At 70.8% G+C, this 56,379-nt stretch carries 50 protein-coding genes and 3 pseudogenes (1 of these 53 only partly in view); 12 read left to right on the top strand and 41 right to left on the bottom strand.

Annotated features, from left to right (window positions below; translation table 11 throughout):
- The 23 genes and pseudogenes from ACZ45Z_RS00265 to hydA form a co-directional block, all read right to left on the bottom strand.
- Positions 1-964, bottom strand: the 5' end (the start) of a protein-coding gene (locus tag ACZ45Z_RS00265; protein ID WP_468353835.1) for a right-handed parallel beta-helix repeat-containing protein. The gene continues 1,208 nt to the left of window position 1, outside the view; 964 of the gene's 2,172 nt are visible here — the first part of the coding sequence; its start codon is at positions 962-964; its stop codon lies beyond the left edge, outside the window.
- Positions 961-1,254, bottom strand: a complete 294-nt coding sequence (locus tag ACZ45Z_RS00260; protein WP_468353833.1) for a hypothetical protein — start codon at positions 1,252-1,254, stop codon at positions 961-963. Before ACZ45Z_RS00260 ends, ACZ45Z_RS00265 begins: the two co-directional genes overlap by 4 nt.
- A 15-nt stretch (positions 1,255-1,269) precedes the next feature.
- Positions 1,270-2,082 (bottom strand): hypothetical protein, encoded by an 813-nt coding sequence (locus ACZ45Z_RS00255; protein WP_468353832.1) that lies wholly within the window; start codon positions 2,080-2,082, stop codon positions 1,270-1,272.
- Entirely contained in the window at positions 2,066-3,133 is a 1,068-nt protein-coding gene (locus tag ACZ45Z_RS00250; protein ID WP_468353830.1) for a hypothetical protein, read from the bottom strand. The genes ACZ45Z_RS00255 and ACZ45Z_RS00250 overlap by 17 nt, the downstream gene beginning before the upstream one ends.
- A 9-nt stretch (positions 3,134-3,142) precedes the next feature.
- Positions 3,143-4,117, bottom strand: a complete 975-nt coding sequence (locus ACZ45Z_RS00245; protein ID WP_468353828.1) for a hypothetical protein — start codon at positions 4,115-4,117, stop codon at positions 3,143-3,145.
- 3 nt (positions 4,118-4,120) lie between these two features.
- Positions 4,121-4,984, bottom strand: a complete 864-nt coding sequence (locus tag ACZ45Z_RS00240; RefSeq protein ID WP_468353826.1) for a hypothetical protein — start codon at positions 4,982-4,984, stop codon at positions 4,121-4,123.
- Positions 4,985-5,005: 21 nt separating this feature from the next.
- A complete protein-coding gene (locus tag ACZ45Z_RS00235; RefSeq protein WP_468353824.1) occupies positions 5,006-7,195 on the bottom strand; it encodes a phage tail tape measure protein in 2,190 nt (729 codons plus the stop codon).
- 210 nt (positions 7,196-7,405) lie between these two features.
- Positions 7,406-7,675, bottom strand: a complete 270-nt coding sequence (locus ACZ45Z_RS00230) for a hypothetical protein (RefSeq protein ID WP_328691145.1) — start codon at positions 7,673-7,675, stop codon at positions 7,406-7,408.
- Complete coding sequence (locus ACZ45Z_RS00225; protein ID WP_468353822.1) at positions 7,676-8,080, bottom strand: hypothetical protein; 405 nt, start codon at positions 8,078-8,080, stop codon at positions 7,676-7,678. It abuts the gene before it with no gap.
- 40 nt (positions 8,081-8,120) lie between these two features.
- Positions 8,121-9,101 (bottom strand): phage tail tube protein, encoded by a 981-nt coding sequence (locus ACZ45Z_RS00220; protein WP_468353820.1) that lies wholly within the window; start codon positions 9,099-9,101, stop codon positions 8,121-8,123.
- 19 nt (positions 9,102-9,120) lie between these two features.
- Positions 9,121-9,552, bottom strand: a complete 432-nt coding sequence (locus ACZ45Z_RS00215) for a hypothetical protein (RefSeq protein ID WP_468353818.1) — start codon at positions 9,550-9,552, stop codon at positions 9,121-9,123.
- A gap of 10 nt (positions 9,553-9,562) precedes the next feature.
- Positions 9,563-9,931, bottom strand: coding sequence for a hypothetical protein (locus tag ACZ45Z_RS00210; RefSeq protein WP_468353816.1), 369 nt, complete (start codon positions 9,929-9,931; stop codon positions 9,563-9,565).
- A gap of 72 nt (positions 9,932-10,003) precedes the next feature.
- Positions 10,004-11,173, bottom strand: a complete 1,170-nt coding sequence (locus ACZ45Z_RS00205) for a phage major capsid protein (protein WP_468353814.1) — start codon at positions 11,171-11,173, stop codon at positions 10,004-10,006.
- Positions 11,173-11,829, bottom strand: a complete 657-nt coding sequence (locus ACZ45Z_RS00200) for an HK97 family phage prohead protease (RefSeq protein ID WP_468353812.1) — start codon at positions 11,827-11,829, stop codon at positions 11,173-11,175. The genes ACZ45Z_RS00205 and ACZ45Z_RS00200 overlap by 1 nt, the downstream gene beginning before the upstream one ends.
- Positions 11,813-13,171 (bottom strand): phage portal protein, encoded by a 1,359-nt coding sequence (locus ACZ45Z_RS00195; RefSeq protein WP_468353810.1) that lies wholly within the window; start codon positions 13,169-13,171, stop codon positions 11,813-11,815. The genes ACZ45Z_RS00200 and ACZ45Z_RS00195 overlap by 17 nt, the downstream gene beginning before the upstream one ends.
- 43 nt (positions 13,172-13,214) lie before the next feature.
- Complete coding sequence (locus ACZ45Z_RS00190; RefSeq protein WP_468353808.1) at positions 13,215-14,747, bottom strand: terminase large subunit domain-containing protein; 1,533 nt, start codon at positions 14,745-14,747, stop codon at positions 13,215-13,217.
- A gap of 10 nt (positions 14,748-14,757) precedes the next feature.
- Positions 14,758-15,204 carry a phage terminase small subunit P27 family gene (locus ACZ45Z_RS00185; protein WP_468353806.1) on the bottom strand — a complete coding sequence of 149 codons (447 nt, stop codon included), beginning with the start codon at positions 15,202-15,204 and terminating at the stop codon, positions 14,758-14,760.
- Between the two features lie 221 nt (positions 15,205-15,425).
- Positions 15,426-15,623 (bottom strand): HNH endonuclease signature motif containing protein, encoded by a 198-nt coding sequence (locus ACZ45Z_RS00180; RefSeq protein ID WP_468353804.1) that lies wholly within the window; start codon positions 15,621-15,623, stop codon positions 15,426-15,428.
- A 1,054-nt stretch (positions 15,624-16,677) separates the two neighbouring features.
- Positions 16,678-16,753, bottom strand: a pseudogene (locus ACZ45Z_RS00175).
- 449 nt (positions 16,754-17,202) lie between these two features.
- Positions 17,203-18,870, bottom strand: a complete 1,668-nt coding sequence (locus tag ACZ45Z_RS00170) for a recombinase family protein (RefSeq protein ID WP_468353802.1) — start codon at positions 18,868-18,870, stop codon at positions 17,203-17,205.
- 40 nt (positions 18,871-18,910) lie between these two features.
- Positions 18,911-19,720, bottom strand: a pseudogene (locus ACZ45Z_RS00165) (cytosine permease); the annotation flags it as partial.
- 101 nt (positions 19,721-19,821) lie between these two features.
- Positions 19,822-20,823 (bottom strand): TIGR03842 family LLM class F420-dependent oxidoreductase, encoded by a 1,002-nt coding sequence (locus ACZ45Z_RS00160; RefSeq protein WP_468353800.1) that lies wholly within the window; start codon positions 20,821-20,823, stop codon positions 19,822-19,824.
- Between the two features lie 11 nt (positions 20,824-20,834).
- Positions 20,835-22,241 (bottom strand): dihydropyrimidinase, encoded by a 1,407-nt coding sequence (hydA, locus tag ACZ45Z_RS00155; protein ID WP_468353798.1) that lies wholly within the window; start codon positions 22,239-22,241, stop codon positions 20,835-20,837.
- Positions 22,242-22,613: 372 nt separating this feature from the next.
- Here hydA and ACZ45Z_RS00150 point away from each other — a divergent pair, with 372 nt between their 5' ends.
- Complete coding sequence (locus tag ACZ45Z_RS00150) at positions 22,614-23,507, top strand: ABC transporter substrate-binding protein (RefSeq protein ID WP_468353796.1); 894 nt, start codon at positions 22,614-22,616, stop codon at positions 23,505-23,507.
- 176 nt (positions 23,508-23,683) lie between these two features.
- Here the strand turns inward: ACZ45Z_RS00150 and ACZ45Z_RS00145 are convergent, their stop codons facing one another.
- The 3 genes from ACZ45Z_RS00145 to ACZ45Z_RS00135 all read right to left on the bottom strand — a co-directional run bounded on the left by ACZ45Z_RS00145 (position 23,684) and on the right by ACZ45Z_RS00135 (position 27,894).
- On the bottom strand, positions 23,684-24,997 hold the full coding sequence (locus ACZ45Z_RS00145; RefSeq protein ID WP_468353794.1) for an aspartate aminotransferase family protein: 1,314 nt from the start codon (positions 24,995-24,997) through the stop codon (positions 23,684-23,686).
- Complete coding sequence (locus tag ACZ45Z_RS00140; protein WP_468353792.1) at positions 24,994-25,836, bottom strand: nitrilase-related carbon-nitrogen hydrolase; 843 nt, start codon at positions 25,834-25,836, stop codon at positions 24,994-24,996. The genes ACZ45Z_RS00145 and ACZ45Z_RS00140 overlap by 4 nt, the downstream gene beginning before the upstream one ends.
- Before the next feature lie 219 nt (positions 25,837-26,055).
- On the bottom strand, positions 26,056-27,894 hold the full coding sequence (locus tag ACZ45Z_RS00135; RefSeq protein ID WP_468353790.1) for a hypothetical protein: 1,839 nt from the start codon (positions 27,892-27,894) through the stop codon (positions 26,056-26,058).
- A gap of 160 nt (positions 27,895-28,054) precedes the next feature.
- On the opposite strand from ACZ45Z_RS00135, the gene ACZ45Z_RS00130 reads away from it, so the two are divergent.
- Positions 28,055-28,486: a MarR family winged helix-turn-helix transcriptional regulator gene (locus tag ACZ45Z_RS00130; protein ID WP_468353788.1), complete on the top strand. Its 432-nt coding sequence runs from the start codon at positions 28,055-28,057 to the stop codon at positions 28,484-28,486.
- 246 nt (positions 28,487-28,732) lie between these two features.
- On the opposite strand, the gene ACZ45Z_RS00125 is transcribed toward ACZ45Z_RS00130, so the two are convergent.
- Positions 28,733-30,187: an amidase gene (locus tag ACZ45Z_RS00125; RefSeq protein ID WP_468353786.1), complete on the bottom strand. Its 1,455-nt coding sequence runs from the start codon at positions 30,185-30,187 to the stop codon at positions 28,733-28,735.
- Positions 30,188-30,544: 357 nt separating this feature from the next.
- Entirely contained in the window at positions 30,545-32,389 is a 1,845-nt protein-coding gene (gene ggt / locus ACZ45Z_RS00120) for a gamma-glutamyltransferase (protein WP_468353784.1), read from the bottom strand.
- Between the two features lie 263 nt (positions 32,390-32,652).
- Between ggt and ACZ45Z_RS00115 the strand changes: the two genes are divergently transcribed.
- Together ACZ45Z_RS00115 and ACZ45Z_RS00110 are read left to right on the top strand one after the other, a co-directional pair.
- Positions 32,653-33,393, top strand: coding sequence for a hypothetical protein (locus tag ACZ45Z_RS00115; protein ID WP_468353782.1), 741 nt, complete (start codon positions 32,653-32,655; stop codon positions 33,391-33,393).
- A 114-nt stretch (positions 33,394-33,507) separates the two neighbouring features.
- Positions 33,508-34,344: an alpha/beta fold hydrolase gene (locus tag ACZ45Z_RS00110; RefSeq protein ID WP_468353780.1), complete on the top strand. Its 837-nt coding sequence runs from the start codon at positions 33,508-33,510 to the stop codon at positions 34,342-34,344.
- 333 nt (positions 34,345-34,677) lie between these two features.
- Here the strand turns inward: ACZ45Z_RS00110 and ACZ45Z_RS00105 are convergent, their stop codons facing one another.
- Entirely contained in the window at positions 34,678-35,415 is a 738-nt protein-coding gene (locus ACZ45Z_RS00105) for an SDR family NAD(P)-dependent oxidoreductase (RefSeq protein ID WP_468353778.1), read from the bottom strand.
- A gap of 368 nt (positions 35,416-35,783) precedes the next feature.
- Between ACZ45Z_RS00105 and ligD the strand changes: the two genes are divergently transcribed.
- Entirely contained in the window at positions 35,784-36,761 is a 978-nt protein-coding gene (ligD, locus tag ACZ45Z_RS00100) for a non-homologous end-joining DNA ligase (protein WP_468353776.1), read from the top strand.
- A gap of 211 nt (positions 36,762-36,972) precedes the next feature.
- Here ligD and ACZ45Z_RS00095 read toward each other — a convergent pair whose 3' ends face one another.
- Complete coding sequence (locus ACZ45Z_RS00095; protein ID WP_468353774.1) at positions 36,973-37,911, bottom strand: hypothetical protein; 939 nt, start codon at positions 37,909-37,911, stop codon at positions 36,973-36,975.
- Between the two features lie 211 nt (positions 37,912-38,122).
- On the opposite strand from ACZ45Z_RS00095, the gene ACZ45Z_RS00090 reads away from it, so the two are divergent.
- The 3 genes from ACZ45Z_RS00090 to ACZ45Z_RS00080 all read left to right on the top strand — a co-directional run bounded on the left by ACZ45Z_RS00090 (position 38,123) and on the right by ACZ45Z_RS00080 (position 40,988).
- Positions 38,123-39,232, top strand: coding sequence for a glutathione S-transferase family protein (locus ACZ45Z_RS00090; RefSeq protein ID WP_468353772.1), 1,110 nt, complete (start codon positions 38,123-38,125; stop codon positions 39,230-39,232).
- A gap of 150 nt (positions 39,233-39,382) precedes the next feature.
- Entirely contained in the window at positions 39,383-39,682 is a 300-nt protein-coding gene (locus ACZ45Z_RS00085; protein ID WP_468353770.1) for a hypothetical protein, read from the top strand.
- 256 nt (positions 39,683-39,938) lie between these two features.
- A complete protein-coding gene (locus ACZ45Z_RS00080) occupies positions 39,939-40,988 on the top strand; it encodes a PucR family transcriptional regulator (protein ID WP_468353768.1) in 1,050 nt (349 codons plus the stop codon).
- 103 nt (positions 40,989-41,091) lie between these two features.
- Here the strand turns inward: ACZ45Z_RS00080 and ACZ45Z_RS00075 are convergent.
- Positions 41,092-41,455, bottom strand: a pseudogene (locus tag ACZ45Z_RS00075) (class I SAM-dependent methyltransferase); the annotation flags it as partial.
- A gap of 246 nt (positions 41,456-41,701) precedes the next feature.
- On the opposite strand from ACZ45Z_RS00075, the gene ACZ45Z_RS00070 reads away from it, so the two are divergent.
- Entirely contained in the window at positions 41,702-43,303 is a 1,602-nt protein-coding gene (locus tag ACZ45Z_RS00070; RefSeq protein ID WP_468355480.1) for a CocE/NonD family hydrolase, read from the top strand.
- A 100-nt stretch (positions 43,304-43,403) separates the two neighbouring features.
- A complete protein-coding gene (locus ACZ45Z_RS00065; protein ID WP_468353766.1) occupies positions 43,404-43,859 on the top strand; it encodes a pyridoxamine 5'-phosphate oxidase family protein in 456 nt (151 codons plus the stop codon).
- A 25-nt stretch (positions 43,860-43,884) separates the two neighbouring features.
- On the opposite strand, the gene ACZ45Z_RS00060 is transcribed toward ACZ45Z_RS00065, so the two are convergent.
- The 5 genes from ACZ45Z_RS00060 to ACZ45Z_RS00040 form a co-directional block, all read right to left on the bottom strand.
- Entirely contained in the window at positions 43,885-44,751 is an 867-nt protein-coding gene (locus ACZ45Z_RS00060) for an amino acid ABC transporter permease (RefSeq protein ID WP_468353764.1), read from the bottom strand.
- A complete protein-coding gene (locus tag ACZ45Z_RS00055) occupies positions 44,748-45,392 on the bottom strand; it encodes an amino acid ABC transporter permease (protein ID WP_468353762.1) in 645 nt (214 codons plus the stop codon). Before ACZ45Z_RS00055 ends, ACZ45Z_RS00060 begins: the two co-directional genes overlap by 4 nt.
- 17 nt (positions 45,393-45,409) lie before the next feature.
- Positions 45,410-46,333 carry a glutamate ABC transporter substrate-binding protein gene (locus ACZ45Z_RS00050; RefSeq protein ID WP_468353760.1) on the bottom strand — a complete coding sequence of 308 codons (924 nt, stop codon included), beginning with the start codon at positions 46,331-46,333 and terminating at the stop codon, positions 45,410-45,412.
- Between the two features lie 14 nt (positions 46,334-46,347).
- Positions 46,348-47,091: an amino acid ABC transporter ATP-binding protein gene (locus ACZ45Z_RS00045; RefSeq protein WP_468353758.1), complete on the bottom strand. Its 744-nt coding sequence runs from the start codon at positions 47,089-47,091 to the stop codon at positions 46,348-46,350.
- Between the two features lie 155 nt (positions 47,092-47,246).
- Entirely contained in the window at positions 47,247-47,687 is a 441-nt protein-coding gene (locus ACZ45Z_RS00040) for a DUF6278 family protein (RefSeq protein ID WP_468353756.1), read from the bottom strand.
- A gap of 233 nt (positions 47,688-47,920) precedes the next feature.
- Between ACZ45Z_RS00040 and ACZ45Z_RS00035 the strand changes: the two genes are divergently transcribed.
- Positions 47,921-49,735: an SGNH/GDSL hydrolase family protein gene (locus ACZ45Z_RS00035; protein WP_468353754.1), complete on the top strand. Its 1,815-nt coding sequence runs from the start codon at positions 47,921-47,923 to the stop codon at positions 49,733-49,735.
- 18 nt (positions 49,736-49,753) lie between these two features.
- On the opposite strand, the gene ACZ45Z_RS00030 is transcribed toward ACZ45Z_RS00035, so the two are convergent.
- The 3 genes from ACZ45Z_RS00030 to pcaDC form a co-directional block, all read right to left on the bottom strand.
- Positions 49,754-50,533, bottom strand: coding sequence for an exodeoxyribonuclease III (locus ACZ45Z_RS00030; protein ID WP_468353752.1), 780 nt, complete (start codon positions 50,531-50,533; stop codon positions 49,754-49,756).
- A gap of 30 nt (positions 50,534-50,563) precedes the next feature.
- Positions 50,564-51,202, bottom strand: coding sequence for an MBL fold metallo-hydrolase (locus ACZ45Z_RS00025; protein WP_468353750.1), 639 nt, complete (start codon positions 51,200-51,202; stop codon positions 50,564-50,566).
- A gap of 182 nt (positions 51,203-51,384) precedes the next feature.
- Positions 51,385-52,668, bottom strand: coding sequence for a bifunctional 3-oxoadipate enol-lactonase/4-carboxymuconolactone decarboxylase PcaDC (gene pcaDC / locus ACZ45Z_RS00020; protein ID WP_468353748.1), 1,284 nt, complete (start codon positions 52,666-52,668; stop codon positions 51,385-51,387).
- A 297-nt stretch (positions 52,669-52,965) separates the two neighbouring features.
- Here pcaDC and ACZ45Z_RS00015 point away from each other — a divergent pair, with 297 nt between their 5' ends.
- Positions 52,966-54,339, top strand: coding sequence for an outer membrane protein assembly factor BamB family protein (locus ACZ45Z_RS00015; protein ID WP_468353746.1), 1,374 nt, complete (start codon positions 52,966-52,968; stop codon positions 54,337-54,339).
- Positions 54,340-54,381: 42 nt separating this feature from the next.
- Here the strand turns inward: ACZ45Z_RS00015 and ACZ45Z_RS00010 are convergent, their stop codons facing one another.
- Both ACZ45Z_RS00010 and ACZ45Z_RS00005 read right to left on the bottom strand, forming a co-directional pair.
- The gene (locus tag ACZ45Z_RS00010; protein ID WP_468353744.1) at positions 54,382-54,954 is read right to left on the bottom strand and encodes a hypothetical protein; all 573 of its coding nucleotides are present in this window, start codon (positions 54,952-54,954) and stop codon (positions 54,382-54,384) included.
- Complete coding sequence (locus ACZ45Z_RS00005) at positions 54,951-56,072, bottom strand: ROK family glucokinase (protein WP_468353742.1); 1,122 nt, start codon at positions 56,070-56,072, stop codon at positions 54,951-54,953. The genes ACZ45Z_RS00010 and ACZ45Z_RS00005 overlap by 4 nt, the downstream gene beginning before the upstream one ends.
- Positions 56,073-56,379 lie beyond the last annotated feature (307 nt).

Below are 56,379 nucleotides of genomic sequence, written 5' to 3'. Positions count from 1 at the left end.
AGATGCACATGTCCGGGTTCGTCGGGAAGTCCGTGGCCCGCATGTCCCACGTACCGCCCTCCACGATGATGTTCCCGTGGCCGGTGTAGCCCCCGAAGGTCTGGGCGGCGTCCCCGTTCAGGAGGAACGTGTTCGGGGCGGTCCGCTTGAAGCGGGCACCCGGAACCAGGGTCAGGCGCGTGTTCCTGTAGATCCGGAGCGGCAGCGTGGCGCATGCGTACGTACCAGCCGGGACGACGACCCAGCCACCACCAGCCGCGTACGCGGCGTCCAGGGCGTCCTGGATGGCCGGAGCGTCGTCCGTCACGCCGTCGCCGGTGGCCCCGTAAGACCGGACGTTGAGCGTGCCGGAGTCCGTCCCGCTGGACATGGCCGGGAGCTGGGACGCCGGGACCTTCCCCGTGGCGTCCAGGGACGCGACACCGTTCACGGCCCCACGGGCCGACAGGGCCAGGGCGCCCACGTCCGCCGCGTTCAGTACGACGTTCACGACGCTGTACCCGTTGACGGACTGGACCAGGCCGTCCGCACCGTCCACGCCGTCCGCACCCGCCGGGCCCCGCGGGCCAACAACGGGCGTGTAGTTGGGAGTTAGCGGGTCCGACGGTGCCACGTCGGCCAGGTTGACCTGGCGGTCCGGGGTGTCCGCCGGAAGGAGCATGGAGAACGTACGGGAGCCGGTGATCCCGGTCAGGTTCTCCTTCACGACGTACGCCCATTCGGCCGGGCTCATCCCCGGCGCATCGGTGGCCGGCAGGGTCACAGCGAACCGGCCGTACTCGTCCAGCTTGGCCACGACGGGCCCGGCTATGAACAGGTCGGCGTCCGGGAAGGTCAGGAGGGACGGGCCGGTGAACGTCACCGTTCCGGCCAGGCCCCGCCCGTCCGGCCCCCGGTATTCGCCGACCACGGTCACGGTCGGGATGCTCACCGGAAGCGGGTACGTCTCCGTGGGCGTGCTCATGCGTCGTCCCCCTTCAGGAGCGTGTCAATGTGGGTGCGGAGTTCGCGGTTCTCAGATCGCAACTCGCCGACTTCCGCGCGGAGTCCGGCGTTCTCCAGGCGGAGAGCCTTCACTTCGACCACGAGCGTGGCCACGTCGTCCGCCAGCCGTGCGGAGCGCGCCGCCTGGGCCTCCGCTTCCTCCCGCCACGCGTCACGCGCGCCGGTCTTCACCTGCCGGAACACGAGCATGAGGAAGAGCGCGATACCGCCCGCTATCTCTGCCGCTCCCGACAACTTGTCCAGCTCCATGGGATGTCCCCCGTCTCACCCCACGAAGGGGTCATTCACGTTTCCGGCGTCACCCCAGGAGGAGTTACCGCCGATGTACCAGGCCCAGCCGTTGGGGCCCGCTTCAGGAATGCGCTCTTCGGGAAGCCCGGCGCAGTAGTGCATGGTGGAGATGCCGTACGACCCGTCGTCCGTGTTCGTGGACGGGATCGTGACGTATCCGATGGCTGACCGGTTGTTGCCGGACTGGTAAACGGCCCACTTGCCGTTACCGGCGTCCGTCTCGACACCGCCACCCCCCTGGGCGGCCGGGTCTTGCTCGAACTTCCACATGCCGAAGACCTGGAGCCGATTCACGGCCGGAGGAGTCGGGCCCACCAGGTACCGGTGTTGCAGTTCGATCGTGTACGTGGCCGTACCGTCGGCGTAGTCCCAGCCGAACGGGATGCCGTGGACCCACCGAAGGATGCCCGTACCGATGGCGCCCGGCGCAGTGGAACCGTGGATACGGAGCGCGGACGACGCACTCACACACTCCTTCTGGGCGTTGCCGTAGTGCCGGAACGCCGCCAGCCGGACCTCCGCTTCACGCTGGCCCTGGATCATGTTGGCCGTGATGAACTTCGTCTCCACCCGGTCGTACACCAGGCCCGTCACGTCGGAGATGCCACACGAAGACCAGGCGTTCCCGCCGACGGGCCCCCGGCCGATGGCCGCCCACTCCGCCGTGGGGTACCGGTCGAACTTGTTCAGAGACTCCGGCGCCCGCTCCGCAGCGTCCAGCCGTCGGCGAAGCTCCTTGATCTCCCGGCCCAGGTCCGGCGCGTGCGCGTTACGTTGCGTCGCCATAGGTGAACACTTCCTTGTTCGCAAGAGTCAGGGAGATCAGCTCAGTACCGTTCACGTCCACGGACGCCTGGCGCTCCGTCACGACGAAGTCCGTGGTGAGCTGGACGTATCCGTACGACGCGCGGACCGTCCCGGAGTTGCCCGGGGTGAAGTCGGCCGGCGCGTACATGCCCGGGTACACGGTCAGGGACGGGATGGCGATAGGTGCGCTACCGACGGCCCGCATGGCGTCGGCCTTGTCCACCAGGGCGTCCGTCTTCTTCACGTCGGAGAACGTGGTCACGACGGACTTCCGGGGCATCGTCTTTGCCAGGTCGGCGTTCGTCGCCGTGCCCAGGAGCTTCGTACCGTTGCCGTTGTCGGCACCGATGGCGTACACGTCCGTGGCCAGGGCGGAACCGTCTCCGGCCACCTGGGTCACGTCGCAGTTCACGCCGTGCTCCAGGGTCATAGCCAGGGGGCTACCGCCCCGAAGGGTCTTCAGGAGCCGGTGGCCCACTCGGCCGTCCTTCGTCCAGTACGGCTCATAGCGGAAGTTGAAGCCACCGGCGTCTTCGGCCAGCTCTTCAATGGCCTCCGCCACGTTCTTGAACTCGTACTTCGTCCACTTCCGGGTCCGGAGTCGGCCCGTCGTCGTGAGCCGGGACGTGTCGGTCCCGATGCCTCCGGCGTCGTTCCCCACCTTGACCCAGTCGGCCAGGAGATGGGCCTGGTCGGCCTTCCGGTCGTAGCCGGCCACCATGGCAACGCCCTTGTAGTACGAGTGGTAACCGGACGCGTTCAGGGTCAGGGTGTTCTGCGCCAGGTCCGCGGACCACGTCCAGTAGATGCCACCCCAGACCGGTTCGCCGTCCCGCAGCACGGCCAGCCCGCTCTTCAGCGGCACCAGGCTGGAGGGGTCGGCCTCCGGGGCATCCAGGGGGATCGTGACGGACGCGCTTCCGGTGTCGTTCAGGGTCTCCCCGTAGCTGATACCGGTGACCGGGAGGGTAGCGACCACCTTCCCGGTCCTGGCGTCCGTCTGCACCACTTCATAGCGGGCAGTCGGCATCGGTCCCCCTTACGAATTCCACGGGCTCTTCGCGAGCCGCACATTCACGTACAGATTCGAAATGACGCCGTCGGACTGGATCTCCAGCTCACCCGTGGTCATGAAGCCGAACCGGACCAGGCCACTCGTGGCCGTGGAGCCGTACGTCTGGCCGGAGGCCCCGTACGTGTTCTGGGTCGGGTAATCGATGGTGGAGGGCACGGTGGCGAAGCGGTTCAGCGTGGTGTAGTCGACGCCGGGACTGAACGTCGCCTGACCTGAGAACTCCCACTCCGTGGACGACTCACGCGCGTACAGGGTCCCGGTCGTGGTGATCGCGGTCCCGTCGGCGTCGAAGTTCTTCAGGGCGACCGTCCGCCACGGCCCGGGGTCGTTGGTGAACCACGCACCCGCGTCGTTCTTCACCCAGCGCTGGTTGTAGGTCAGTTCGTGGAGCACGGCCCCCACCCGGAAGCCAGCCGGGGAGGGCTTCACGCCGGACGCCCACTTCGTCGCGAAGTGGCCGGCAGACGGGGCCAGGAGCTGGTCCCCGTACTGGCCCGTGTACCTGGTGGCCGTGACCGTGAACGTGGTCGTGGCCTTCGGGACCAGGACCGTGGCAACGGCCACAGTCTTGGCTGGGCGGGCCGGAGCCGCCGGAGTGGTGGCCGGGGTCCCGGTCAGGATCTCCACGACGGCCTGGCCGCCCGTGGCGACGCGGACCACGACCAGGTCCAGGCGGGGGTTCAGCGTGGACGGGGCCGCCACGTCCAGCACGGTGCCCGTGGTCACCTGGGCGCACTCGTAACCGCCGGAGCTGTAGACGTACACCCGGCCCGGGTTCACCGTGACCGTGCGGTCCGTCTGGTTGTTGCTGGTCGTGAAGTCGACCGTGTCCGGGAACAGGTGGGCGCCGTTGCTGTCGCCGACCCACAACGCGTTGAACCGCGCCATGTCCGCGCCCAGGTAGGACACGCCGTCCTGGTACCAAACCGTGGAAGCCATGCCTCACACCCACCTATCTACCCAAGAGAGAACGGCGGTCGCTTGCGTGAGCGAGTCGCCATGGACCAGCCGGAGCCGGTGGTCCCCCGGCCGGTACTCCGGCCAGGTGGACCCGTTCAGCACGGACCCCGTGATGTCGTTGCCGCGCGAGTCGTACACGCGCTCCGCGGCGGAGTCGATGGAGAGCGACCCGGAGTAGGCGACGCTGAACCACGCCTTCGTCACGTCGTCGTGAAGGGTCGGGTTCGAAGCGTTCGTCATGCTGATGACCGGCCGGGCCGCGATGCTCCCGTACTGGCGGAAGCGCGCGACCGGGTCCGGCGGAGGAGCGGACGGAGCCACGATCGTGAACGGCATCGTGGCCGGGAACCTCAGACCCCCGTCCTGGGTCGCCCGGACCGAACTCCGGACCGTCACCTCCCGGGAGGCATCCCCCAGGATGTACGGCTGTGTGGCGAACAGCTCTACCGCCACGTTGCACACCCGGTTGGCGAAGTTCAGGTCAAGGGGCGCGGACCGCTTCCGGCACCGTGCCATGACGTACGCCGTCTGGTCGGCAGCCGCCCCCGGGAAGCGGAAGCGGAAAGCCGTCTCCGCTCCCAGGGTGAAAGCCGCCTGCACGGACGTAAGGGCATCCGTGAACTCCTCACGCGTCGACCCGTACACCTCCAGGGTCATCGTCACCGTGCGCCCGCCCAGGTAGTCGTCCCCGGCGTACAAGCCCTGGCGCTGAACCAGGGTCAGGTCCGAAGTGCGAACCTCCGGGAGCGTGAGCAACCCGTCCACGGCCACGATGGAGATGGGAGAGTCCGGCTCCCCCATCACCAGCCCATTGAACTCACACGTCCAGTCGTTCAGTTCCGCCATGGCGGCCCCCTCCCGGGTCGGTTACACGGGCTGTGTGCGGAGGGCCCACGCCACTTCGCGCCCGATTGCGAACGGGTCCGCCGTGCTGTGCACGTTGACCACCACGCCACCGCCAGACGGGCCGGCGTGGTTCGGGATCACGTTGGATCCCTTGGGCAAGTTGACCCACTCCGGGCCACGCTCACCGACGCGCGTAAGGCCACCGGCCGGACCACCCATGGCGCGGATCTTCGGAATGGGGTTGTCCGGGAGGTCAATGGAGAGCTTCCCCCACCCCAGCCGGTCCGGGATGGCCCAGTTCAGGAGATCCACGACGCCGTTAATCGCGCCCTTCGCGGCACGGCCCACGGCACTGGCCAGGGACGACGCGAAGCCGCCCAGCCGGGAAAGGCCGTTCTTGATGCCATCGATCACGAAGCCGCCCAGCCGCTTCGCCGCGCCGAGAACCGCAGCTCCGGCCGACAGCAGGCGACCAGGCAGGGACTTCACGAAGTTGACCACGGCGTCCAGGCCGGCCTTCGCCTTGTTCTTCACCCAGGCGAACGCGGTAGCCGTGGCTTCCTTGATCTTGTCCCAGTGCTTGATGATCAGCCCAGGTCCGGTGAAGTTCAGGAACAGGTTCTTCAGCCACGCGAACACGGCCTTGATCTTGTTCCAGACCCACTCGAATGCCTGCCCCGTCCACCGTTTGATTTTGTCCCAGTTGGCCCAGATCAAGATGGCCAGGCCGACGATGGCCGCGATGATGAGCGCGATCGGACCCATAGCGATAAGCCACGCGGCAGCCATGCGGGCCGCCTGGAGCATGGCCTGGGCACCCATGCGCACCCACTGTGCGACGACCAGGGCGCCGGACACGACGGCCTGGGCGCCCGCCTTGATCCAACCAGCGACCACAGACCAGTGGGCCAGCACTTGCGTTGCCGCGCTCGTGGTGGCCGTGGCCGACGAACTGACCCAGGCAGCCACGGCCTTGGCAGCCGCGATCGTGGATTGAACACCCCACGCCACGATGGCCGGCAGAAGAACGGTCGTGATGACGCCCGCCACGATGCTGAACGTCGTGGAATGCTGCGACACGAAGCCGCCCACCTTGGAGAAGATGGCCCCGACCCACGACAGCTTGGACGCCAGCCGCTCCACGGCCGGGATCACGGTCCCGCCCAGGAAGTCCACGACCCCCTGTTGCAGGCCCCGCGTGAACGCCTTGATCTTCGTGGCGGCGTTGTCGTGCATGGTGTCGCCAGCCCGCTTCGCGGCCCCGTCCACCTTGCCCAGCTTCTGGACGGCCGTGTTTACGTCCAGCTTGTACAGCGCGGCGCCCATGTCTTCCGCCTGGGTACCGAAAAGAGCCGTAGCGGCTGCCGCCCGGTCGGCCGGGTCCTTGATCCCCCGGAGGCCGTCCAGGGTCTGGCCCAGGGCCGTCTTCGCCGACGGGCCACCGGCCGCGATCTTCCGGCGCATGTCGTCAGCGCTCAACCCAATGGCCTTGAAGCCTTCCTTCGTGGTGTCGCTGCCATCAATGGCGCGAATGCTGAACTCCTTGATGGAGTCCGCCACCAGGTCGGCGTCCCGCGCTCCGCCCTTCAGGCCCTGGGATATCAGGCCCATGGAGGTCTTTCCGTCCAGGCCCACCTTCTTGAACTGAACGGAATACTCATTGAACGTATCCAACAAATCCTGCGCCTTGTTGGCGCCTACCTGGGTACCCCGGGCCAGGATGTCGAAGGCTTCAGTGGCGTTCTTCGCCATGCCGGTCTTCAGCATCTGGCCAACGGCATTGGCCGTCGGGCCCACTTCGTCGCCCAGGACCGACGCCACGTCCATGGCCTTTTTCGAGATGCTGGCCATCTGGTCAGCCGTGGCTCCGGCCGGGACCAGGCCCTGTTGCCACAGGTTCTTAAGGGCGTCGTTCGCGTCGGCGACCGACTCCCCGTAGCCCGAGGAGTACACGGCACCGGCGGCCTTGCCCAGCTTCGCGGCCTCCGTCGGAGACGCGCCAAGTTGGGCGGCCAACAGGTCGGTATCGGCAGCCTGGCCGATGGCCTCCATGACCCCGGCGCCCAGGGCAACCGCTATGCCGGCACCGGCCGCCGTGGCCAGGCCCTTGGCTTTCTCCGCGAAGCCAGACATCTCGTCCCCGGCTTCGCCCAGTGAGTCCACCAGGTCGGACACGTCGCCCAGTAGCGTGATTCTGATCGGTTCAGCCATGGGGCACCCCCTACGTCATGACGGGAGTGCGACGCTCCCCGGTACCGGAGCCGGTCGTCCGGCCCCGTGAAGCACGCGTGTGCTCTTTCTTTTCGTCCTCCACGTCACGGACCATCTGGTCCACCAGCGCGTTAAAGTCCCGGAGTTCCAGGGACCGCACGTCCCGCCAGGTCAGCCCGCGGAAATGGCCGACCAGGCGGGCGCACGTGATTACGCGCTGGTCCCGGTAGGGTCCTTGGGCTTGTTCTTCAGCTCCACGCGAAGGCGCCCGGCGTCCTCCAGCGTGAACTCCGGGTTATCCCGACGCTTCACGACGAAGGCCATGGCCTTCAGGAGCTTCGCCTTCTTCGCACCCGGCTTCGCCAGGGAGTCCAGCGGGGCGTCAATGATGTCTTCGATGATCTCGATTTCATCAATGGTCAGGGAGTCGATGTCCATCGACAGAACGTCGGCAGCCACGACGGGCTTACGAGCGGGCATTTAGTCACTCTCCAGGTAGTCCCGTACGACACCGGCAATGCGCCGTTCGTACGTGGCGGCCACAACGTCGCTCTTACGAGCCATGGCCCGGTACAGGAATCGGTTCGGTGAGATACCGCGTTTGCGGTAGCCGTAGTGGATGGCCGCTGCATACGGCACGCGGGCGGCCGAACCCGCTTTGATCACGGCCGACTTCGTGGAGGCCACGACCTTGATGGACTTGTCCAGCTTCCCCGGGCGGTACCTCTTGGACGACTTCGCGTCCCGGTGACCGTCCGGGGACTCCTTCACGGCTTGCGGGAGAAGCACCTGGGCCGACAGCTTGTTTGCTTCACGGACGGCCTTGTTCAGCTCACGGTCCCGGAGCTGTCGCACGTTCCGCTGAAGCTCACGAAGACCTTCCACCTGGATCGTGTACGCGGAGTTCCGGGCCACGAGCCACCCCCTACTCCCCGTCGGTGTCCGGCTCCACGTACGTCACGCGGATAGCGGGCGTACCGTCGCCCGGGTCCAGGACCCGGAACGGCAGGGAGTGAACGGTGATCTCATCCACCGACGACTCCGGAGACTCGCCGGTGAACTGGATGGCCGGGCATTCCACCACCAGGGAGGAACCCGCCAGGACGCCATCCAGGGACAGGGTCAGGGCGCAGACCTCACCGGCCACGAACGCGTCATACAGGCCCAGGGAGTCGGTCGTGAACTCCCCTTCCAGCTCACCCTCATACGACGGCATGGCGTTCCGGGTGGGCTGCTTTTTGAGCTGGTTGCCGCGGAGGAACCGGCGGTCCGTCTTCATGCCGCGCTCCCCCTTCAGGGAGAACTTCGACACGTCCAGGGGGACGGAGTTGCCGGCACGCTTCAGCGTGATGGCGGTCCGTGTCCAGTCGTAGACGTACGCGGCGTCCGGGTACACCGGCGCCACGATCTGGCCGGGGACGCTGGTGTGGGTCACGTCCTGGAAGTCGAAGGACACCGTGAGCGCCACGGCTTCCTCCACCTCCGCCGTAAGCTCCCACTCCGTCGCCACGCACCCCACGTGCTTGTAAGCGACCTTCGTCCCGTCGACCGTCGGCCGCACCATCTGGGCGGAGAACGACGGGGACGCGGAGTCCGCGGCCGTCTCCAGGACGTGGGTACGGACGCCACCCGCGGACGTAACGGTGACCTTGTCGAACGCGGCAGTGAGCAGAGAGCCAGCCCCGGCGTCCAGGACATCAATCTCCAGCTCTCCCTCCCCACCCATGTTCACGATGTTCCGACGGTCCGCGCGGGCAGTCTGCATGCCGGCCCGGAATCCCACGGATTCGATGAACTCCCGCTCCGTCTTCCAGGAGTCGGCCTTACCTTCGTACCCCTCCACGTCGGCGGAGAGGACGCCGTACGCGCTCTCCCGGCCGATGCCAATGCTTGCGTCAAGCGCCATAGCTTCGCGCTCCCTTCTTTCAGGTCACGCGCCCACGGACGCGGACGCGCATAGTCAGTGCGGAGTACGCGCCGTCGGTCGTCTCCGATGTCTCGACAGTCGCCGACTCCGGCCGTATGTCGACCAGGCCCGGAACACTGTTCCGGTCAACGGCTGCACACGCGCCCGTGATCGCGTCCCGGAGGACGTACACGCCGCGCTCCGCGTCCATGGGGTTGCCCGGGGAGATCACCAGGGCGTGGGCCTCTACGTAGCCCGTGACGCTGGTCGGCTTGCGCGGGCCGTCCCGCATGGCCACCGGCGCCAGGTCGTCGTCCGTGGACGCGCCCAGCCACACCTGTTGGCGTCGGTCAGCCTTACCGGTCTCAGCGAACGTGCATTGCACACCCGGCGGAACCGTGGTCTTCAGCGCTTCGAAGAGCGCCACCTTCGCATCAAAGATCAGTGCCACGCGGGCCCCCTCACATGAAGATGAACGGCAGCCGGACCCGGTACAGGTTCAGCTTCGCGTTTACCTCCGGGAGCGAAGTCGGCCGCCAGTTACCGCCCGCCTGGGCAAGCTGGATGGACCCGAACTCCGATTGGAGCTGGAGCGCGCGGTCCGGGATGCGGGAGACGTGGTCCAGCACGTACTGGCGGGCCAGCGTGCGTACACACCAGCGGATCGTCTCCGGCGTCGGGTCGTCGACGGTGTCCCACTTCCACCCGCAGTACACCTCTACGGTTTCCACCGCGAAGTCCACGGCCTCCGACAGGAGTTCGTCGGGGAACAACGACGCGTCGTCCAGGCCGTCCAGGGCCCGGATCTCATCTACTGTCGCGTACGACAAAGGTCCCCCTTCCCAGGGAACGGGGGTCGTCCCACTCCGGAGAGCGAGACGACCCCCGACCGGTTACCTGGATCAGGCCGACGGGGTGACGGTCAGGACCATCGCGGAACGCTCGTCCACCAGGAGACCGTCCGCACGCTGGATGAAGCGGTACACCACCTGGTCGTTCAGGAACTTGTAGTCCACCGAACGCTCCACGCGGAGCGGGCCAGCCATCCGAACGCGGTACTTGCTCAGGTCGGCGAACAGGACACGGTCATTCGGCATGCCGTCGTCCGTGAGGACCGGCTTACCGTTGAAGGTGTCGGGGGCGCCAGCGATGACGCTGGAACTCCAGAGGTACGTACCGTCGGCCGCCTTCAGCTTCCGCATCTTCGCGGCAGTCAGGTCCGACACGACGAACGCGGCGTTCGCCCGGTACGAGCTGGGAAGCTCGTAGAACAGATCAATCAGGGCGTCGGACACGGTGGTGTCCTTGGCGTTGGCGACGTAGGTAGCCGTGGCGTCCGGAGCGGCGTTCAGAATGCCCATCGGCTGGTTGGTGCCGGTGCCGGTCAGGAAGTGCCGGCCCATGCCGTCACCGATCGCGGGGCCCGCGTCGCTGACGAGGAAGCCGACCAGGTCCAGGGCCTTGTCCTGGATGAACTCAGTCGACACGGTGGACGCGTAGGCGTACTTGTACGCACCGACCGACCGCTGAACGGTGGACGGGGTGGACTCACCGATGGTGCCGTTCTCGCCGACGATGGAAGCCGACGCGCGACCCACGATCACGGTGAAGTCAATGGGCTGGCCATCCGACGTAGAGACGATGCTGGCGCCACCGCGCATGATGGTGGACCGCTCCTTGGCCTCCGCCAGGAGCTGGCCGTATAGGGTGCGGGCCAGGGCGTCCTTACCGGTCGTGGTGTCGACGGTCGCGCGGAACTCCATGGACTGGCCCAGGGACTCCGGGGCGCCAAGGCTCCGGAGCTGGTCGGCCTCCGACGGAGCGTCCGAACGCTTCTGGGCACCGCCCTGGAACTGGGACATGAGGGACTGGACGGAGTCGTTCGCCTTCAGGGCCTCGATGCCGCGCTTGATCCTGCCGTCAAAGTCGGCGACGGCCAACAGAAGGTTGGACTCCTTCTCCCGCGCTTCGGCGGTCATGTCCTTACCCGCGAACTCCTCCGACAGGGAACGAAGCTCGTGGGTCGCACGCTCGCGCGCCTCGAAGTTGGCGGACAGGGTGGTGGCGTCCATCAGACGCTCCTCTCAGTAAGTGCGCGGAGTGTGCGCGCGGTGAAGTCGTCACCGGCCGGGATGGCCGGGTGGTCGGTCACGGCCGGTGCGTCGTCGGTGGCCCGCTCTTCAGGGGCGAACTCACCGATGCCCAGGGCCCGCTCCACGGAGCGAAGGGCCGCCTGGGTGGTGGGGTAGGCCGGGTTCACGACCGGGCCCACCTCCATCACGTCCATGGCCGTGATCTCCCGGACGGGAAGGCCCGTCTCCGGGTCGTCGGCTTCGGACCGACGTTGTCCGCCGTCCAGCACGCGGAACGTGAAGGACGACCCGGCCAGGTCCCCACGCGCCAGGAGTGCGGCAACGTCGCGGCCGGTCGTGGTGTCGGGCAAGTCGATTTCGTACCAACCGCCTTCACGGTCTTCGCCGACCGTGAGAGTCCCCGAAGAGACCCGGCCCAGGAGAGCCTGGGTGTCGTGGTTGAACGTGGCGTACACGTCGTTCTGTCGAAGCGACGGGGCGCCAGCACCCGGCATGATCCGCTCACGGAAGCCGCCCAGGTTGTGCGACAGCTCGTTGAAGCGGTACGCGTACCCGCGCATCACCACACGGCCGTCATCACGGGCACGCTCTTCCAGCGGGCTTACGGCGAAGCGGAGTTCACGCGTCTCCGTCATCCGGTCCCCCTTCGGCCGGCACGTCGTCCGGCTGGTCGTCCGGCTCTTCTGGGTCCGGCTCTTCGGTGTCCGGGGCCGGTGGTTCGATGGCGGGCGCCGGGGCCGGAGGCTCTTCGTCGGCTCCCACGTCGGTCAGGTTCATGGGCACCCGGTACGTCTCGCCAATGCCGTCGGGCAAGGGCGCCAGGTCTTCCGCGGCGCGGACTTCGTCAATGGAGTAGATGCCGTTCATCAGGCCGACGGCGTACAGCTCCATGCGCTCCTTCGGGGCGCCGCGCTTGATCTCGTCCAGGTTGAACTTCACGAAGCGGAACCGGTCGGCCGTCTCCGCGAAGATGAGCCGATCGAAACCGGCTTCGATCCGACGAAGCCACGGGAGAAGGGAGAACGTCGAGAACGCGATGTTCTGTTCAGCCAGGCCCGAACCCCATGAAGTGGAGTTCGTGGCGTCGGATATCAAGTGAGGCGGAACGCCGAAGATGCGCGCAATCTCCGGGACCTGGAACTGGCGGGTCTGGAGAAACTGGGCTTCGTCCGGGGACATGGCCACCTTGGAGAACCGCGCGCCCTCCGTGAGCAGCGCCACCCGGTGGGCGTTGTCCACGCCGGAGTTCGCCACCCGCCACGCATCCCGCGCACGGGCCAGGCCGTCCTCCGACATGGACCCGGGAACCTCCACCACGGCGCCGGGCATGGCTCCGTTGCGGAAGAAGTGGGCCCCGTACTTCTGGGCCGCCAGCGCCAGGCCGATGGACTCCCGCGCGTATGAGACGGGCGAGACACCCGCGAAGTCACCGGGCAGCATCATGCCGGGGATGTGGAGCACGTCCCGCGGGGTGAACCAGCCCAACGCCACTTCGTTCCCGTCGGCGTCGATGTCGAACGCCTCGAAGACCTTCCGTCGCTGGCCGTCAATCAGGACCATGTGCGGGATGATCTTCGTTGGGTCCAGCACGTCCAGGCCGACGATGTTGGGCCCGGCCCACCGGATGGCCAGGTACGCGTTCCCCTCCAGGAGAAGGGACAGCACCGTCTGGGACAGGATGTCGATACGGCCCATGCCGCCGGGCTCCGCGTTCGGGAAGTCCAGCCACTCCGGAGACGTGATCTCCTTCCGGGCTCCGCCCCTCTTGGAGTACACGCTGATGGGAAGGGTCGCGATCGTCTCCGACAGGAGCCGGACGCATCCGAAGACGGCCGACACCTGGAGAGCTTCAGTCGATGTGACCCGCTCCCCGGACGACGTGGTCAGGCCGTACACCGTCGGGTCGTACGGCTCCCACGCACGGGCCTCCGTGGCCGGAGAATGGCCCCGGCCGATCAAGTTGGACCAGAACCCCATGGGGCCCCTCCGTCCGCTCACGCGGGCGCCAAGGGCCTCCCGCTTACCAGTCGTTGAACATGTCGGGGTCGTCGGGCAGCCCGCCCACGACGTGGATCCCTTCGGCGTCCTCCCACGTCGCGACGATCGGGGAGTCCGTGATGCCGTTGTCTTCGCGCCACATCACGGCGCCGTGGACGGCCAGGATCATGGCCACGGCCGCGTCAATCTTTCGACCGGACGCCCCGTGGTTCTTCGTGATCCGAACGCCCCGGTAGTCGTCCTTCACCACGGCGTTCTGTACGTGGCGGGCCAGGGTCGCGTCCCCGTTGTGGGTCATGCGGTCGTCCATCACCACGTCGTACACGGCCTTGGTGGCCGGCACGATCCGGGCCAGGGAGTTCGTCGGGAACTCTTCGATCAGGTCCGCCAGGCCGTGGTCCATGGCCAGGGACTCCAGGGTCTCCTCCAGCCAGTACGGGTCAGAGATGATCCCGCGGACCTTGAAGCGCGCAACAGCGTCCAGGATCTCCCCCTTCACCGCTCCCCGTGGCGTGCGCCAGTGCGGGTCATCGGCAGGGGCTTCCCAGACGGCCAGGGGCTCCGTGTGAAGGTCCCGGATGCGGCACGCCACGATGGCCGTGCAGTCGCCTTTGTGGGCGCCGTCCACGCCCAGGATCACGGCGTCCCCGTCGGCCAGGGGGTCGTCAGTCTGGGTCCGTCCGTCCCACTTCCCGTGAGGGAACCAGGACGCGTGACCACCGACTACCCACTGATTGATCCGGTAGGTACGCCACTGGACTTCGTGAGTCGACAGGGACGAAGACTTGAACTCCGCTTCCGACAGGAGTTCCCACGCCGGGTTGTACCGGCGCCAGACTCCCGGGTCGTACGGGTCCACCTCTTCGTTCGGGTCCGGCCCCCACCAGTGCAGGGTGAACGACGGGTCTTCGACTTCGCCGCTCCGGACCTTCCGGCCGTACTCGTACAGGCGGAAGTACGGGTATTCGTTGCCCACGTTGGGGCCCGCCGTGGAGATGGCCAGCATCAGGGGTTGCTTACGGGCAGCCGACCCCAGCCGCATAGCGGCCCACAGATCGTCCGCCTTTTGCTGGGCCAGCTCATCGAACACAACCATGGTGGGCGAGAGACCCTGGGCCGACCCGGCGTCCGCGGACAGGACCCTGTACTCCCCGCCATTGCGATGGCACCGGATCACGTCCCGCTGAACGTCGCACATCCCCCGGAGATCCGGGTTCCGCTGGATCATGCCCTTCGCTGCCTCGAAGCACAGCCGGGCCTGTTGCCGGTCGTTGGCCACGGAGTACACCCGGGGCGACGCGTCCGACGTATCGGCAATCAGGCCGTACACCGCCAGGGCCGCACCCAGCTCCGTCTTCCCGTTCTTCCGGGCCATGCCGATGATGGCGGTACGCCGGGTCCGGACGTTGTTGGCGTCCGTGGCGTACACATCCCGGATGATCTCCTTCTGGAACGGGAGGAGCTTGAAGGGCTGGCCTTCGTACGACCCGCCCAGGGTCAGGAAGTTCTCCACGAACTTGATGACCTTCTCCGCCTGGGGGAGCTTCCTAACCACGGCTCCCCCTTCAGAGATCCAGGAACGTCTCCAGGGCCGACTTCCGGACCTGGGCAGCCGAGATGCCCAGGCGAAGCCGGGACTCCGGCGTGAAGCCGATGACGGTTTCGATGGCCCGTAGCTCCTTCTCCGTCGACTCCACGTAGCGGAGGAGCGGGTGGGCCACGGGCTGGCCGGAGTAGCCGGACGACATGAAGCCGTCGGCGTCGACCTGGCCCATCAGTTCGGCCCGCCGGTCGTGAAGCTCCGCGTATCGAAGGATCACGTTCCGGTCGGTGTCCGGGGAGTACGCACCAGCGCCAGCCGCCCAGACGGACCGCCAGACCTCCCGGCCCGTCTCGCCCAGGTGGGCAGGGACCCGGGGTGCGCGACCCTCATGGACGACCGGGGCCGCCGGTGCCTCAGTGGCGGGGGACGTGTGGCCGGTCCGGGTGTCCGGACTCTTGCTTCGTGCCACGTTCCCACCTCCTTACGGGGTCTTACCGACCCCTTCACGGGCACCTTTCTGCGGGGTACATAAGGGGCACCACACTGGGTGACCTGGGCGGACGCCCGTTGGGGGGCCCGGCGGGCCGGGGTCCGGGCTCACACCCGGGACGCGTTTTCCGAGCTGGGGCCGGGATCGCCAGGGCCCATCGGCCTGGACTTCGGACCCGCTCTCCCCCTCCGTGCCGGCAGTCATCGACCGAACAGCGCACGGTCCTCACGGGTCTTGAGCCGGTGGCACTCACCGTCGAGGAGCTGGAGGTTAGACACCACGTCCATGCCCCCGTTAGCCAGGGCCACACGGTGGTCCACGTACAACGCAGTGGCTGGCCATGGCACACCGCATCTCTCGCAGTAGCCATGACCAGCCTTGTCAACAGCACGGCGCATGCGTGCTGCTGCACCATCCCCCGTCGCCATACGTACACGCCGTACAGCGTTGGTCTGTGCGTTGCGCCCACGCTCGTACTGGGCGTGGTGCAGGGAGCATCGGCCTCCCTTCTCTGCCCAGGCCCTACAGTCCAGGCACCGCCTACGCATGGGGAGCCCCCCTTCCCAGCGGAACAGTGTTCCGGTGGAACGCGGCACCCCAAGGGCGCGTCCGCATCTCATTGCATTGCATTGCATTGCGTTTCGCTGCCATGAGTTCCCCCAACCTGACATGCCAGGTCCGCAACCTGACATGTCAGGTTGGCCCGCTGCGAATTCGCAGCACTGCGTTTTCGCACCCCCCGAGTCGCATCATGCGACGGATTTGGAACATGATGCGACTCCCGCCCCTCACCAAGACCAACAGGCCAGGTCAAGGGCCAAGGCAAGCTATCTTGCATGCGGATCTGGATATCTTGCTTGCTCGCTCGCTAGCAAGATCTCCATGTGGAACTCGCCGAGTTCCACATGGAACTTTCCTGGGACCTACCTAGAACGCTTGCCGACCTACCTAGAACTCTCGCCGTGTTTAGCGCGCTAAACAATCTCGTAAGGCGACAGCGGCCCATCGGAAGCGCTACCGTTGCACCAACAGCAACGCCGCCCGCGTGGGCGTTATTTGGCGTGCCCGAACACTGGAGAGAGAGCCGTGAGCGACCCTCAGACCCCCATCATCAAGATCCACACCAAGAGCGTGCGTCTCTCCGTGTACCGCATTCCGCCGTGGTTACTCGTATCCTTCGCAACCATCGTCGGATCGGGCGGCGTTGGGTGGATCATCACCAACCGATAGCCCCCGAAGGGAAGTCTCTCCCCTGCCACCGGCGCGACCCGGGACAGGGGCCTGGAGGCCGTTCGCTACACGGCTCACGGGCCGGTGTTCCCAACCACCCGCCGGTGGTTGGTACTGGCTTCCCTGTGCGCTTACACCACTTCCAGGAGATGACGGGCCGCCCGTTCCGCGCACAGCCCAGGCTCTCCCTGGGTGTTACGTGCTGGGTGGAACGTTGGGCCCTGGCACTTCCGACCGGACTCGAACCGGCGCACAGTGGGCCTCGTTGGACCCTGCTCTACCACTGAGCTACGGAAGCAAGGCTCTACCCGCCCCGCTCTACCCGGAGGAGAGAGACGGGGAACGGGGCAGGGAGCCACGAGCGGGAAGGGTCGGTGTCGACCGCCCCAGGGGCACCGGTCCGAGTGACCGAACTCCCTTCCTGCTCAATGTAGTTCTGTGGGGGCTGTGACATCGGCCGTAGCGGTCGCGCGAGGAACGGCCCGGCCGCCAGGGCCCTCCGCCGGGGGCTCCCGCGCCGTCCCGGCTGGGCACAGCAAGAAAAGTGCTGTCCGTACCTTCTTCCTCATACGCGTTATAGAGAAGAAGGGGGTAACAGCAGTTCTTTTGCTGTAGGACTCACGCCCAGTGACTGTCACAGCCCCCTTCGTCACAGAACGCGAGAGAGGGCCGCATCCCTGGCGGGGAACGGCCCTCAACTGGCGTGGCTGGTGGGCGTGGTCGGCGACAGGGCGCGACTCACGCACATCAGGCGGTAGCGGTGAACTCCTCTTGCTCCTCGTAGTCCTCCGGCTTCGCCCAGGTGATGGTCACGCGCTCATCCCCCTTGAATCGCTTCTGTGCCCCCTCCGGGAGCCGGGTCACGCGCAACTCATCAATGGCCAGGCGGAGAAGGTCCCGGCGGAGCGGTAGGTCCGCGTCATCCCACGCGGCGTCCAGTTCCTCCTCCTCCAACAGGAACGAGATGTCCACGCCGGGCCCGGCACCGGTGCGATCCAACGTCTCCTGAGCCTCCATCACGGCCTGGTTGGCTTCCTTCAGGAGTCCGGGGAAGTACCGGGCGGCCGGGCCGTCGTAGTGGCCCGCCTGGCGGTCCTTCATGAGCCGTTGGAGGTTGGCGTCCGCCGCGCGAAGTGCGGTCCGGGCCGCCTGTACGTCCTCCGTCTCCTTCGGCGCCTTGATGGCCGCCCAGCGCTGGGCCACGGCCACCAGGAGCGGGTCTTCGTAGTCGGCGTTCGTGAGCTGGTCTTTCCATCGCTGGACCACGTACGCCTCCAGGGACGTGCCCATGGCTGACGCCGGGGCCGGGCACGGCTTCACCTTGTCCTTGTTGCACTGGTACGAACGACCTTCGAAGGTCATTGCCCCGCCGCACGAATCGCACTTCGTGATGTCGGTCAATAGGTGCTTGGCAAGGCCCGTACGGGGGACGCCAATCGTCTGGGGAAGTCGGTGGCCAGCCAGGGCCTGTTGCGCCTCCCGCTGGTGTTCGTCGCTCACCAGGGCCACCCCGACACGGACCAGCTCCCCGCGCTCGTTGCGGTACCGGATCCGCTTCCCCTTTCCCCGCTCCTGAGTGTGCGTGGTTTGCCATCCGGCGTACGCCGGGTTCTGGACGATGTGGTACACCACCTGGTTACTCCACTGGCCGCCCGATGCCGACGGGATGCCGTCGGCATTAAGGCCGTTGGAGATGTCCCGGGTGGACATGGTGGCGGTCCGGGCTTCCATGTGGATGCGGACCGCCACGTCCGCCTTCGTCAGGTTCGCCAGTCGCTCCGGCACCCCTGCCGGAGGTTCCGCGTCCTCTCCCCGCGGGATGGCCCAAGCCAAATCCGGTATGAGCTTCCGCGTCTTCGGGTCCATGGCCAGGCCATAGGGGGTCGCGCCAGCCACCCACATCCCGGAGTCCCGCTGAAACGACTTCGTGTCCTTCACCCGGCCGGAGATCCGTTCGGACTCCTCGCGCGCGTCCTCCGCCCGGTTGATGATCTGGCGCCGGTCCCGCGGGTTGGAACTGTCCAGGTAGTCGTCATGGAAGATCAGTCGGCGCGGCGGAGACCCGTCCGCCGGTTCCAGGATGGTCAGGACCGAGCCGGCACCCTTACGGCTCCAGCGGTCCACGCGGTAACACCAGAGCGTCCCGACTTCGCCTTTCGAGACGGCCGCCAGGGCCTTGTCATAGTCCGGCCGCTTGATGTCCCGGTACCCGGACAGAAGATCCTTCCAGACGTGCCGGACGGTCTTCCCCTCCCGCTCCGCCCACCGGCGTCCCAGTGCTTCCTGGGCGTCCGTCGACAGGTCCCGCCGGTGGCCGGACACCTTGGTTGACTTGCGGACGTAGAGGTCCACCAGGTCGGCCGGGTCGGCACTCAGGAAGGTGTCGGGTATCGGCGCGCGCACGGTCGGGGACATCCGTTCAGTATGCATTCTTGGCCTGGTCTCTCTAATGGGGTAGTGTCCGACTACCCCAGAAGCCGATCATCCCCATCAGGGAGGGGAAGAACACCGGCCAGAAGTCGGCGTCCCAGCCGAGGGTGCCGGGCTGGTCGAGGAGCGGGCCGAGGCCGCCGGCCTTCGTGGCCATCCAGATCAGCAGGGCGACCGCGCCGACGAGGACGAACGGCGCGGCCCAGTTCTCGAAGCGGCGCAGCGTCTCCATCCCCCGGTGGATGATGGCGAGTTCGAGTGCCCAGAAGGCCGCGAAGGACAGCCACAGCGTCCAGGGATAGCCGCCCACGGAAGCGGCGTCGGACCAGCCGCCGCCGGATATCTTGCCGAGCAGCAGGTAGACGCCCTGGCCGCCGATCCAGGTCTGGATGCCGAACCAGCAGCAGGCGACGGCCGCCCTGAGCAGCGCGGGCAGGTTGGCGCCGCGCAAGCCGAAGGAGGCGCGTGCCAGGACGGGGAAGGGGATGCCGTATTTGGGCCCGGCGTGGCCGGTGAGCAGCATCGGGCCGAGGACGACGACGTTGGCCAGGGCGATGGTGAGGACCGCCTGCTTCCAGTCCATGCCGAGCGCCACCAGGCCGGAGGCGAGGGTCCAGGAGGGGATGTTGTGGGCCATGCCGATCCACAGCGCGGTGAAGTTGTAGGTGGTCCAGCGCCGTTCGGCGAGCGGAACCGGCCGCAGGTCGGCGTTGCTGTAGCGGCCGTGCGGGTCGATCGCGCCGGGCGCGGGCTCCACCCGGCCGTCCGCGGCGGTGCGCTGTCCCGCCGCCGCGAGGGGGAGTTCCGGCGGCACGGGAGGGGAAGTCGCGGTCATGCGGAGACCTTTCGTCCGGTGCGGCCGGCCGGCCGCCGGTGACCCCGTGCCTCCGGCGGCGTGCCCCGGGCACGCGGGCACGCGGGCGCCCGGGTGCCCGCTCAGCCGGCGAACGCGGGGATGACGTAGGTGCCGTAGGCGTCGATGGTGGCTTCCTTGGCGTCGTGCATGGCGTAGACGGCGAACTGGTCCACGCCCAGGTCCTTGAGCTGCCGCAGCTTGGCCAGATGCGCCTCGGGCGGGCCCAGCAGGCAGAAGCGGTCGATGATGGCGTCCGGTACGAACGCGGTGTCGGGGTTGCCCGCGCGGCCGTGGTGGGAGTAGTCGTAGCCCGCCCGGTTCTTGATGTAGGCGGTCAGCTCGTCGGGGACCATGCCGGAGTGTTCGCCGTAGCGGCCGACGAGGTCCGCGACGTGGTTGCCGACCATGCCGCCGAACCACCGGCACTGCTCGCGGGCGTGCGCGAGATCGTCGCCGACGTAGGCGGGCGCGGCGACGCAGATCGTGACGTCCGCCGGGTCGCGTCCGGCGTCCACCGCGGCCGCGCGGACCGCCTTGATCATCCATTCGGTCAGGAACGGGTCGGCGAGCTGGAGGATGAAGCCGTCCGCGAGCCGGCCCGCCATGGCGAGGGCCTTGGGGCCGTACGCGCCCATCCAGACGGGCAGTTTGCCGTCCTTGATCCACGGGATCTTGATGCGGTGGCCGCCGAGATCCGCCTCCCGGCCCTCGGCCAGGTCGCGGATGACGCCGATCGCCTCCCCCAGCTTCGCCAGGGTGTTGGGGGGCCGGCCCGCCACCCGCATCGCGGAGTCGCCGCGCCCGATGCCGCAGACCGTGCGGTTGCCGTACATCTCGTTGAGGGTGGCGAAGGTGGAGGCGGTGACCTCCGGGGTGCGGGTGGAGGGGTTGGTGACCATCGGGCCGACGATGAGGTGTTCGGTGTGTTCCAGGATGCGGCTGTAGAGGACGAACGGTTCCTGCCACAGGACGGCCGAGTCGAACGTCCAGCCGTAGCGGAAGCCGTTGCGCTCGGCGCGGCGCATCAGGGCCACGACGGCGGATCCGGGCGGGTCGGCCTGGAGGACAACTCCGAAGTCCACAGCAGCACTCCTTAGACGAGGTACTGGCAGGTGCCGCGCGGGATGTACAGCCCGTGGCCCGCGCGTCCGGCGTACTGACGCCGGTCGATGACGAGTTCTCCGCGCGAGAGCACGGTCTCGACCCGTCCGGTGAGCCGCTTGCCCTCGTACGCCGAGTAGTCGACGTTCATGTGGTGGGTCTCGGCGGACAGGGTCTGCTCGGCGGTGGGGTCGTAGATGACGAGGTCGGCGTCGGTACCGGGGGCGATGGTGCCCTTCTGCGGGTAGAGGCCGAACATCCGGGCCGGGGTGGCGCAGGCGATCTCGATCCAGCGGCGGCGGCTGATGCGCCCCTCCACGACGCCCTGGTGGAGGAGGTCCATCCGGTGCTCCACGCCCGGCAGGCCGTTGGGGATACGGGAGAAGTCGCCGCGCCCCAGCTCCTTCTGGCCGCGGAAGCAGAAGGGGCAGTGGTCGGTGGAGACGACCTGGAGGTCGTTGGTGCGCAGCCCCCGCCACAGCGCCTCCTGGTGTTCGCGGGGCCGCAGCGGCGTGCTGCACACGTACTTGGCGCCCTCGAAGTCCGGCTCGGCGAGGTTGTCGGTGGACAGGAACAGATACTGCGGGCAGGTCTCGCCGAAGACGTTCAGTCCCTTGTCGCGGGCCTGCGCGATCTCCGCGACGGCCTCCTCGGCGGAGACGTGCACGACATACAGCGGGGCCCCGGCGACCCGCGCCAGTTGGATGGTGCGGTGGGTGGCCTCCGCTTCGAGCAGGACGTGCCGCACCTCGCCGTGGTAGCGCGGATCGGTCCGGCCGGCCTCCAGGGCCTGCTGGACCAGTACGTCGATGGCGATGCCGTTCTCCGCGTGCATCATCACCAACCCGCCGTTGCCGGCGGCCTGTTGCAGGGCCCGCAGGATCTGCCCGTCGTCGCTGTAGAAGACGCCGGGGTAGGCGGTGAACAGCTTGAAGGACGTCACGCCCTCGGCGACGAGGAGGTCCATCTCCTTGAGGGTGTCGTCGTTCACGTCCGAGAGGATCATGTGGAAGGCGTAGTCGATGGCGCACCGGGCGTCGGACTTGGCGTGCCAGAGGTCCAGGCCGGCGCGCAGGGCCTGGCCGCGGGACTGGACGGCGAAGTCGATGATGGTGGTGGTGCCGCCCCACGCCGCGGCCCGGGTGCCGGTCTCGAAGGTGTCGGAGGAGGCGGTCCCGCCGAAGGGGAAGTCCAGGTGGGTGTGGGCGTCGACGCCGCCCGGGACGACGTACTTGCCGGTGGCGTCGATGACGCGGTCCGCGGATTGGCTCCAGCTCTCCCCGAAGGGGCTGGTGTGCGCGGCGAGGGCGGCGACGCGGCCGTCCTCCACCAGGACATCGGCGTGGATCTCATCGGCGGCGGTGATGACGAGCCCGCCCCGGACGACCGTACGGCTCACAATCCTGCTCCTTCCACACCAGCGACATCGGCGGCACCGGAAGGCGGAGCTCGACGCGCACCCTCTCCTCGGCGGGCAGGCTCCGCTGACACCACGTCACAACCGGTCTACACCCGTAGATACCGGTTGAGAAGGAGACCGTAGAAGCATGTCACCCACGGTGGCAATACCGTGACCGTTAATCAGCGGCGACATTCGTGTTGCGCGGACGGTCAGCCGGGCGGGGCAACGCCGGGCGGGCCGGGCACCGGCGGCCCGGGCCGCCCGGAGGGGTGCGGGGGTGGCCCGATGGGCAGGTATCCGCCGACGCCGGCGGGCCCGCCGCGCGAGCGGCCGCACGTCAGGACGGACGACGCAGAAAGGCGACAGGTCATGGAGCAGCACACACCATGGGAGTTCTCCGACGACCGGGGGCGCCTTGCGGTCGCCGGTGACCGGCCGACGCGGATCGTGGCGTACATACAGGCCGGGGCGACGCTGTGGGATCACGGTATACGCCCGGTCGGGGTCTTCGGGTCCCAGCACGACGGCCCCGCCCCCGATCCGGCCAAGAGCGGTGAGCTGCCGCTCGCGGACATCCCGTATCTCGGCTCCGGCGACGCGCTGCATCCGGACACCCTCCTGGAGGCCGGACCGGACCTCGTGGTCGCCGTCACCTACGACGGCGAGCAGGTCTACGGCCTGGAGGCGAAGACCGCCCTGGAGCTGGAGGCCGAGGTCCCGGTGGTGTGTCTGGCGGTGGGGCCCGGGCGCGGTCTGGCCGAGGTCCGCGAACGGTTCGCGGCGCTGTCCGGCTCGCTGGGCCTGGGCGAACCACTGGCGTGCGCACGGGAGTTGGACGCGGCGGAGGACGCCCTGCGGCAGGCGACGGGCGGGCCGGCGCGCCCTCGCGTGGTGGCGCTGTCCCCGGCCGGCCCGGACCGTGTCCATCTGGCCCGGCCCGGCGCCTGGCCGGACCTGCGGGCGCTCGCCGAGCACGGCGTCGGCCTGGTGGAGCCGGCCGCCGGGTCCGGCGCGAACTGGTCGACGGTCGGCTGGGCGGAGGCCGCCGGGATGCGCCCGGACGTCGTCCTGACCGACGTACGGGCCAACGCCGCCCGTCCCGAAGCCCTGCGCACCGACGAGCACTGGCGCGCGATCGAGGCGCGGGCGCGGCTGCTGCCGTGGAACCCCGAAGCTCCGTGCAGCCGCCGCGCGCACACCCGCTTCTTCACACTGGTGGCCGACACGGTGCGGGCCGTGGCGGGGGCGGGGGCGGAGGGGTAGGCGGGGGCGGCGGGTAGGCGGGCACGGCCGGAGCGGGAAGGCCGGCGGGCGCCCTCCTCCCCCGGTGCGTCGGCGGCCGCCGTTCCCGGGTGCGTCGGCGGCCTCCTCCCCGGGTGCGTCGGCGGCCGCCGTTCCCGATGCCCGGCGGCCGTCCTTCACGGTGCCCGGTCGCCGTCCTACCCCGCGACCAGCCGGTCCCGCACCGCCCGCAGCGCGTCCGCGAGCAGGGCCGCGCCTTCCTCGGCCTCCGCCACGGTCAGGGTCATCGGCGGGGCGATGCGCAGGGACGCGCCGCCCTGGCCGCCCTTGCCGATCAGCAGGCCCCGTTCGCGGGCCTCCTCGATGACCAGGGAGGCCGCCTCCGGCGAGCGCGCGTCGGTGCCGGGGCGGACCAGCTCGACGCCGATCATCAGGCCGCGGCCGCGCACCTCCCGGACGAAGGACATCCCGGCCGCGACCGCCCGCAGCCGCTCGATGAGCAGGCCGCCGACGCGCCGGGCGTTGCCCTGGAGGTCGTGTTCGAGGAGGTAGGTGAGGTTGGCCAGGCCCGCGGCCATCGTGACCGGGCTGCCGCCGAAGGTCGAGATGGAGTTGGCGGGGAGGGCGTTCATCACCTCGGCGCGGGCGACCACGCCGCCGATGGACATGCCGTTGCCGATGCCCTTGGCGAAGGTCAGCATGTCCGGCGGGCCGTTGTCGGCGTGCGCCTGCCAGCCCCAGAAGTGGTCACCGGTGCGGCCCCAGCCGGTCTGCACCTCGTCGCTGATCCACAGGATGCCGTGCCGGTCGAGGACCTCGTGGAACGCGGCGTAGAGGCCGTCGGGGGGCGCGGTGAACCCGCCCACGCCCTGGATCGGTTCGGCGATCAGCGCGGCGACGCCGCCGGCGGTCTGCTGGAGCATGTCCTCGAGGTCCGCGACGCAGGCCGCGATGTACTCGGCGTCGCCCAGGTGCGCGTACGGGCCGCGGCTGCGCACCCCGCCGTGCACGTACAGCGTCTGGAGCGGCGAGAGGCTGGTCGGCGACCAACTGGCGTTGCCGGTGACACCGATGGAGGAGAACGACCGGCCGTGGTAGCTGTTGCGCATCGCCAGCACCTGGTTGGAGCGGCGGTGGGTGGTGGCCAGCAGCAGGGCCGCGTCGTTGGCCTCCGTGCCGGAGGTGGTGAAGAAGACGCGGGCATCGGCGATGCCGGAGAGGGTGGCGATCCGCTCGGCCAACTCGACCATGGGGCGGGAGAGATAGAGCGTCGAGGTGTGGATGATGCGGCCGGCCTGCTCACCGACCGCCTTGGTGACCTCCGGCAGGGCGTGCGCCGTCATGGTGGTGAGGATGCCGCCGAAGAAGTCGAGATAGCGGTTGCCGTCGGCGTCCCAGACGTGCCGGCCCTCGCCGTGGGTGATTTCCAGCGGGCGTTCGTAATAGAGGCTGAGCCAGGAGGGCAGGACGGCGCGGTGGCGGTCGTACAGGCTCGGGGCGTCGTGGGTCACGGCCGCACCAGCCCGTCGTAGGCGTCGGGACGGCGGTCGCGGTAGAACGCCCACTGCTTGCGGACCTCGTCGATCATCGCGAAGTCGAGGTCGCGGACGACGAGTTCCTCCTTGGAGTCACTGGCGACCTCGCCGACGAACTGGCCGCGCGGGTCCACGAAGTAGCTCGTGCCGTAGAAGTCGTTGTCGCCGTACTCCTCCACGCCGACCCGGTTGATCGCCGCGATGAAGTACTCGTTGGCGACGGCCGCCGCGGGCTGCTCCAACTGCCAGAGGTAGGCGGACAGGCCGCGGGAGGTGGCGGAGGGGTTGTAGACGAGCTGGGCGCCGTTGAGGCCCAACTGCCGCCAGCCTTCCGGGAAATGGCGGTCGTAGCAGATGTAGACGCCCACCTTGCCCACGGCGGTGTCGAAGACCGGCCAGCCGGCGTTTCCCGGTTTGAAGTAATACTTTTCCCAGAAGCCTTTGACCTGCGGGATGTGGTGTTTGCGGTAGCTGCCCAGGACCGTGCCGTCGGCGTCGATGACGGCGGCGGTGTTGTAGTAGAAGCCGGACTGCTCGATCTCGAAGACCGGCACGACGATGACCATGCCGGTCTCGGCGGCCAGCGCCTGCATGCGGCGCACGGTCGGGCCGTCGGGCACGGGCTCGGCCCAGCGGTAGTGCTCGGGGTCCTGGACCTGGCAGAAGTAGGGGGCGTTGAAGACCTCTTGGAAGCCGATCACCTTCGCGCCCTGCGCGGCCGCCGCCCGGGCGTGTTCCTCGTGCTTCGCGATCATCGATTCGGTGTCGCCGGTCCAGGTCGCCTGGACCAGTGCGGCACGCACAACATCGGCCATGAGGTGCTCCTTTGTCGGTGCGCCGGCCCGCGGTCGGTGCGCGGATCCACGCCTGTCTACGCGTGTGGAGGCGACCGTAAGCCCCGTCACGCACCGTGGCAAGACCATCTCTCACGCGGCGCGTCCGCGGCCGTGGGGGCGCCGCCGCAGGCACGCCGTGGCGGGCGCGCCCGGCGGCCCGTACGGGGCGCGCCCCCGCCGATCCGCGGCGGGCCGGCTTCAGGAGCGGATGTCGTAGCCGGCGGCGCGCAGGGCGTGCGCAATGTCGCTGTGCCGGTGGGGCGAGACGGTGCGGGCCGCTTCCAGGAGCAGGGGCGCGAGCGGCGCCGGGGCGACGGCGGCCGTCGCGGCCGACTCCTGCGGTGTGCGGGCCCGTACGAGGGCGGCGAGCAGTTCCACGGCCTGGGCGTCACGGCCGCCGTCCAGCAGGGCGAGGGTGGCGTGCGCGACCTCCTCGACGGGGCGCGAGACGCCCTGCCGGAGCAGGGCGGTGCTGTCGTGCGGACGGCCCGCGCCGGCCAGCGCGTCGGCGGCCGCGGCCAGCCCGGCGGGCGGCAGGCAGGCCACTTCCCAGAGCAGGGTGGGCACGTCGGAGTCGAGTCCCGCCTGCTCCAACGCATCGAGAAGCAGAGGCAGTTCGGCAGCGGGGCGGCTCGCGGCCGCGCACAGTTCGGCGTGCGCCGCGCCGCCGTCGCCGGCCGCGCGCAGGTAGGCCAGGCGCGACACGGCGTCGGCGGCGGCTCGACGGGCCGCGGTGTCGTCGGCGGGGGCGGGGGCGGCGCCCGGGGCCTGCCCTGCGGCATGCGCCGCGGTCGCGGAGGCGTCGGCCGGGTCGTCGTACGCCCCGGCGAAACGGGCGCCGCGCGGGGAGCGGCCGGAACCGGCGCGGTCGCCGCCGGGTGCGCCCTGGGACGCCGCGTCCGGGAAGGTCTCCGGCCCGACATCCGGCAGCAGCGGCACCGTTCCCACCGCCGCGTCGTCGTCCGACAGCTCCAGCCCCGCGAACCGCGCGCCGCGCGGACGGGGCGCCCGTTTGGCTTTCGCCGGCTTGGTCTTCTTGGCTTTGGGCGGGGACTGGGGCTGGGGCTGGGGTTCGGGCGGGCGGTCTGCGTGGGGGGCCGGGGACCGGTCCGTGTGCGGTGCCGGAGGCTGGACCGTGTGGGGCTGTGGGCGGCCGTCCAGGTGCGGTGCCGGAGGCCGGTCCGTGTGGGGTGGTGGGCGGCGGTCCGCCGGCGGCTCGGGCGGGCGGTCCGCCAGTGGCCCGGGCGGCTGGTCGGGATGGGGTGTGAGCAGGTGGTCCACTGAGGGCTCGGAGCGGCGGTCCGACAGGGGCCCGGCCAGGTGGTCGGCATGCGGCTCGGGCGGACGGGCGGTTTGCGGCTCGGACCAGCGGTCCGCCAGTGGCCCCGGCAGGCGGTCCGTATGGGGTGTGGGCGAACGGTCCACTGGCGGCTCAGGACGGCGGTCCGCTTGCGTCCCGGCCAGGTGGTCGGCATGCGGTGCGGGCGAGCGGGCGGTTTGCGGCTCGGACCGGCCGTCCTCCAGTGGCCCCGGGCGGGCGAGGGCCTCCAGGCGGGAGCGCAGTTCCTCGACGCGGGCGGCCGCGCGGGCGTGGTCGTCCTCGGCCCAGGCCAGTTCCCGGCCCAGGTGGTCCGCCTCCGGGGTGCCCGCCGCGGCCCAGGCGGCGCCCTGGAGTTCGCGGACGCGCAGCGCCGCGTTCCGCTGCTCGCGGCGCATGACGTCCAGCCGCTCGCGGAGCGCGGGCCGGCCGCCCGGCCCCGCGTCGTGATGCGCGACCGCGCAGGCGTGCAGCCGCCGGGCGCGCGTGCGTATGTCGCGTACGGCGTCCTGCCCGCGCAGCGTCGTGAGGTCGTACAGCAGCGACTCCACCACGTCCCACGGCGGCACGTCGCGCCCGTCCAGGCAGGCGCGCAGCCCGTCGGGATCGCGGTGCGCGAAGACCCCGTACCACCCGGCCGCCGGGTCGAGCAGTCCCGCGAGGCCGGTCAGGAAGCGTGCGAACTCCTCCACCGGACGGAGGAGTTGCGTATCCGGCATGCCGTCACCTTCCCGGGGCCGGACTTCTCCGGCCGCCCGCCCCCACTCGACACCAGTCATGTTTCCGGGACGATGACGGCCGTGCTACGGGAGCTTTTCGGGACGCGCACATCGCAGGCTAACTTGCAAGTTTTCCTGTGGAAATCCTAGGCTTGGCGGCATGTCCGACACAGACCGGGAACCCCTGGCGGCGGATCTGGCCGCGACCGCGGCACAGTTGGCACGCCGGCTCCGCGCCCACTCCCCGCCGGGTGGTCTCACCCCGGCCCAGCGCTCGGTCCTCTCCCGTATCGACGCCGACGGGCCCGCCACCACGGCGGCGCTGGCCCGGGCCGAACTGGTCCGCCCGCAGTCCATGCGGATCACCCTCGCGGCGCTGGAGGAGAGCGGCATCCTGGCCCGCGGCCCGCATCCGACCGACGGTCGCCAGGTCGTCTTCTCCCTCACCGAGGACGGCCGCCGCACACTGGACGCCGTACGGCGGGACGGGCACGACTGGCTCACCGTGGCCCTCGCCGAGGGGCTGACGGCCGAGGAACAGCGGACCGTGGCCGCGGCGACCGCACTCCTGAGGCGACTGCTCCGGCAATGAGCGGGCACGGGGTGCGGCGATGAGGAGGCGCGCCGTACGGGGATGACGGGCGCGTTGGGCGGGATGACAGGCGGGATGATGGGCGCGTTGGGCGGCACCACACTGCCCGGACGCGGCCTCGTGTGCGGTGCCCCGCGCGGACCGGGGACCCGGCCTCGTTGTGCGGCACGCGCGGAGTTGTACGACACTGCCCGGCCCGGACGCGGCCTCGCCCACGGCCCACGCACCCCCGGCGGGACGGGCTGGTCAGGCCGGGCGCCGCTCGTGCCAGCGCAGTTCGTCCTCCAGTTGGGCGGCCAGGGAGATCAGCAGCGGCTCGGCGTGGGAAGGGCCGAGGAGTTGGGCGCCCAGCGGCAGGCCGTCCGTGGTGAAACCGGCGGGTACGTTCACCCCCGGCCAGCCGAGAACGTTCCACGGCCAGGCGTACGGGCAGGCCGCGATCATGGCCTGGTCGGTGCGCCAGCCGCTGAGCTTGGCCAGGGTTCCGATGCGGGGCGGCGGGGTGGCGGTGGTCGGTGTCAGCAGCACGTCGTACTGGCCGAACAGTGCGCCGATCCGCCGGTGTTGGCGCTTTTCGACGGCGCGGGCCCGGCGGAGTACGGGTCCGCCCAGCAGCCGGCCCAGGCGCGCCGCGGCCCGGGTTCGGCGGTCCAGCAGGGCGCGGTCGGGGACGCGGGCGGCCCACTGGCCCAATCCGGCCGTGGCGCGGGGCACGAAGGCCAGACCGATCAGGCCGTAGTCCGGCTCCGCCTCCTCGACGAAGTGGCCGAGGCGGGCGAGCGTGCGGGCGAGGTCGGTGACGGCCGCCCGCACCTCGGGGTGCAGGGGTTTGGGGGTGCCGGTGAAGGCGGGCTTCCAGGACAGGGCGATGCGCAGCCGACCCGGATCGCGGCCGACCGCCTCGCGGGCCGCGATCGGACGCGGCCGGTGCAGGTCGCCGTCGTGGTTGCCGCTCGCGGCGTCCAGCAGCAGCGCCGCGTCCTCGACGGTGCGGGCGAGCGGGCCGATCCCGGTGATGCCGTGGAAGGCTTCGGGGTCCGGCCAGGTGGAGATACGGCCGCGCTGGGGTTTGATACCGACGAGGTGGGACCAGGCGGCGGGGATGCGGACGGAGCCGGCGCCGTCGGTGCCGAGCGCGGCCGGGACGAGCCCGGCGGCGACCGCGGCGGCCGAGCCGCCTGAGGAGCCGCCCGGGGTGTGGGCGAGGTTCCACGGGTTGCGGGTCTCGCCGAAAGCCGGTCCCTCGGTGAAAGGCCACTGCCCCAGTTCGCAGGCGTTGGTCTTGCCGACGATGACGGCGCCCGCCGCGCGCAACCGCCGGACGACCTCGGCGTCCCGGGCCTTGGGCGGGAACTCCCCCGCGCAGCCGAAGGCGGTCGGCTCGCCCGCCACGTCGGTGTCGTCCTTGACGGCGACCGGCACACCGAGCAGCGGCAGCCGCTCCCCGGCGGCGAGCCGGCGGTCGGCTTCCACGGCTTCCGCCAGTGCCGCCTCGGCCCGTACCCGCCGGAAGGCGTTGACGGTGTCCTGGGTGGCCTCGATGCGCTCCAGCGACCGCCGCACCAGCATGGCCGAGCTGACCTGCCCCTCGGCCAGGGCCCGCGCCTGCTCGGCGAGCCCCTCGCATTCCCCGGCGCTGTCCCGGGCGGGGCCGGCCGGAACGGGTCCGGTCTTGCTGTCACGGCTTTCGTCAACGCTCACGGTCAAGCCCTCCCTGGGACCGTCCCTTTTCGAACGAACGGTCCCCGGAGGCTAATGGCCGGGGCGGGGGCCAGCAATGACACCCACGGCGCGGCACCGCGACGACACACGGACGGCATAGGGACAGGATACGGAGGGGAGGCGGGCGGGAGGCGGACGACGGCATGGGGCCGGGGCGCCCGTTGACGGCACGGGCCCGGCGCGCACGGGGCGCGGGCGGCAGGCGACGGCCGCGGAGGGGGCCCGGCTGCCCGGGGCCGCCCGGAACGGGGGCTCTGGGCGGCGCCGGGTGTCGTGGGGCGTGGCCCGTGGGCCGTGGGGCGTGGCCCGTGGGCCGTCGGTGGTGCGCCATCGGGGTCACGACGGGTTGACCACCCTCGCCGAGCCGCCGCCGCGGCGAACCTTCTCGGCGGCCGCGCGCCAGCGGCCGTCCGGCAGCCGCTGGACGCCGGTGGCCGCGCCGATCTCCGGGTTCTGTTTGAAGACGTGGCCCAACGCTTCGAGTTGGCCGCGCAGCCGGCTGTCCCAGAGGCCCGGTTCGAGTTCGGTGGCCGCCGCGTTGCGCTGGCTGGCGCGCGGCGCGGCGATGGCGTCGACCAGCGGCATCCCCCGGTCCAGATGGTTGACGAGGGTCTGCAGCACGGTGGTGATGATCGTCGAGCCGCCGGGCGAGCCGAGCGCGACCACCGGCCGTCCGTCGCGCAGCACGATCGTCGGGGACATCGACGAGCGCGGCCGCTTCGCGGGGCCCGGCAGGTTCGGGTCGTGGACGGAGGGGGAGGCGGGTGCGAAGGAGAAGTCGGTGAGTTCGTTGTTGAGCAGGAAGCCGCGGCCGGGCACGACAATTCCGCTGCCGCCGGTCTGCTCGATGGTCAGGGTGTAGGCGACGACGTTGCCCCACTTGTCGGCGACGGTCAGATGGGTGGTGTTCTCCCCCTCGTACGTCGTCGGGGCGGCCTTGCCGGCCGTGTCGCAGCCCTTGGGGTCGCGGGGGTCGCCGGGCGCGAGCGGGCTGGTCAGCACCGCGTCGTCCTTGATCAGGCATTCCCGGGAGTCGGCGAACGCCTGCGAGGTGAGGCCCTTGGTCGGTACGTCCTCGTGGGCCGGGTCGCCGACCCAGCGGCCGCGATCGGCGAAGGCGATCCGGCTGGCCTCGATGTAGCGGTGCAGATACCGCTTCTCGCTCAGCCGCGAAACGTCGCTCTTCTCCAGGATGTTGAGCGCCTCGGCGACGCTCGTGCCACCGGACGAGGAGGGGGCCATGCCGTAGACGTCCAGCCCGCGGTAGGCGGTGCGGGTCGGTGCCTGGCTGAGGGCTTCGTAGGTCCGCAGGTCGTCGGCGGTCAGGTCGCCGGGCCGGACGGTGCGGTGGGCGCCGGAGCGGACCGGGGGTTTCCGGACGGTGCGGACGATGTCCTCGCCCAGCTTTCCGTCGTAGAGCGCCCCGATGCCCTTCGTCGCCAACTCGCCGTAGGTGCGGGCCAGATCGGTGTTCCGGAGGGTCGTGCCGACCACCGGGAGCTTGCCCCCGGGCAGGAAGAGGCGGGCGCTCGCCGGGAAGTCGCGGAAGCGCGCCTCGTTGTCCGCGGTTTGCCGGCGGAAGGTGGGGTCGACGGTGAAGCCGTGCCGGGCGAGCTTCTGGGCGGGGCGCAGCACTTGGCTCAGGGACCGGCTGCCCCACTTGTCCAGTGCGGTGTCCCAGGTGGCGGGTGTGCCGGGCGTGCCGACGCTCAGGCCGCTGGTGACGGCCTGGTCGAACGAGATGGGCTTGCCGTTCTCCAGGAAGAGGTCCTTGCCGGCCGACCGGGGTGCGGTCTCCCGGCCGTCGAGGGTCCGCACGGTCCGTGACCTGGCGTCGTAGTAGACGAGGTAGCCGCCGCCACCGATGCCCGCGGAATACGGCTCGGTGACGCCTAGGGCGGCGGCGGTGGCGACCGCCGCGTCCACGGCGTTGCCCCCCTTCCTCAGCACCTCGATGCCGGCGGCCGAGGCGTCCGCGTCGACGCTGGCGACCGCGCCTCCGGAGCCCGTGGCGACCGGCGTCTTGACGGGCGGTGTCTTGGCGGGCGCGGCGGCGGGACCGGACTGTTCCGTGGGGCCGGGCCGCGGTGGCGCGGAGTGCGCGGCGGCCGGGACCGCCACCAAGGAGCCCGCCAGCGCGGCGGCCGCTGCCAGGACGGTGAGACGTCGGGCTTTCGACATACCGGGATGTCCTCCAAGGGCTTGCGCGGCGGCACGGCAGGGGCCGGAGCCTACTCGTGAGAACACCGCCGCGACAGATCGCGTTGCATGGGCCTACCGTGCGCGCCCGTACGGAACCAGACGGCTCGTCACAGACGGCTCGTCACGGAAACACCCCGGCCCCGGACCTACCCCGGCCGGAACCACCCCGGCCCGGACGCACCCCGGCCCGGACGCACCCCGCCCTCGAACACACACCCGGACAGCCGCTACGCTCCCCCGCCATGGACGACACCCCGCTGCTCCTGACCGTGGCCGCCGCCGCCCTCCTGGTGGGCCTCGCGGCGGGCTGGGCCGTGCGCGCGGCCGCCGGCCGCCGGAAGTTGACGCGCGAACAGCTCTTCTTCGGGCTGCCGGAAGGCTCCGAATGCGTGCTGGTCACCCACCGGGACAGCGGCTCGGCCCACTGGAGCATCCCGCGCCACGACGCGCTGGCGCTGCTGGGACTGGCCGCGGTGGTCGAGAACTGCGGGGCGCACCCCGAGGTCGCCCCGCATGACACGGGTCTTCAGGGCTTCGGCGCGCGCACCGAGTTCTGCGTCGGCGACCCGACCGCGCACCGCCGGCTGGCGGCCCATATCGCCAACCTGCTGCCGGGCGTCGCGGTCCACCCGGGCGACGAGTCCGGCGCGGGACGCGGCACGTTCACGATCGGCGGCACGGCGTACCGGATGGAGCCGGGCGCGGTCGAATACGTCCTGCTGGCCCGTTTGACGGCCGGCGAGGGCGACCGGCCGGTGTTCCTGGCGGCCGGTCAGCGCCCGGTCACCCACCGCGCCGCCGTACGCCATCTCGTCCGCAACCGCGCCCGGCTGGCCCGTAAGCACGGCGGCGAGGGGCAGTTCTGCCTGCTGCTGAAGGTCGTCAACTCGCAGGCGTACGGCCCGGATGTGGTCGAGCTGGTCGCCGACGTCACCAAGGCGGCGACCGCGCCGGCGGAGACCAAGGGGCACCGGGCGGCCTGAGCCACGCCCGGTGACGGCCCGCGGAGTCGCGGTCCCCGGGGTGGCGTTCACCGTCCGCCCGGGCGTCTCTCTCTACGGTGGGGACACCACGTCCTTCGAAGCGGGGAGCGCGCGATGAGCGACGCGACGAACACCGGTAGCCGGCCGTCGGCCGCCGGTTACGCCGAGGTCAACGGCCTGGCGATGTACTACGAGGTGCACGGCGGCCCGGCCGTGCCGGGCGGCTGGAACACCGGGCCGGACGCCGTCCGACCGCTCGTCCTGTTGCACGGCGGCCTGCTGTCCATCGACCAGAACTTCGCGGCCCTCCTGCCGGGTCTCGCCGCGCGCCGGCCGGTGATCGCCACCGAGCTCCAGGCGCACGGCCGCACCGCCGACACCGGCCGCGAGATGACCCTCGCCCGGCTCGCCGGCGACGTCCTCGCGCTGCTCGACCACCTCGACGTGGCGCGGGCGGACTTCTTCGGCTTCAGCCTCGGCGGCCTGGTCTCCCTCCAGGCGGCGATCAGCGCCCCGGACCGGGTCGGCCGTCTCGTGCTCGCCTCCACCCATTTCCGGTCCGACGGCTATCACCCGGAGATCCAGAACCCGTCGCTGCCCGACACCGCCGGGCGTCTGCCGACCGAGCGGGACTTCCGCGAGATGGAGGAGAGGTACGCCAGGCTGGCCCCCGATCCCCGGCACTTCCCGGAGGCGTTGCGCAAGACCGCCGCGATGGTGGACGCGTTCCAGGGGTGGCCCGACGCGGCGCTGCGCGGCGTCACCGCGCCCACCCTCGTCGTGATCGGGGACAACGACTTCGTGCGGCCGGAACACGCGCTGGAGATGTCCCGCCTGCTGCCGGACGCGCGGCTCACGGTGCTCCCGGACACCACCCACATGGGGCTGATCCGGCGCGCTGACCTGCTGCTTCCGTTGCTCGAAGGATTCCTGCCGCCCGTCGGCGGGTGACCGCGGTCACTCGTTTCGCCGGATCGACATTCGATGGTTTATCGTTCAATTGGAAGCGGATGCCGTCCGCGCCGGCGTGCCCGGGACCTCTCGTCCCCGGGGTGCCACAGCCGCCCCGGCGGCCGCGCGGCAGCCTCCTGGCGAGGCCGCCGGCACCGGCGCCCGCACCCCCCAGCCGCCCCGGCCGAATTCCCCCGTTCGGCCGGGGCTTCCCTTTTTCCGCCGCCGTGGCGCCGCCTCCTCGGCCTCGCACGTCCGATCCGATGCTCCCGGCCCGAATGCCGCCGGGTCGTCACCAGCCGCGCGTGTCGTCACCAGCCGCGAGTCGGCGGCTCACCGGAGGTGCGACGCCCCGTTGACGTCGAGGACCGTGCCGGACGACCAGACCGCCTCCGGTGACGCCAGGTAGTGCACGGCGGCCGCCACGTCCTGCGGCGTCCCCACCCGGCCGAACGGGCTCTGCTCGCGGACGCCGTCCGTGATCCGGTCGGCGACCCGTTCGGTCGCGACGAATCCCGGGGCGACGGAGGCGACGGCGATGCCGTACGGCGCCAGGTGCACCGCCAGCGACTGGCCCATGGCGTGCAGCGCGGCCTTGGACGCGCCGTACGCGGGGTGGTCGGGCTCGCCGCGGAAGGCACCCCGCGAGCCGATGTTCACGATCCGGCCCTCGACCTCACGGTCGATCATGTTCCGCGCCGCGCGGTAGCTCACGTGGGCCGCCCCCAGGAGGTTGACGTCCACGATCTGCCGCCAGGCGTCCTGCCACTCCTGGAACGACGTGCGGTCCAGCGGGTGCGCGACGTTGGCCGCGGCGTTGTTGACCAGGACATCGATACCGCCGAGCCCCTCCACCGCCGCGTCGACGAGCGCGGCCGCGCCGTCCGGGGTGCTCACGTCGCCGTGCACCAGGACGTGCCCGCCGCCTTCCAGGGCCGCGAAGGCGTCCTCGGCCGCTTCGCGGCGTGAGGCGTAGTGCAGAGCGACCCGGTCCCCGTGCGCGGCGAACCGCTCGGCGACCGCCCGGCCGATCCCCCGCGAGGCGCCCGTCACCAGCACCGCCCGGCTCACGGCCCGGCCCCCGGCCCACCGAACGCGCAGTCTCGCTTCCTCAACAGATCCTCACCCTCAAGCCAGTCGCAAGCCGGTCGCAAGCCTTCGTGCTCCGTCACGCCTGTCGGTGCGGGGCCTGCCGGGTCGTGCCCGGCACGCCCCGCCGGGCGCCTCGCCAGGCGCCCCGCCATCCTCGGCGGTGACCCGGAGATGATCGTAAGGAGTTGCGGGGAGCCTGGCGATCACCACTCCCCCAAGGCCCTGCGCGCATTCCCCCTCCGCACCGCGCTCGCCCTCCGCGGGTCGGGCGCCCTGCGCGGGTAGGGCACACTCTGCGGGTCGGGCGCCGATCTGCGGACGCCCGCCCGTCGCCCGATCATCGGAGTATGGGCCCGACCGCCGAGCGCGGCTTCGCCGCGTATCCCGTGATCCGGCCGATGCTGGCCACCATCGGTCCGCTGCCGCCCGAGCCCGAGCAGGCGGCCTGGGCCTTCGAGGCCAAGTGGGACGGGGCCCGCTGCGTCGTCAACACGCCGGGCAACGGAACGATCCAGCTCATCACCCGGGCCGGCAACGACGCGACCCTGACCTACCCCGAGCTCGCTCCTCTGGGGGAGCAGTTGCGCGGCCGACCCGCCGTGCTCGACGGCGAGGTGGTCGTCCTCGACGCGCGGGGGCGCCCCGACTTCGGGCTGCTCCAGCGCCGGATGGGCGTCGTCAATCCGCGCCGGACGGCCCGGCTCGCCATGGACTGCCCGGTGCATCTCGTGCTCTTCGACCTCATGTATCTGGGCGGTTCGCTGCTCGACGCGCCGTACACCGAACGCCGCGCCGCGCTGTCGAGACTGCGCCTGCGCGGCCAGAACTGGTCGGTCCCCGCGTACGTCGAGGGGCAGGGCCGGCAGGCGTGGGAGGCGTCGCTGCGCGGCGGGCTGGAAGGGGTGGTGGCGAAGCGGCTGGCGTCGGTCTACACGCCGGGCGTCCGCTCACCCGACTGGCGCAAGACGAAACATGTGGTGCCCCTCGACGTGGTCATCGGGGGCTGGCTGGAGGGGCACGGCGTCCTCGCCGGTCTGCCCGGCGGCCTGCTGGTCGGGGTGGAGGAACCGATGGGGCTGCGGTGGGTCGGCTCCGTCGGGTCGGGCCTGTCCGACCGGGAGCGGCATGACCTCGCGCAGTACCTGGGCGTGCTCGCCCGGCCGCGCTCCCCGTTCGTCAATGCCGTGGACACCCCCGGTGCGCATCCGCACTGGGTCGAGCCGCGGCTCGTCGCCGAGATCACGATGTCGGGCTGGACGGCCGCGGGCCGGCTGCGGCATCCGATCTGGCACAGGTTGCGCCCCGATCTGACCCGCCTCGGGTGAGATCCGGGACGCGCATCGGGGCGTACGGGTCACGAAGCGGGAGGGTACGGGTGCATGAAGCGCGAGGTACAGGTCCGCGAGGCGCGGGTGCACGAACCGCGCGGCGCGGGTGCACGAACCGGGCCGCGCCGTGCCGCGGTTGCTCACCGTTCGGCGTGGTTCTCGCCGGCCGCGAGGCAGGGACGGCTGCCCCTCGGCCGTGGTGCGGCGGTTACGAGCGGCAGAAGGCGGCCGCGGCGATCGATCCGCCGTCGTTCTCGTCATCCGTGCCCACGATTCCCCGGCGGGAGTGCGGCAGGCAGGCCAACGCCTCGATCTTGTGCCCGGGGAACGTGCCCAGCTTGCGCGGCGCGGCGGACGCCGTCAGGCGGATTCCGTGGTCGCGGCCGATTCGGTGATCGCGGCCGACGGATATCCGCCCCGCGTCGTAGAGCGCGGAGTCGAACGGACCGTCATCGCCGGGGTCGGAGGCGGAGGACACGGTCAGCGCGCCGGAGGCGGAAATCTTCACGTCGGAGATGTGCCGGACGTCCCGCGTGGGATAGGGCACGCGGAATTCCGCGGAATGCGGCTTTCCGAAGGTGTTGGTACGCGGATCCCAGCGCGCCGCCGACAGTTTTCCGGGCCGGTCGTCCTGTCCGCGGTCCGCCCAGACCGCGACGATTTCCCCCTGCCTGGCGGAAAGCGCGAATCCCTCATAGTTGTCGCCCTCGGAAAGACCGGGCAGACGGGACGCGTGCAGCACGCGGACGGTGTCTTCCTCGCGTCGTATGCGGTAGGCCGTGCCGTCACTGGAGAGGGCTATGTATTCGTGGTCGCCGCCCGGTACGGCGTCTATCGCCTCCAGGTCCACGGGCTGTTCCCCGGCCCAGGTCACCGGGCGTACCCGCGGCTTGTCGTCCGGGCTGTACCGGACGGCCACCAGCCGGTTCTCGCCGGGCTTCTTGTTGTCGCGGACGGCGAGGGCGTCGACCGTGCCGCCCTTCGCGCCGTCGATGGCCAGTCCGCTGATGCCCGCGGTGATCCCGTCGCCCACGCGCTGCCAGTCGTCTGCCGTGATTCCGGATGCCGGAATTGCCGATTGGGCCGTGGCGGTCGGCGCGATCAGCGCGGCGCCGGCAAAAGCCACGGCGAATACTTTCTTGATCATCGGGCGATTGTAGGGCGACCTCCCGGGTTACCGGCCGGTGGCGGTTATCGGCTCCGTAAATAATCCCGGCAGCCCTCGGGGACCAAACCGTTCCCGCCGCTCCGACGCCGTCGCCGCGGGAATGGTGGAATATCCGACCTCGTCCGGGAAGGATCGAAGTGCGCACGACCGGGCACCCGCACAGGGGCCCCGCACACGGAAGGAGTCGGTGATGACGCACACCCACCCCACCGGCCGCGACACCGACAGCGACAGCGACAGCGCGACGCACGGCAACGACAACGACCGCGACGACGGCGGCCGGGGGCGCGGCACGGACGGCAACGCCGCCTACGGCCGGAAGCCCTTCAAACGGTCCAAGAGCCATTTCGCGGACCGGATCACGGCCGACGGCCGCGACGGCTGGCCCGTCGAGGCCGGCCGCTACCGGCTGGTGGCGAGCCGCGCCTGCCCCTGGGCGAGCCGGGCGGTCATCTCCCGCCGGCTGCTCGGCCTGGAGGGCGCGCTCTCGCTCGCGCTCGCCGACCCTCTCCAGGACGACCGGAGCTGGCGCTTCACCCTGGACCCCGGCGGCCGCGATCCCGTACTGGGCATCCGCTTTCTGAGCGAGGCGTACGACGCGCGCGAGAAGGACTATCCCGGCGGCGTCAGCGTGCCGGCGATCGTCGACGTGCCCAGCGGGAAACTCGTCACCAATGACTACCAGCGGATCACGCTGGACCTCGCCACCGAATGGACGGCGCTGCACCGGCCGGGCGCGCCCGACCTGTATCCGGAGCCGCTGCGCGCGGAGATCGACGAGGTGATGGCGGATGTTTACCGGGAGGTGAACAACGGGGTGTACCGGGCCGGTTTCGCCACGCGGCAGAGCGAGTACGACGAAGCCTACCGGGATGTTTTCCGACGCCTGGAGCTGCTGTCGGACCGGCTGGCCGACCGCCGCTATCTGGTGGGTGAGACCCTCACCGAGGCCGATATCCGGCTGTTCACCACGCTGGTGCGCTTCGACGCCGTCTATCACGGCCACTTCAAATGCAACCGCTTCAAACTGTCCGAGGACCCGGTGCTCTGGGCGTACGCCAGGGACCTTTTCCAGACGCCCGGATTCGGCGACACGGTCGACTTCCACCACATCAAACAGCATTACTACCGGGTGCACACGAGCATCAATCCCACCGGGATCGTCCCCCTCGGCCCGGACCTTTCCGGCTGGCTGACACCGCACCACCGCGAGGAGTTGGGCGGCAGGCCGTTCGGGGACGGCACCGCGCCGGGCCCCGTCCCACCGGCCGAGGAAGTCCCGCCCTCGGGACGCCCCTGACACGGTTGCCCGCCCCATGGCCGGTCGCTCTTCCGCGAGTTACCCGCGAAGCGATGTCGTGAGACCCTGAAAACGGTGCGACCGGAGCTTGCCGCGAGCGCGCCGAGCGCCCGGGCTCCGTCCGCCGAGGACGTATGAGGAGTGAGCCCGATGAGGATGCTTCTGAGAGCTCGAATTCCGACCGACGTGGGAAACGCGGCGATCCGCAGCGGCGACCTGCCCAAGATCATGGAGGCGGCCACCGCCGCCCTCCAGCCGGAGGCGGCCTACTTCACCGTCGACCGGGGTTCGCGTACCGCTTTCTACGTCTTCGATATGCAGGACGCGTCACAGATGCCGCCGCTGCTCGAATCGTTCTTCATGGAACTGAGCGCCGAAATCTCGATCCAGCCGGTGATGAACGCGGAGGATCTGCGCCAGGGCCTGGGAGAGCTGATGAGCGGCACCTGATCCTTTCCGCCTGCCCGGCCCTGCCACCCCTCGGAGGTGCGACCCGGCAAGGGGTGGCATTGCCTTGCCAGAAAGCGATTTCTGGTGTCAGAGACGTTCGTGTGGCGCCGCGACTCGGGCAGTTTTCCCGCAAAAGCGAAGGATCTGCGTCAGGTGCCGAGGGCACTTGCCCGCTGCGGTACAACATCCCGGATCCGGTCATCCGTGCTTTCCGCCGACCCCGAAGGACCGGACTCCCCACACGAATGAGGCGACCGTGAGCGACATACGCGACAGCGTCCGGTTACCGAAGCGCGGCGACGCGCCGGCCGATTGCGGCCAACGGGCCGAACTGGCCGAACTGATCACCCGCTCGCTCTACGACCGGGCTCCCGGCTTCCGGGGCCTGCTGGAGCGTGCCGGGCGCCCCCAGATCACCCGGTTGGTGGAGGAGGTGCTGCGCGCCACCCTGATCTGCGGGCCGCATGTCCCCGACGGCGGCGGCCACCCGCACTTCCCGCCCCCGGCCTCGCCCCTGCAAGCCCGCCGGCTGCTGTTCGGGGCCCTCACCGACCCGGCCGACGCCCCGCCCGCCGCCCTGCGCGAACTGGGCCGGCGCGCGCACTGGCCGCTGCCTTCCGCGCTGCGGGCCGTCGCGCTGCGGTCCGGCACCGACCTGCACCTGGTGGCGGCCGCCCTCGGCGACTGCCTCGTCAGCGCGCCGGGAGAACCGCCGTGCCTGCTGCTCCCCGACACCCCGGCCGGTGACCGGGCCCGGCTCGCCGGGGTGCTGCGCTGCCGCGCCGCCGCCGTCGGACACGCGGTCGGGCCGCACGACGTGCCCTCGTCCGTACGCTGGGCGCGCCGGCTGCTGGACATGGCGGCGCCGTGTGACGGCCCCGGCGCCGGGCCGGTGTTCGTCGACGACCATCTCTCCTCGCTCGTCCTGCTGCACGACGAGTCCCTGGCCCGCGAGCTCGTCGCCCGCCGGCTGCGTCCGCTGGCGGGGCTGACGCCCGAGCGGTGCGCGCGCCTGGAGGACACGCTGCTGGCCTGGCTGGGCGGGGGCGGCGCCCCGGAAGTGGCCAAGGCCCTGCACATCCATCCGCAGACGGTGCGGTACCGGATGCGCCAGATCGAGAAGCTCTTCGGTGACCGGCTGCGGGATCCGCGCGCCCGGTTCGAGATCGAGATGGCGCTGCGCAGCCGCCGGTTGCTGACCCGCGCCCACCGCCGCCCCGCGGACTCGGGCCGCCGCCCGCGGACGGTGCCCCGGAGCCGCGAGCCGCTCCCGGTGGCCCGCCGCGCCAGGCTGAACGGTCTGTGAGCCCGTAGCCGGCGCCCGCGCCCACCCGCGGCGTGCGGGCAAACGGACGAGGCTACGACACCCCCACGTCCTCACCGTCCGCCCGCGCGCCCGCACCCGCCAGGGCCGGCAGGTCGGGTGGGCGGGTGACGCCGGCGGCGCGTACGGCGCGGCCGAGCAGTGCCTGGCCCGGTGCGGCGGGCGCGGCCCAGATCGTCACGGCGATCCGGCCGCCCGGTCGTGTCACGCGCCGCAGTTCGGCGAGGGCCGCGCGGGGGCGCCCCACGTGGTTGAGCACGAAGTTGCCCACCGTCGCGTCGAACACACCGTCGCGGTACGGCAGTTGCGGCAGGGTGCCGATCTGGACGTCCGCCTCCGGGACGGTCCGCGCGGTGCGGTGGGCCATGGCGGGTTCGGCGGCCACGGCGGTCACCCGGGCGCCGCGCGCGCGAGCCGCCCGCCGCGACGGCGCCCGCCCCGGCCCCGACACCGCCTCAATTTCAGGCCCCCACGCCGCAATCCGCCCGGCCGGAACGACCCCGCCCCGGTGCCCCACTTCCTCTCCCCCGATGCCCCGACTCCCGCCCCTCCCCACGACGTTACCCACCCGTAACCTACCGACGGGTTACCTCCGGTAAGCGGCGGACCTTACTCTCCAGTCAAATCGAGCCGCCGGACGCCCCTCCTGTCTCCGACAGCGGCCGGCCGGTTCGCATCGAGATGTGGAGCAGAAGATGACGCCCTCCCGCACGACTCTGCGCGCCGCCATCGGCACCGTTTCGGCGGCGGTGCTCGCCGGCACGGTGTTCACCGGCGTGCCGGCCAACGCCCAGGCCCCGGCCGCCGAATCGGCGCCCGCGTCGGCCGTGTCCGCCTCGCCCGACGTGAGGTTCGTCGACATCACCGGCGACGGTGGCATCACCCTCAAGGCCAACGTCTTCACGCCGGCCGGCGCCGACGGGACCCGGCGGTATCCGGTCATCGTCCTGCCGACCAGTTGGGCGATGCCGCAGATCGAATACATGGCGCAGGCCAAGAAACTGGCCGACTCGGGTTACGTGGTCATTGGATACAACTCCCGCGGCTTCTGGCAGTCCGGCGGAGAGATCGAGACGGCCGGTCCGGAGGACATCGCCGACGCCTCGAAGGTCATCGACTGGGCGCTCGCCCACACCCCGGCCGACCCGGAGAAGGTCGGCATGGCGGGCGTCTCCTACGGCGCCGGGATCAGCCTGCTGACGTCGGCGTTCGACAAGCGGATCAAGGCGGTCGCGGCGCTCAGCGGATGGGGCGACCTGATCAACTCGATCTACAGCGGCCGCACCCAGCACCTCCAGGCCGCCGCGATGCTCGGCGGCGCCGGGGCACTCACCGGCCGCCCCAGCGCCGAACTCCAGACCGTCCTGAAGGACTTCCTCGGCTCCAACCTCGCCAAGGAGGACGACCTGCTCGCGTGGGGCAAGAAGCGCTCCCCCGCCACCTACCTCGACAAGATCAACGCCAACGGTGCCGCGATCATGCTCGGTAACGCCTGGGGCGACTCGCTGTTCCCGCCCAACCAGTACGCCGACTTCTTCGAGAAGCTCAAGGGGCCCAAGCGCCTGGAATTCCGCCCCGGTGACCACGCCACGGCCGAAGCCCTCGGCCTGCTGGGGCTCCCCGACGACACCTGGACCGACACCAAGCGGTGGTTCGACCACTACCTCAAGGGCGCCGACAACGGCATCGACCGCGAGTCGCCCGTGCTGCTCAAGTCCCGTTCCACCGGCGCCTACGAGGGCTACAAGAGCTGGCGGGACGTACCGTCCGCGCACCGGAAGATCGAGCTGAACGACACCCGGCAGATCCGCACCAACCTCGACTCCGGCGCCAACGGCGGACTGATCTTCCTCTCCAGCATGATGGACCAGTTCCTCAAGCTCCCGCCGATGGCCTCGATCCCGCTGCTGCCCCGCTCGCTGGCCGCCGTCTGGCAGTCCGAGCGCTACGAGAGCGGGCAGCGGGTCCGCGGGACGACCCGGCTGCACACGACCGTCACCAGCACCGCCGAGAGCGGCACCGGCATCGCCTACCTCTACGACGTCGGTCCGCTGGGCCTGGGCAGGCTCGTCACCCACGCGCCGTTCACCTTCCACGGCAAGACACCGGGCCGGCCCTTCGGTGTGGACCTGGAACTGTTCTCCACGGCGTACGACGTGCCGGCCGGCCACCGGCTCGCCGTGGTCGTGGACTCCGTCGATCCGCTCTACATCGAGCACAACCCCAGCGGCGCCCGGCTGACGTTCTCCTCCCCGGCGGACGATCCGTCGTACGTGTCGGTGCCGGTGCGCGACTAGCGGCGCGGACGGCGGCGCGCGGGGGGGGGCGGGGCGTAGGACGCAGGTCGTACGGCTCGTGGCCGAGGTGCGGGCGGCGTCCGGTCGTTAGCCTCCCGGCATGACTCCTTACCCGCCGGCGCGCGCCGCCGAGCAGCGCAAACGAGAGGTGTTCAGGCGCTGGGAGACGGACGAGGACGCCTGGGTGTCCACCGCTTCCGCCGACGGCACCCCGTACTTGGTGCCGCTGTCGTTCGTGTGGCATGACGGCCGGCTGCTGATGGCCACGAAGGCGGCCAACCCCACCGCCCGCAACCTGGCGGCGCACGGCGACTGCTGGGTCGCGATGGGTCCCACCCGGGACGTCGTACTCGTGCGGTGCGCCGCCCAGGTCATCGCCTCGGACGCCCTCCCGGACGCCGCCGGGGACGCCTTCGCCCACAAGCTCGGCTGGGACCCGCGCGGGCGCGCCGCGTGGGTCTTCCTCTCCTTCCTGCCGCGCCGGGTACTGGCGTGGCGGGAGGAGACCGAGCTGGCGGACCGGGAGTTGATGCGGGACGGCGTCTGGCGCGTGTGACCGCGCGCCGGCCAGGCGCGCCCCGTCAGGCCGGCGGCGGCCGGTGGGTGCCCGGCAGCAGCGTGCCCGGCTCCGGTGCGCCGACCTCGGCGGCCTCGACCTTCGGGTTGCGCTTCTGCCGCTTGGAGACCCAGTTGGCCAGCCACGACAGCAGCATGCACAGGCCGATGTAGATCGGCGAGATGACCATGACGACGGGGATGAACGGCAGGTCGTAGTCGAGGTTCGAGGCGATCAGCTTGCCGGCGTGCAGGAACTCCTCGTAGGTGATCAGGAAACCGAGCGAGGTGTCCTTCAGGGCCACCACGAGCTGGCTGATGATCGTCGGCAGCATCGCCCGCACCGCCTGCGGCACCAGGACGTACGTCATGACCTGCGTCTTGCGCATGCCGAGCGCGTACGCGGCCTCCCGCTGCCCGCGGTCGACCGAGTGGACGCCGGAGCGGAAGATCTCCGCGAGGACGGAGCCGTTGTAGAGGGTCAGGCCGGCGACGAGGGCCGGCAGCGGCTCGACCTTCAGCGCCACGTAGATGAAGAAGATCATGACGAGGACGGGCATCGCGCGGAAGAACTCCACCAGCAGGGTGCACAGCCAGCGCAGGAGGCGGTGCTCGGAGAGCCGGCCGGCCGCGAGCACCGCGCCCAGCGCGAGGGAGAGGGCCGCGGCGTACCCGAACGCCTTGAGCGTGTTGCCCAGGCCGGTGAGGAGGAGTTCCTGGATGCCCGTGTAGGTGAAGGGGTTCCACTTCGCGGCGGTGAACTGGCCGGTGTCGAAGAGGAGAGAGAGGACCCAGCCGATCAGGGCGAGGATCGCAGCGGTCGCCACCAGGCCGTAGAGCAGGTGCCGCCGCTTGGTCCTCGGTCCCGGGACGTCGTAGAGGGCGGTGGTCATCGGGCGACTCCGAAGCGCTTCTCCAGCACGTTGAACACCGCGCTGATGGTCAGGGTCACGATCAGATAGCCGACGGCGATCCAGAGGAAGGACCAGATGATGCTGTAGCCCAGTTCGTTGAGCGTCTTGTACGTCCCGAGCAGTTCGACGACGCTGAACGAGCCGGCGATGGCGGAGTTCTTGGCGAGCGCGATGAGCGTGGAGCCGATGGGCGGGATCACCGAGCGGAAGGCTTGCGGGAGCACCACCTCGCCGAGCGTCTGGGGGAAGGTCAGGCCAAGGCTGCGGGCCGCCTCGCCCTGCCCGACCGGCACGGTGTTGATGCCCGAGCGCACGGCCTCGCAGATGAACGCCGAGGTGTAGCAGCCCAGTGCCAGGATGGCGAACACCTTGAACGGCAGGACCAGGCCGAAGCGCGGCAGGCCCAGCAGCACCGCGAAGAACAGCAGCGTCAGCGGCGTGTTGCGCAGCACCGTCACCCACGCCGTCCCGAAGGCCCGCAGGGAGCGGACCGGTGCGACGCGGAAGGCGGCCATGAGGAAGCCGAGGCCGAGGGCGAGCAGCGAGGCGTAGCCGGTGAGTTCGACGGTGCCGAGCAGTCCTTCGCCATAGAGGGAGAGATTGTCGAGGAGAACGTTCATGGGTGCTTCCTTGCTCCTCAGCTCGCCGGGTAGCGGTCGACCGGGGGCGGCTTCGGGGCGGGCGCTCCGGACAGGCCCAGCGTCGCGCGGTAGGCCTTTTGCCAGTCGCCGTTCTTCTCGGCCGCGACGATCGCGTCGTCGAGGGCGAACCGCAGCGCGTTGTCGCCGTGCGGGAGGCCGACGCCGTAGGGCTCCTTGGAGAACGGCTTGCCGACCACCTTCAGCTCGTCGGGCACCTTGGCCGCGTAGCCCAGCAGGATCGCGTCGTCGGTGGTGACCGCGTCGACCTGGAAGGTGAGCAGGTTGTCCACACACACCGAGTAGGTGTCGTAGGCGACCAGCACGGCCCGGGGGTACTCGGACTGGATGCGCTGGTAGGGCGTCGAGCCGGCCGCCGAGCACACGCGTTCGCCGGCCAGGTCCTGCGGGCCCTTGATGTCGTCCTCGTCGCCACGGACCAGCAGGGACTGGCCCGCTTCGTAGTAGGGGCCGGCGAAGCCCACCTGCTGTTTGCGTTTGTCGTTGATGGTGTACGTGCCGACGTAGAGGTCGATCTGGCCGTTCTGCAGCGCCGTCTCGCGGTTGGCCGAGGCGATCGTCTTGAACTGGATCGTCTCCGGCCGGAACCCGAGCGCCGCGGACATCATTTTGGCGATCTCGATGTCGAAGCCGGTGTAGAGGCCGGTGGAGGGGTCCTTCTCCCCGATGTAGGGCTGGTCCTCCTTGGCGCCGATGACGAGATGGCCCCGGCGCTCGGCCTTCCGCCAGGTCGGTGAGTCGGGCAGCCGGACGTTCTTGGCGACCTTGTAGCGCGGCAGTTCGCTGCGCTCGGGGCCCTTGACCGGCGGGCTGCCTTCCTTGCCGCAGCCGGCGGTGACCAGGGCGGCGGCGAGCGTCAGCGCCGCCAGGACGCGGCGCAGGCGGGTGGAGGGAAAGTGCATCGCGGCTCCCCCGTTCAGTGCTTGAGGATCTTGGAGAGGAAGTCCTTCGCCCGGTCGCTCTCCGGCGCCGTGAAGAATGCCTCGGGGGTGCGGTCCTCCACGATGCGGCCGTCGGACATGAAGACGACGCGGTTGGCCGCGGAGCGGGCGAAGCCCATCTCGTGGGTGACGACGACCATGGTCATGCCGTCCCGGGCGAGCTGCCGCATGACTTCCAGCACCTCGTTGATCATCTCCGGGTCGAGGGCGGAGGTCGGCTCGTCGAAGAGGAGCGCCTGCGGGTCCATGGCGAGGGCGCGGGCGATGGCGACGCGCTGCTGCTGTCCGCCGGAGAGCTGTGCCGGGTACTTCTCGGCCTGGGAGGCGAGTCCCACCCGGTCCAGGAGTTCGCGGGCCCGCCGGGCGGCCTCGTCCTTGTTCTTCTTGCGGACCTTGACCGGTGCGAGCATCACGTTGGCCAGCACGGTCTTGTGGGCGAAGAGGTTGAAGGACTGGAAGACCATGCCCACTTCGGCGCGGAGCTGGGCCAGTGCGCGGCCCTCGTCGGGCAGCGGCTTGCCGGCCAGGGTGATGGTGCCCGATTCGATCGTCTCGAGGCGGTTGATGGTTCGGCACAGGGTGGACTTCCCGGACCCGGACGGTCCGATGACCACTACCACCTCGCCGCGGTCGACGGTGAGGTCGATGTCCTGGAGGACATGCAGTTTCCCGTAGTGCTTGTTGACCCCGCGCAGTTCAATCAGCGCATCACCGGCCATATGCAGACCTGCCCACTCTCATCCGTACAGCGGAGAGACCGCAACTTACCGGCAGAAAAGGGGCGCTTCGCCGCTGACACGCACGGAGGGCCGGATACGGGTGACAAACCAGGGCTACGGCGGGGCGCGCGGCGGCGGGCAGGCGGCCGGGCGGCTCAGCTCTCGGCGACCTCGGCGTAGAGCTGGGACAGCTCCGGCGCCCCGACGTCCGCCCATTCGTGGCCCGCCGCGACCACGTCGATCTCCCGGCCCGATTCCAGCCGCACCACCGGCTGCCCGCCCGGCGACACCTGCCAGACGGCGCCGCGGACCGTACGCACCAGGACGGTGCCGAGATACAGCCCGGCGTCGTTGCCGAGCCACGGCACCACTTCCGGATCGTCCCGCCACACCGGCTGCAACTGGTCCAGCGACTCCAACGACCGTGCGGAGTCGTCCAGTTCCACCCCCGCGTCGGCGGCCTGGGCCCGTAGCAGCTCGCATTCGGACAGCAGCTCGATGACGCTGGCGGGGTCGGCGCGCACCGACTCCGCCAGGGAGGGGGGTTGGTCCGGGCGCGGGCGCCTGCGCCACTTGTCCAGGAAAGACATGTTCATGGTGTGCAGGGTCCCACCCGCCCCACGGCCCCGGCCACAGGCGCGCGGCGCGACGCGGACCCGATCGTCATCTTGACGACCCCTGTTGGCCTCCCTACTTTCATGGCGCTCGGATCGGATCTGCTGAATCCGCAGGAGCCCCCACCTCTCGCGGTCAGGGCGTGAAAACACGCCCTCACGGCCGGATCGCAGCTCGCGCCCGCCCGTTGGCGCCGCCCGGAGGGAACGGATACATGCGCGCACGACTATGGGGCACCGCCCTGGCACTTGTGCTCACCACGACGGCGCTCCCCGCCGCCACGGCGGTCGCCGCGACGGCGGCCCGCCCGCACCTCCCACCACCCCTTTCGAACCTCTTCGACAACACGGCGGTCAGTGACAACTCCGAAGCGGAGGCGGCCGACTTCGACGGTGCCGGGCGTTCGCTGTCCGCGCAGGACCTGGCGGCGGCGGGCTGGTCACCGGGGAGCGTCCTGACGATCGACGGGACGCGGCTCACCTGGCCCCGCGCGGCGGCCGGCCGCCCGGACAACGTGGTGGCGGACGGCCAGACCGTCGCGGTACGCGGTCGGGGCCGGGCGCTCACCTTCCTGGTCGCCGCTACCGGCGGCGCGGACGTGTCCGGGACCGGCACCGTGCGCTACCGCGACGGAAGGCGCGGCGGCTACGAACTCACCGCGCCCGACTGGCGGTCGGGTCCGCTGAGCACCAAGGCGGTGGCGCTGCCGCACATCAACGGTCCGGACGGGCAGAGTGCCGGGCCGGCGCGGCTGTACGCGGTGACCGTACCGCTGCGGCCGGGCCGCGAGGTGGCGTCGGTGGTCCTGCCCGAGGTCCCCGAGGCCACCGGTGAGCTGCACGTGTTCGCGGTGTCGGTACGGGACACCGGGCGGGGCAGGACGGGCAGTTGGGCGACGAGCACCGCCGGCTACCGGGCCGTCGGCCCCTGGACGGACCGTACGCTGCGGCTCGTCGTCCACACCGGCGCGGGCGGGCCGCGGCCGCGGATACGGCTCGCGAACACCTTCGCGGCCGGGCCGGTGGACATAGGGGCGGCGAGCCTGGCGGTGCGGGGCGCGGGCGCGGCGACACGGGACGCGCCGGTCTCGCTGACCTTCGGCCGGGGGCGGTCCGGCGTCCGCATACCCGCCGGCGCCGAGGCGTTCAGCGATCCGGTGGACTTCGCCGTGCCCGCCGACACCGATCTGCTGGTGAGCCTGCACCTGCCGGGGACGGTGGCGGCGGCGCCGGTCCACCAGGAGGCGGCCCAGTCGTCGTATCTGAGTGCGGCGGGCAGCGGGGACCGCACCGCCGACAGCGGGGGCGCGGCCTACCCGGAGACGCTGGCGTTCTGGCCCTTCCTGACCGGCGTCGACGTCGAGGCGGGCCCGGGGTCGATCGTCGCGCTGGGCGATTCGATCACCGACGGGGTGAAGTCGACGAGCGGCGCGAACCGCCGCTGGCCCGACGTGCTCGCCCGCCGCTTCCGGGCGCAGTCCGCGCTCCCCCGCTACGGCGTGCTCAACCACGGCATCTCGGCGAACCGCGTCGTCACCGACCGGTACCAGGGCGACGGGGTCAGCAAGGACACCGGCGGGGTCAGCGCCGGGCACCGGCTGGAGCGCGATGTGCTGGCGCAGCCCTCGGCACGCACGGTCGTGGTCTTCGAGGGCATCAACGATGTGCGCTGGGGTACCTCGGCGCAGGAGGTGACCGCCGGCCTGCGGGCGCTGGCCCAGCGGGCGCGCGCCCGGGGTCTGCGGGTCGTCGCGGCGACCCTCACGCCGTGCGAGGGCTATACCGACTGCCTGCCGGCGGTCGAGGCCCGGCGGCAGGCGGTCAACGCGTTCCTCCGCGCGGACGGCGGCGTCTTCGACGCGGTGCTGGACTTCGACGCCGTACTCCGCGATCCGGCGCGGCCCCAGCGGATGCTGCCCGCCTACGACAGCGGCGACCATCTGCATCCCGGCGACGCGGGCCTGAAGGCACTGGGCGACTCGGTGGACCTGGCGGCGCTGGTCCCGCCAGGTCCACGCGACAGGTCCTAGACCTGCCCCAGACCTGCCCTAGACCTCCAGATCGACCACCACCGGCGCATGGTCGGACGCGCCCTTGCCCTTGCGCTCCTCGCGGTCGACGTACGCGTCCGAGACGGCCTTGGCGAACGGCGCGTTGCCGTAGACCAGGTCGATGCGCATGCCGCGGTTCTTGGGGAAGGCGAGCTGGCGGTAGTCCCAGTAGGTGTAGGGCCGGTCGTACTTCAGGGGGCGCGGCATGATGTCCGACAGGCCGGCCTCGCGGAGCGCGCCCAGTGCGGCGCGCTCCGCGGGGGTGACGTGCGTGGCGCCGTCGAAGACGGACCGGTCCCATACGTCCTCGTCCGTGGGCGCGACGTTGTAGTCGCCGAGGACGGCGAACGGGCGGTCGCCCGCCGCGTCCTCGGCGACCGCCGCCCGCAGCGCCTCGAACCAGGTGAGCTTGTAGGCGTAGTGGTCGTGGTCGACCTCGCGGCCGTTGGGGACGTACACCGACCAGACGCGGGCCGGTCCGCAGGTGGCCGAGATCGCCCGGGGCTCCTGCACGCCGTCGTAGTCCGGCCCGCCGGTCAGGCCGGTGACGACGTCCTCCAGGCCGACCTTCGACAGGACCGCCACGCCGTTCCACCGGCCGCCGGCGTTGACCGCCGCCTCATAGCCGAGGGCGCGCAGCTCGTCGTGCGGGAACTGCTCGGCCGAGCACTTGATCTCCTGGATGCACAGCACGTCCGTGCCGGTGCTCTCCAGCCAGGCCAGCAGCCTCGGGAGGCGGGCGGTGATCGAATTGACGTTCCAGGTCGCGATGCGCATGTCCGTAAACCTACAGCGGGGGTCTGACAGTCAGGCCAGTGATGTGGCGGTACCGGGCGCCAGGCGGCCGTGGTCGGTTCCGCCCAGTTTGTCGATCATGGAGTCGTAGACCGGCCGGGCGTGGTCCTGGAGCAGGCTGTCGTGGATGTCGATGGCCCGCCGGGGCGCGACCTCGCGGACGTAGTCGATGATCTCGGCGACCTTGTTCCAGGGCGCGTGCACCGGCAGCAGGAGGGTGTCGACCGTACGGCCCGCGGGGACGGTCAGCGCGTCACCGGGGTGGAAGACCGAGCCGTCCAGCAGGAAGCCGACGTTGGTGATACGGGGGATGTCGGGGTGGATGACGGCGTGGAGCTGGCCGTGCACCTCGACGTCGAAGCCCGCGGCGGTGAAGGTGTCCCCCTCGCCGACGGTGTTCACCCGGCCGGGGAAGGCCGCCGAGAGCTGGCCCGCGACGCTGGCCAGGGTCCAGATCTCGGCCGCCGGGTTGGCCTCCATGCCGGCCCGCAGCCGGTCCTCGTTGAAGTGGTCCATGTGCTCGTGCGTGACGAGAATCGCGTCCGCGCCGACGGCCGCGTCCTCCTCGCTGAAGAGACCGGGATCGATGACGAGCGTCTGCCCGTCCTTCTCCAGCCGGACGCAGGCATGGGTCATCTTGGTGAGTTCCATACCGCCATCTTGCCGCGCGGGGACGGTCGGGGGGCGGTTTGTGGGGGTGGCGGGGTGCTTGGTGCGGGGGCCGGGGCCGCTCGGCGGGGTCCCGGGCCTCCGGATCGCCTTCCCGCGCGGTTCCCCGCACCGCACCGCCCCGCGGCTCCTCGCACCGCACCGCCCCGCCCCGCGGGCCCGGCTCACGCCTGCGGCGTGGTCTCTTCCCGTATGACGCGCTGGGCGACCGCGAACGCGGAGTTCGCCGCCGGCACGCCGCAGTAGATCGCGGTGTGCAGCAGGACTTCCTTGATCTCCGACGGCGTGAGGCCGTTGCGCAGGGCGGCGCGGGTGTGCAGCGCCAGCTCCTCGTGGTGGCCCCGGGCGACGAGCGCGGTCAGGGTGATGACGCTGCGGGTGCGGCGGTCCAGGCCGGGTCTGGTCCAGGTCTCGCCCCAGGCGTAGCGGGTGATGAAGTCCTGGAAGTCGCCGGTGAACTCGTCGGTGGCGGCCTCGACCCGGTCGACGTGGGCGTCCCCGAGCACCTCGCGGCGGATCTTGATGCCCTGCTCGTACATGCCGCCGCGGGCCTGCTCGGGCTGGGCGAAACCGGACTCTATGGCGGCGGGCGCGGCCTGCGGGGGCGGCGGGGGCGCGATCTGCGGCTTGGGGGCGGCGGCGCCGATCGCGGCCTGACCGCCCGCGCTGGGCTTGTCGTGCCAGGCGGTGGAGAAGTGCCGGATGAGGAGTTCGGTGACGGCGGCCGGCTGCTCGACGGGCGCCAGGTGGGAGGTGCCCGGCACCAGCGCGAGGCTCGCGTCGGGGATACCGGCGACCAGAGTGCGGGCGTCGGTGGTCGGGGTGACCTGGTCCTCGGACCCGACGACGACGAGCGTGGGCACGCCGACGCGGCCGAGCGAGGACCGCACGTCGTACGCGGCCAGCGCCTCGCAGGCCGCGATGTAGCAGCCCGGGTCGGTGGTCCGCACCATCTGCACGGCCCATTCGACGATGGCGGGCTGGGCGCCCGCGAAGCCGGCGGTGAACCAGTGCTCGGGCGCGGTGCGGGCGATCGGGTCCAGCCCGTTCGTACGGATCACCACACCGCGCTGACGCCAGGCGTCGGCGGTGCCGTACCGCGGGGAGGAGGACACGAGCGCCAGAGAGGTGACGCGGTGCGGGCGGGTGAGGGCAAGCTGAGTGCCGATGGCCCCACCGATGGAGCAGCCGGCGTAGCCGAAGCGGTCCACGCCCAGGGCGTCGAGGGTGGCGATGAGCCGGTCGGCCAGTTCGGCGACGGAGGTGGCGGGGTGGGCGGGTGATCCGCCGTGGCCGGGCAGGTCGAAACGGATGACGCGCCAGTGGCGGGTCAGCTCGGGGATCTGCCGGTCCCACATATGCCAGGTGGTACCGAGCGAGGCGCCCAGTACGAGTACGGGGGCGTCGTCGGGGCCGTCGATCCGGTGTTGCAGGGTCTTCTCGCTCACCCGGCCACGCTACCGAACTCGCTGACGCGGTCCTGACACCCGGGTCAGGAAGAGCCGACGAGAACGGCCCGGGCATGGCCGCCGGCCGCACCCAAAGCGGGATCATCGCAGGTCAGAGCCTCACGATCGAGACGACGCAGACGACCGGGCGACCCGGCTCGTCGTAGCTCACCATGATCCGCTGCACGAACGCGGTGCCTTCCCGTGATCAGAAGCGGGACGTCTTCCGGCCCATCGAGGCGGTGCGATGCGGGCCGGGCCGATGGGCCAGGGCCGGGAAGGCCCTAGCCTGCGGGTATGGGGATGCACGGGCGAATACGGGCGGACATCGACCGGCGGCGGGCGCTGAAGCTGGGGGCGGGCGCTGTGGGGGCGCTCGCCTCCGTCGCCGTCCTGCGAGCCGTCGACCAGGCCCAGGAGGAGGACAAGCCGCCCGCGCACAAACCCCTCTGGACCTTCCTCCTGAAGGACGAAGGCGACCAAGGCACGGACTTGGCGCCCGTCGTCCACGCCCACGGGACGCTCTACCTCGCCACACAGGATGGTGCGGGGTTGTACGCGCTCGACGCCACCACCGGCCGCAAGCGCTGGCACACCCCGCTCTCCGGCACCTACACCGGCGAGATGACCGTCTCCTCGGGCACCACCTCCTCCGGAACGGTGTCCTCCAGCACCGTCTACGTGGCCACCCATGACGGCGCCGTGCACGCGCTGCGCACCTCGGACGGCGAACACCGCTGGACGGCCCGCCCCAACGGGCACATGGGCGGCATAGCCGACCTCACCGCCCCCATGCGCCTGGGTTCCCTCGTCCTGTTGAGCATCCTGCCGTCCACCTACGAGGAGGACCCGGACCCGCCCCCATCGGTCCTGTACGCGCTGGACGCGACCCACGGACACCTCGTATGGGAGCGAGAGGCCACGCTCCTGGACGTACGGGACGGCCTCGCGTACATCCGCCTCCCGCACGAGGGAATCGGTGCCCTCGACCCGCGAACCCGGAAGCTGCGCTGGTCGGCCCCGCCCAGCAAGCGGACGTCCAACCGGACCGTGGACGCCTTCGGCAAGGACGCCCTCTACGGACGGAACGGCGCCGACGGCATCGGCTCGGAGCTGGTCGCCTACGCCCCCCGCACCGGCGCGGTGCGCTGGACGGCTCCCGCCACACGCGCCTCCTCCGCGATCGTCCAGGGCGACTCCGTCTACATCAACGCTCCGGGCCACGGCAAGAACGCCGAACAACGGCTGCACGCGCTCAATGCCGCGACGGGCGCGGTGCGTTGGACCGCCCCGGCCTTCTCGACCAAGAACTACGAGAGCCCCGTGATCGCCGCCGATGCCCAGTCGGTCTATCTGACCTGGAGCGAGGACCTGGACCTTGACCATCAACTCACGACTGTCCAGGCGTACGACGCGCGCACGGGCCGCCCCCGCTGGCGGGCAGAACGCACCGAATCGTCCTACTCCGCCGTCACAGCACCCGGGCACCACCTGATCGTCGGCTACTTGGACGACTGGTACGGCTATGACACCCGCAGTGGCCGGGCCAGGTGGCGGGTGAGCTCGGGGAAGGACGGGACGGCATCGGCACCGCCCTTTGTCGCGGATGGCGTGGTCTATTGCGCCAACGAGGAAGGGGTGCGGGCCATCCGGCTTTCCCAGCGCCCGTAGGGAAGGGGTGACCCGCCGGTCGCGACAGCACTGACCCGGTGGTCAGAACGTGATCGTGGACACGGTGTAGACGACCGGATGGCCCGGCTCGTCGTAGCTGACCATGATGCGCTGGGAGGGCTGCGGGGCCTCCTTCGCGTTCGTCGTGCCGGCCCACTGCCAGTCGGCGGTGAAGTCCCAGCCGACCTGCGCGGCCTGCCCGGGTGGGATGGTCGTCCTGCCCTTCTTCAGGGCCGCGACGCTGCTCCCGACGCTCTTCAGGTACTTCTCAAGACCCCCCTCGTTGGTCCTGAACTGCACGAAGAGCGAGCTGGTCTGCCAGGAGTTGGTCTCGTAGTAGTAGACCGGTGTGGAGCCGATCGGGACCGGCACGTTGTAGATCCGCTGCTGGACCTTGGAGGGGAAGGCGTTGGTCAGGCCGGTGGCGGCGGCCTCCTGCTCCTTGCCCTCGCCGCTGTCGCGGCTCTGCTCGGCCGAGATGACGATGTAGCCGGCCGGGATCGCGATCAGCAGGAAAACGATCAGCGCGGTCAGCCAGGGGCGGGGGCGCTTGGCACGAGGGGACGTCGGCGGCTGGTGGTCGTCGTTCATGGGGGTCAGGTCCGTGTCGGTCATCGGCGGCCGGACCGTTCGTAGCGCTCGTAGCGCTCGACGCGACGGCGGTTGGCGCGCCGGAAGCGGCGGGCGATCAGCCGGGCGAGGTCCGCGGCCCCGACCATACCGGCCTCCGGGCCCAACTGGGCCTTGGCGATCCGCGCCTCGGGGCGGTAGCCGCGGCCGGTGAGGTGGCGCCGGAAGGCGTCCCTGGCCGGGCCGATCAGCAGGTCGTCGGCGGCGCTGACGCCGCCACCGATGACGAAGCACGACGGGTCGAGGGCGGCGGCGAGGTTGGCGATGCCGACGCCCAGCCACTGGCCGATCTCCTGGAGGAGTTCGACGCACATCGCGTCGCCCTCGCGGGCCAGCTCGGTGATCAGCGGGCCGGTGATGTCGCCGACGCGCCCACCGACCCGCTCGATGATGTTGTACGCGACCGGCGAGTCGGCGGCGGCGAGCTCGCGGGCCTCCCGGACGAGGGCGTTGCCCGAGCTGTACTGCTCCCAGCAGCCGCGGTTGCCGCACGGGCAGCGGTGGCCCGCGGGGACGACCTGCATATGGCCGAACTCGCCGGCCACGCCGTACTTGCCGCGCTTGACCGCGCCGTCCTCCAGGATCGCGCCGCCGATGCCCGTACCGAGGGTGATCATGACGAGGTGGTCCTCGCCCCGGCCCGCGCCGAAGCGCCATTCCGCCCAGGCGGCGGTGTTGGCGTCGTTGTCGACCATGACGGGCACCGCGAGGCGGCCGGCGAGACGGTCGCGCAGCGGCTCGTTGCGCCAGTTGAGGTGGGGGGCGAAGAGGACGGTGCTGCGGTCGGCGTCGACCCAGCCGGCCGCGCCGATGCCCACCGCGTGCACGTCGTGCCGGTCGGAGAGGTCGAGCACCAGCTCGGTGATGGTGTCCTCGACGACCTTGGGGCTCTTGGACTTGTCCGGCGTCTCGGTGCGGACCTGCTCCAGGATGGTGCCGTCGGCGTCGACCACGCCCGCCATGACCTTGGTGCCGCCGATGTCGATGCCGACCGTGGGCACCCGGGGCGCGGTCAGATGCGAGCGCCGCTCCCGGGCGCCGACCGTGCGCAGGACGGTGGCGCTCGCCGGCCCCCGGTACACCCGTTCCCGGTAGATGCTCATCGACCCACCTCTTCGCCGTTACGGCTGCCGTTGCGGTCGGGGCGGCTGCGTGCGCGCAAGAGTCGTCTCGTCCCTGCGGGTCTCGGGAGGCCGGGGCCTCGGCGTGGGGGCTTCGGCGCGCGGGGTCCGCGTAGGTGGTGCGGTGTTCCGCGTGCGTGTTTCGGTGCGATTGTGCATCACGCGCACCGTCCGGCGCACCGCGACGTGAAGGCGGCGGGGGGGGGGGGGGGGGGGGGGGGGGGGGGGGGGGGGGGGGGGGGGGGGGGGGGGGGGGGGGGGGGGGGGGGGGGAGGGGGGGGGGGGGGGG

Source organism: Streptomyces sp. NPDC031210, assembly GCF_055570395.1.
This window is presented reverse-complemented; position numbering and strand designations above follow the sequence as displayed.

What these genes read in the sequence shown, in the direction of transcription:
- ACZ45Z_RS00230 (WP_328691145.1), bottom strand. Translation starts at nt 7,675, where the DNA reads ATGCCCGCTCGTAAGCCCGTCGTGGCTGCCGACGTTCTGTCGATGGAC.
- ACZ45Z_RS00015 (WP_468353746.1), top strand. Translation starts at nt 52,966, where the DNA reads ATGGGGATGCACGGGCGAATACGGGCGGACATCGACCGGCGGCGGGCG.
- ACZ45Z_RS00040 (WP_468353756.1), bottom strand. Translation starts at nt 47,687, where the DNA reads ATGAACATGTCTTTCCTGGACAAGTGGCGCAGGCGCCCGCGCCCGGAC.
- ACZ45Z_RS00130 (WP_468353788.1), top strand. Translation starts at nt 28,055, where the DNA reads ATGTCCGACACAGACCGGGAACCCCTGGCGGCGGATCTGGCCGCGACC.
- ACZ45Z_RS00240 (WP_468353826.1), bottom strand. Translation starts at nt 4,984, where the DNA reads ATGGCGGAACTGAACGACTGGACGTGTGAGTTCAATGGGCTGGTGATG.
- ACZ45Z_RS00025 (WP_468353750.1), bottom strand. Translation starts at nt 51,202, where the DNA reads ATGGAACTCACCAAGATGACCCATGCCTGCGTCCGGCTGGAGAAGGAC.
- ACZ45Z_RS00115 (WP_468353782.1), top strand. Translation starts at nt 32,653, where the DNA reads ATGGACGACACCCCGCTGCTCCTGACCGTGGCCGCCGCCGCCCTCCTG.
- ACZ45Z_RS00065 (WP_468353766.1), top strand. Translation starts at nt 43,404, where the DNA reads ATGACTCCTTACCCGCCGGCGCGCGCCGCCGAGCAGCGCAAACGAGAG.
- ACZ45Z_RS00055 (WP_468353762.1), bottom strand. Translation starts at nt 45,392, where the DNA reads ATGAACGTTCTCCTCGACAATCTCTCCCTCTATGGCGAAGGACTGCTC.
- ACZ45Z_RS00135 (WP_468353790.1), bottom strand. Translation starts at nt 27,894, where the DNA reads ATGCCGGATACGCAACTCCTCCGTCCGGTGGAGGAGTTCGCACGCTTC.
- ACZ45Z_RS00260 (WP_468353833.1), bottom strand. Translation starts at nt 1,254, where the DNA reads ATGGAGCTGGACAAGTTGTCGGGAGCGGCAGAGATAGCGGGCGGTATC.
- ACZ45Z_RS00220 (WP_468353820.1), bottom strand. Translation starts at nt 9,101, where the DNA reads ATGGCGCTTGACGCAAGCATTGGCATCGGCCGGGAGAGCGCGTACGGC.
- ACZ45Z_RS00250 (WP_468353830.1), bottom strand. Translation starts at nt 3,133, where the DNA reads ATGCCGACTGCCCGCTATGAAGTGGTGCAGACGGACGCCAGGACCGGG.
- ACZ45Z_RS00235 (WP_468353824.1), bottom strand. Translation starts at nt 7,195, where the DNA reads ATGGCTGAACCGATCAGAATCACGCTACTGGGCGACGTGTCCGACCTG.
- ACZ45Z_RS00095 (WP_468353774.1), bottom strand. Translation starts at nt 37,911, where the DNA reads ATGATCAAGAAAGTATTCGCCGTGGCTTTTGCCGGCGCCGCGCTGATC.
- ggt (WP_468353784.1), bottom strand. Translation starts at nt 32,389, where the DNA reads ATGTCGAAAGCCCGACGTCTCACCGTCCTGGCAGCGGCCGCCGCGCTG.
- ACZ45Z_RS00085 (WP_468353770.1), top strand. Translation starts at nt 39,383, where the DNA reads ATGAGGATGCTTCTGAGAGCTCGAATTCCGACCGACGTGGGAAACGCG.
- ACZ45Z_RS00050 (WP_468353760.1), bottom strand. Translation starts at nt 46,333, where the DNA reads ATGCACTTTCCCTCCACCCGCCTGCGCCGCGTCCTGGCGGCGCTGACG.
- ACZ45Z_RS00200 (WP_468353812.1), bottom strand. Translation starts at nt 11,829, where the DNA reads ATGACGGAGACGCGTGAACTCCGCTTCGCCGTAAGCCCGCTGGAAGAG.
- ACZ45Z_RS00005 (WP_468353742.1), bottom strand. Translation starts at nt 56,072, where the DNA reads ATGAGCATCTACCGGGAACGGGTGTACCGGGGGCCGGCGAGCGCCACC.
- ACZ45Z_RS00010 (WP_468353744.1), bottom strand. Translation starts at nt 54,954, where the DNA reads ATGACCGACACGGACCTGACCCCCATGAACGACGACCACCAGCCGCCG.
- ligD (WP_468353776.1), top strand. Translation starts at nt 35,784, where the DNA reads ATGGGCCCGACCGCCGAGCGCGGCTTCGCCGCGTATCCCGTGATCCGG.
- ACZ45Z_RS00150 (WP_468353796.1), top strand. Translation starts at nt 22,614, where the DNA reads ATGGAGCAGCACACACCATGGGAGTTCTCCGACGACCGGGGGCGCCTT.
- ACZ45Z_RS00035 (WP_468353754.1), top strand. Translation starts at nt 47,921, where the DNA reads ATGCGCGCACGACTATGGGGCACCGCCCTGGCACTTGTGCTCACCACG.
- ACZ45Z_RS00205 (WP_468353814.1), bottom strand. Translation starts at nt 11,173, where the DNA reads ATGGACGCCACCACCCTGTCCGCCAACTTCGAGGCGCGCGAGCGTGCG.
- ACZ45Z_RS00245 (WP_468353828.1), bottom strand. Translation starts at nt 4,117, where the DNA reads ATGGCTTCCACGGTTTGGTACCAGGACGGCGTGTCCTACCTGGGCGCG.
- ACZ45Z_RS00170 (WP_468353802.1), bottom strand. Translation starts at nt 18,870, where the DNA reads ATGTCCCCGACCGTGCGCGCGCCGATACCCGACACCTTCCTGAGTGCC.
- ACZ45Z_RS00045 (WP_468353758.1), bottom strand. Translation starts at nt 47,091, where the DNA reads ATGGCCGGTGATGCGCTGATTGAACTGCGCGGGGTCAACAAGCACTAC.
- ACZ45Z_RS00030 (WP_468353752.1), bottom strand. Translation starts at nt 50,533, where the DNA reads ATGCGCATCGCGACCTGGAACGTCAATTCGATCACCGCCCGCCTCCCG.
- ACZ45Z_RS00070 (WP_468355480.1), top strand. Translation starts at nt 41,702, where the DNA reads ATGACGCCCTCCCGCACGACTCTGCGCGCCGCCATCGGCACCGTTTCG.
- ACZ45Z_RS00255 (WP_468353832.1), bottom strand. Translation starts at nt 2,082, where the DNA reads ATGGCGACGCAACGTAACGCGCACGCGCCGGACCTGGGCCGGGAGATC.
- ACZ45Z_RS00140 (WP_468353792.1), bottom strand. Translation starts at nt 25,836, where the DNA reads ATGGCCGATGTTGTGCGTGCCGCACTGGTCCAGGCGACCTGGACCGGC.
- ACZ45Z_RS00110 (WP_468353780.1), top strand. Translation starts at nt 33,508, where the DNA reads ATGAGCGACGCGACGAACACCGGTAGCCGGCCGTCGGCCGCCGGTTAC.
- ACZ45Z_RS00195 (WP_468353810.1), bottom strand. Translation starts at nt 13,171, where the DNA reads ATGGGGTTCTGGTCCAACTTGATCGGCCGGGGCCATTCTCCGGCCACG.
- ACZ45Z_RS00090 (WP_468353772.1), top strand. Translation starts at nt 38,123, where the DNA reads ATGACGCACACCCACCCCACCGGCCGCGACACCGACAGCGACAGCGAC.
- ACZ45Z_RS00180 (WP_468353804.1), bottom strand. Translation starts at nt 15,623, where the DNA reads ATGCGCCGTGCTGTTGACAAGGCTGGTCATGGCTACTGCGAGAGATGC.
- ACZ45Z_RS00060 (WP_468353764.1), bottom strand. Translation starts at nt 44,751, where the DNA reads ATGACCACCGCCCTCTACGACGTCCCGGGACCGAGGACCAAGCGGCGG.